We start from the raw sequence: 57,671 nt of genomic DNA, 5'->3' as shown, positions 1-57,671 counted from the left end.
CGCAAGTGATGAATATGTGATTTGTTATGCGGGTTCTGCGCTGGAAGGATTTGGCATTCGCAGCCTTGTGACGGCGCTTTCGTTCTTTTTGCCGGAAGTCCCGACGTTTGGTGAAAATGAGCTTGGGCAAGTTGTGCGCTTGAGGCATTTCCGTGGCGTGGGCGAGATTTCGCTGTTCCGCAGTCACGTGGATTTGTTGCATCGCGATTGGCCGGCGGGTTTTGAATTTTCAAGGCTTAAGGCGAATATGCTTTTGCCAGTGGATGAAATCCGTTCGGGCGATATTTATGCGATGGTCTCGCCGTTTGAAACGGAACTCGGGCAGGTGATTCGGTTAGATGGTTGTGGAATGTGCAGCGAGAGCGCGGAGCGAGATGCGGCGGGGAATGTTGTTGAAAATGTCGCGCTGAATGGGAATACCGCGCCATCCATCAGCGAAAATTATTTGCCGTTGTTGCAGACGCGTGTGGAATGTGTGCGCACGGAAGATTACGCCCACGTGGAGCGCAGCCTTTCGGTGCTTGCGCGAATGGACCCGAGTTTCCGCGTGCAAAAGGACGATGGCGGATTTTGGTATTTGCATACCGTGGGCGAGGTGCAGCTCGATGTTTTGCTTGCTCGTCTTAAGCGTGAATTTGGCTGCGAAGTGCGTGCCGGGAGCCCCGAGGTGCGCTGGCAAGAACGCTTGTGTCGAGAAGTGGGACCTGCTGAAAATACGTTCCAGATTGGTCCGCATAAAATGTCTATTAGCATCTCGGCTTCTCCGCTAGAAGGCGATGCTCATGACATCCGCCTGTCTGCGGAATTTATGGAAAAGGCTCCGCTTGAAATTTTGGCAGGCGTGCGCTCGGCGCTTTTGGAATCGACTGAAGTTGGTGTGCTCGGCAAGGGCCCGCTTGTGGGTGTGCGTTTTGAAGTCCATCGCTTTGAATGGACGGAGGGGGCGCTCCCGCCGATGATCAAGAAGTGCTGTGCCGATGCGGTGGCAAAACTCGTGAAGCCTGTAGATGTGCAGTTGTATGAACCTGTGATGGAACTTTCGCTCGAATGCCCGGTGAATTTTGCAGGGCTTGTGACGGGCGATATCCAGGCGCGTGACGGCAAAGTGAAAGAAATCGAAGGCGATGGCAAAACGCACTTTTTAAAAGCCGACGTGCCGCTTCGAAAAATTTTCGGATATGCTACGGGTGTTCGCAGCATCAGCAAGGGTACTGCGCTTTATAGCATGAAGTTGCTCGGGTATAGACCGGCGACGGTTTAATTAGTGTTACTCCATTCCTTGTAATAAAGTTCAAAATATTTGCTTCATGTAGAATCCAAGAAGGGTTACTGAAGAAAAAAGTTGTAGTTTAGGCTCGCAGAGTGTGAGTCTAATAGCAATATTTGTTTTTATTTGAAATGGAATTTGAAAGTATTTCTGAATTTAAATCTTTGAAACTAGAATTTGTTTAAATCAAGAACCCGAACAAATTTGACGGATGAACGGTTTAATAACGGCGATGAAAAACGTATATATTTTTTCAAAAAGATATATTTTTTATATAGCCATTATTGCTATGGATTTGTTAAATATGAAACTTTTTTGTTGCGTGCTATTGTGTTTTTGGGCAGCCTATTCTCTTGAAGGTTGCGGTTCTCAGTACGATTATTATACGGTAAAAAATAATATTGATCGTGTTGTGGTGAAATCTGCATCATGGAAATCTGCAGACTCCGCATTACTTGAGTTTATAAAAAAAGAAAATTTATACGATGCTTATTATTTTAGAAATTATACACCTCTTAGTAGTGAATTAAAAACGAAGTCAGAAGATTCTCTCTCTAATGTAGTCCTTGTTTCGGGAACGCTGAATAAATCTAATGAACCCTTTTCGATAAGTTTAAGTATTGTATTTGATGGTAATCCTAATGATTATTATAATGGTAGAACCCTAAATTCTATCCTAGTTGAAATCTATGGTTGTAGTGATTTTAATTGCAAAAATGCCCAAAAAGTGATTGTTCGTAATGACGATTATAGTGATGTAAAGCTTTTGAACAAGGGTAAATTTGAAATTTTGGACCCATCAACAAGTTTTTATTCTAGAGAAGATGGCTATGATTGTGATGTTACAAAACAGTATCATTTTCGTTTGAAAATTGATAAAAAAGATTTTTTGTTTGATATGGATGTTCAAAAGGGTGATGAAGAATGCCAACAGAGGGATATAAAATGTATTTTTTGTTGAATCGAAAAAAAAGCGTGTTTGCGTTCCTTGCCATAATCCTTTTTGGACTTGTTGGGTGCTATTATGAAGATATGTATTATGAAAATGCGGACACGGATTATGAAGTGGTAAAAAATCATAATTTGTATGGAGATTTCCCACTGCAGAACCGTATTTTATCGGGAAAAATTAGTATTTCTGAATATTATTTTAAAGCAAAAAATGTTTATGTTACTGAACTTGATAGTTCTTTGAATGAAGGAACGAAAATAGAGGGGGATATCGAAGGGGGTAAATTCTTTTTCCCGAAAAGATCTTATAAGTCTCCGTATGTCAAGATTTCTGTAGATGGAATATGGACTTCTGTTGGTAAATTGGAAACGTCTTTTTCTTTTGAAACATTGACGGATATCTCGAATGTGGATAGTGTTCTTGTACGATTGGTTAATCATCTTGAAGTGCTCAGGGTGAAAAATCTTGTAAAAGAAGGTTTCCCTTTTGCAGCGGCAAAATCGATTGCTTCGAATGAAATACAAAAGGAACTGTCTCTGCTTGAATCGGGATCATTTGTGAATATACCATTGGAAAAAATTCAAAATAAAAATGATGATATAATGGTGCCTGTTATTTTTATGGAAGGTGATTCTTTGCAATTGCAGGATAAGTGGATTTCTAGTTTTAGAAAAGATTTTGCTGATGGCAGTTGGGATGATGCAGAAACGAAAGTGGCTATTGCCGATAATTTGTTAGATAATTGGCTTGGATTTTATAAAAAATTTTTGTGGGATCGAAAGTGGGGTGATCCAAATAGTACAATGATGGCTTGGCAGATTTATAGTGGTTTGATAGATTATTTATATGGTCTAGAAAAATGCGATCCAAATTGGTCAGCTTATGCGATTTTAAATGAAAAATCGGTGTTCTTTGGAGATTCTGTTATTTGTGATAATAATTTGTGGCCATTTAAACGTTTGTTGACGGAACGCGAAAAGAAACTTGGTAGTTGCAGTTATTCAGGAGCTGAAGCCTACGTATATGAAGATGTTGATAGCGTCCATTATACTTGCGATCACCGTATAATGCTCAAGTCAAAAAATATAGGATACGAAGAATATTATAAGAGTCTTGAACAATATGAAGACCATTGGTCTGTATCTAGTGAGCAAGTTGTGCTGAATCATTATTTGGGCAAGTGTTGTTCGGGGTGTGGTCACACAAAGGGTGTGTTTAGGGGAACCGTTTATCAATGTGATGCGTATAGATCGACTTGGAACGCATTCAATCAAGATACATTAAGTTATTACTTAAATGTGTGTTCTGTCGGAGAATTATGGACTATTGATACATTGCATGGTAAAGAGTACGTTTGTACGACAAAATCCTGGCAACCGATAAATGATGAGTATAAATTTTTAGCTTCTGAAAAATCCTGTGATCGTGAGAGTGACCGTTATCGTGTAGTGAAAACGGATTCTAGCTATTATATTTGTGATAGTGTAGAGCTTAGAAGAGGTGTTTGGGCTTACACTTTTAAAGAGACTGATTCGACTCGTGCTCAAGAATATGAGTTTTGGGGAAAACAGGAACCTTGTAAAGACAATGATGAGTTGCGATTTGTTTCTTATAAAAATAATCTTTATCGATGCCAGAAAAAAGGGGACTCTTATAGTTTTGTAAAGACTGATAAGAAGACGGCCATAAATGCGTTTAGAAAAGCGTATATGGCAAAACAAGGACCTTGTGAATTTCCGCGAGATCGGTTTAGAAATGATGGGTTTAATGCTTTTGATGTGAGCTATTTTTATATATGTGATTTTGATGCAGATTCTAATTATGTTGTGAGGGAAGTTTCTCGTGAATCGATGTTAATTCATATAATTGAAGAAACTAAAAAGTTGTATCGATGCACAGATTCTGTTTTAGCATCTCGACCGTCTCCTGTCGAAATAATAGATGGCTCAATTACAGACCCACGTGATGGGCGGAAATATAAAGTTGTAACCATAGGCAATCAGGTATGGATGGCGGAAAATTTAAATTATTCTGATAGTTTATCGACGTTGAATCTTGCTGGAAATTCGTGGTGCTATGATAATGAAGCTGAATCTTGTACAAAGTACGGCCGTCTTTATTCATGGAGTGCTGCGTTGAATTTGGATTCGTCCTATAATGACAAAAATGCATATCTTGATATATGTTTGCCTGTTCAGGGTATTTGCCCTGATGGGTGGCATGTTCCAACAATGAATGAATTGGAAATCTTGATGGAATTTGATGATGCCAATAATGGAGATTTGGCGAAGGGTGTCGGGTTGAAGTCCGTGGATTTTTGGGACGATGGTGTGAATGAAGATTTGTATGGTTTTAATGCTCTCCCAGCTGGGTATTGGTCTGCTGGAAGGAATTGTGAATTCCGTGATTTGAATAAGCAAATTATATTGACTACAGTGGATCAGATTGTGCCTAATCGCGGAAGTAGTAATGAATGCTATAAGGCTGTGATTGGAGAAAACTATTATAGTTTTAAAATGAATAAGCGTGCTGGAGCGTCGCTTCGGTGTGTTAAGGATTTGTAAATGTTGTTGTGCTCGATATGGGTTACTTTTTCTTGCCAATAGCAGTGACACGCCAATGGATTGGCGTGGTGAAAAGTGCAAAGGATAAAAAGGAACTACATTCTTGCGGCTTTCGCGTTATCTGCTGGCAGCGCGAGCGCGGCGGCGGAAGTGCTCGATGAGCGGGGCGACGGTTTCCTTGAAGTCGTCGTGCGTCTCGATGCGAACAAAGTCAATCGACATGCGCTGGAATAGTTCCTTGGTCGCTTTGCCTTGACGTTTGGCTTCGCGAGCGAATGCTTCGCGGAAGGCGGCATCGCCGGTGTCGATTAAAAGCGTTTCACCGGTTTCGGGGTCTTCGAGTTCTACGAGGCCTGCGGGCGGAAGTTCCATTTCGCGCGGGTCAACGACGGACACGGCGAGAACGTCATGGCGCTTGCGCAAAATCTTGAATGCGTTTTCGAAACCTTCATCCAAAAAGTCACTCATTACGACAACGACAGCTTTGCGGTTCAAAATCTTGCCGGCATATTCCAATGCTACTTGCGTATTGGTGCCATGGTGTTGCGGCTTGAAGTAAAGAATTTCGCGGATGAGGCGCAACACGTGCTTGCGGCCTTTCTCAGGCGGGATGAAAAGTTCGACCTGATCGGTATAAATGAGGAGGCCGACCTTGTCGTTATTCTTGATGGCCGCAAAGGCGAGGAGAGCCGTGAGCGTTGCCATGACTTCACCTTTCATTTGCTTGCCAGAACCGAATTCGGAGCTGCTTGAAGCATCGACCATGAGGAGCATGGTCATTTCGCGTTCTTCGATGAACTTTTTGACGTAAGGCGTGCCGGTTCGGGCGGTCACGTTCCAGTCAATTGTGCGAACGTCATCGCCGGGCATGTATTCGCGAACTTCGCTGAATTCCATACCGTTCCCTTTGAAGGAACTGTGGTAAGCTCCGGTCATCACGGTGTCGAGCGTGCCGCGCACAGAAAGTTCAATGCGGCTAACGGTCTTTAAAACTTCTTTATCAAGCAATTCTTTATCGGCCATCGTAATTCTTCTTTTTTACGCTAAAGAATATACAAATATCGCGCGAGAAAGACCATATGGTGGCACTTTATGTAATAGGGAATGGCGACCCCGGCATAGTGACCGGGGGGACAATGCGAATAATCGTTTTTAGAACTCGACCTTGGCGAGGATGCTTATATTGCGTCCTTTATCGGGCATGACGGATTTGAGGCGCGAAAGATGGTTGCGGACATCGGCATTGAACAAGTTATCGCCACGGAGGATGATGCTGTAGTCGGCGAGCGTGAGTGCCCAATGGAATTCCAGTAGCGCACCGAACGTGACGTAGCCGGGTGTGCGTTGTTCGTAGCGGTCTAGGCGGTTTTGCGCGAGCGCAAATTCCGTGTTGATTCCTGCGCGGACGTGTTGCCAGATGTAAGCCATTTCGGCGTGAAAATGGAACGGCGGAATTTGTGGCATGTCGCTCCAGTTTTCGTTCTGGTAGAATCCACAAACATAACCTGCGCCTGTTTGGGCATAGAATCCCTGCTCTGCAGAAGTCTCGATGGATGCGTTTGCACCCATGAGGAGCGCGTCGTCGCCGCTGACTTGATAAATCGGCAAAAGTTGGGACCAGTTGGTGTCTCCAGTGGCGCGTGGCGCAAGGTGATTCAGGAACCACGTGATGTGCGTTGATGCTCGCCAGTTGAAGTGCTCGCCGTAATCTCGAAATTCGAGTTCTGCTCCGTAACCGCTTTCGGCGTCGAGCTTGTGGTAGCCGCGTTCGTAGGTGTAGGCGGCGAGATGCGGGCCTTGGTTGTAGAGTTCTTCGATGGTCGGGGCGCGCGTGGTGCGGAATACATCAAGTGTCAGAAATTTCCCGGGGGCGACGATTTGTGAAAATTCGGCAGCGAATGCCCATAGTACAAAATTGCGGTCTTCGATGGCGTCTTTGTCTGCAACGACACTTTCGCGTGGCCTAAAAAATGCTCCGCCCAGTCGTGCGGATAAGGTGATTTCTAAACCATCCCATCCGCTTAAGCTAGCGATGGAAAATAGCGATGCAGCGTAAGAATTGGTGGGAGGCGTAAAGACGTAACCACCCATTTCGACAGAGCGGCTGTCGAGTTCTGTGCCGAGGCGAATGCCGAAAAATGGATTGCTATTGGCGATGAATTTTTCAATGCGCAAGTTTGCTTGATTGACCGCAAATTCTGCACCGACGTATTTCTTTGTCTCAAATTCCTTGTGGTGGTATTGATTGTAACGGAAGATAACGTTGAGTGTGTCGGGGCGGGCTGCGGGAATGTGCAGTCCTTGCAAAGTAAAATCGCGTTTGGATAGTTCAATGTCTACACCGTTGGGGTGACCACCGATGAATCCGCCGGGAATGCCGTAATCGGAATTGAAGGAACGGAATGAGGCTCCAAACTTGAAACGGTCAAGGCTGTAGGCGGCGCCGATGGCAATACTCCTGTTTTCGATATCCGTATTTTTGAGCGTGCCTTTGGATGTTTCCATATCGCCCATGTTACGTGCGGAAACTTCACCTTTGAGCGAAACGCCGTGAACGCTTGCGTTTGCGCTGATAACGGTTGCGAATCCCGGTTGGCCTGTTTCGGCGTAGTTCGCGATGTGGCCGTGGAAAAGCGAATCATCGTAGGGAATGTCTTGATGATTGACTTGAATGACTCCGCCTGCGGTGGCGAAAGATTGTGCGAGAATTTGCGGCCCGCGCGTGATGCGCAATTTGTGTGCGGTCAGGACTTCGGATGCAACGGCGTGATCGGGCGAGGTAGCGCTCATGTCTCCGCAAAAGGAACCGTCTTCGGTAAGCGTGACGTGACTGCCTGAAAGCCCTTTGATGACGGGGCGTGCGGCGGCAGGACCCATGGAGCGGATGGCGATATCAGGCTCGTTTTTTATAGTCTCTGCGATAGTTGTAGAAATTTTGCGGTCGAGCTTTTCGTCTTTTAAAACTTCGTCTTCGCGGAGGCCGTTTAAAATTGTTTCGCTAGATTGTTCAGCGACAACTGTTGAATTGCCTAAATCTTGGATAAATTCTTGGGCAAAAGAAAAATGAAGGAAGCCTCCGCAAAGGAGGCTCCCCATGACAGCCCTAAAAAGGGTGTTATTCATCGTCGTCATCGTCCTGGAACGGGCAATCTTCTGCCTTCAAGGCTTTGTCAACAATGATGCGGATTTCCGGCGTACGTGCGTCGGCGTGATCGTGGTGCTTGACCTTGAGCGTCAACGTTGTTTCGCCTTCCTTGACGCCTTTCAGGTGGAAGCCCCAACTGCCACATGCTTCGATGTCGAGGATGGATTCATCGCCAATGCTCCAGCCGAGTGTGTGCTCGTCGTCCTTGGGTGCGGAAACTTCTTTCTTTTCATCATCGAGGAACTTGACCGTCAAATGCTCGCTAAGGCAATTTGCATTGACACGGAGCGTTTCGAGGCTCTTGTCTTCTTTGCCCTGGTAAACGCTGTAGGCAAGTTTCCAGTCGGGCCAGTAGAGGTTCCAACCTTCGGCTTCGAAGTGTTCGTGCTGATCGGTGGAGGTGGAATTGCTGTCGCTACATGCGGCAAAGAACGCGCAGAACGCGGCAAGAGAGAGATGTTTGATTTTCATTTTTATCCTTTGTATGGGTGAAATCTTATCTGAACATTTTGGCATCTTTGATTATTGGGAAACCGATGCCGTCTTCTACTTTTTCAAATTCAAATGTGCCGATGATGGTGATGGATGTGCCTTCGGATGGGTATTCGCTTGGAAACTTGCGTGGCTTGGCTAGCTCAAATGCGAGACCTTGAGAACAACAGGCGAGGGCGTCCTTGATAACGCAACCGAAAAAACGTTGGTTTGCTTCTTCATCGAAATAGCTCGAAAAGGCTCCCTTCATTTTGATGCGCTTGCCGACGTATTTTTGAGGGTCGGTGACCATTTGGTAGACCATCGAATAGACCATGGTACTGCTCATACGTGTGAGGTCAATGTCGGCATTGCTGGAATTTTCCTTGGCGAATGTCGAGGTCGTGAAAAGGAGTAGAAGAAAAATTGTAAATAACTTATGCAAAATTTGATCTCCAAAAAATATGGATCCTTCGCGGAGTTTATCCCGGACTCCGTTCCGGGACTCAGGATGACGTTAAGCTCTCCTACAGCGGATGAAACTTGTTGTGTAACAGATGAGGAATGCGACAATGTTGGCGGCGACAATCGTTGAACCTACAGGAGTTCCAGCGAGGATGGCAATGATGATACCGGTGAGGGAACAGACGACGGAAATTACGGCTGCGGCAACGGTCACTGTGAAAAAGCTTTTGAAAACTCGCATGGCTGAAAGTGCAGGGAATACGACGAGTGCCGAAACGAGTAACGCGCCAACGAGATTCATGGCAAGGACTATAATCGCTGCGATGATGGTGGCGATAAGGAGGTTGAAAAAATTGACGTTGACGCCTGTCGCTCGTGCAAAATTTTCGTCAAAGGTGATGGCGGAAATCTTGTTGTAAAAGAGGACGAATGTTACGAGGACGATTGCAGAGAGGATTACGCAAAGGTAAACGTCTGTCGGCTTGAGCGTAAGAATGGACATGGAGCCGAATAGCGTTGTGCAGACATCGCCCGCGACATTTGCCGATGACGAGAATATGTTCATCAGCAAATAGCCGATGGCAAGGGCCCCTGCCGAAACCATGGCGATGGCGGCATCACCCTTGATTTGTATGCCCGAACGCGAGTCTCTGCTACCGCAAAGGAGTAAAATTGCAACAGCTACGGTCACGGGCAAAATGATGAGCATGTTGTTCGTGACTTTAAGAACGGCAGCAATCGCGAGCGCTCCGAATGCGACGTGCGAAAGTCCATCGCCTATGTAGGAGTACCGCTTGAGAACGAGCGTGACGCCCAAAAGCGAGGAACATAGCGAGATGAGCGTTCCGACAATAATCGCGTAGCGTACAAAAGGAAAGTCTAGGTAGAAAAATAGTTTGTCAAGCATGGGATAAATTGTCATGCCCGCCGGAGCCTGTGCTGAGCGCAGTCGAAGTAAGCGGGCATCTCCGTTGATGCACTAATTCGTTAAAGTTCAGTATTCTGGTGGCATTGTTGCGTGCGGCCTCAACGTCGTGCGTGACCATCACGATAGTCATGTTCTTATTTTCGTGAAGGTCCTTGATAATGTTGTACATGTTCTGCGATGATTCGGGATCAAGTCCTGTGACGGGCTCGTCCAAAAGCAACAAGCGCTCGGCAGCGCACAAAGCCCTCGCCAAAAGAACGCGCTGCTTTTGACCGCCAGAAAGTTCGCGGAAACTTTCTTTCCGCAGATTCTCTGTCCGCGTGAGTTCCAAACATTCGTTTGCGCGTTTGCGGAGGGCTTTCCCATAAAATGGCAACAACAGACTTTTCCCTTGAAATGCCGAAAGGACAATCTCTTCGACGGATGCCGGGAAATCTTTTTGCGCTATCGTGATTTGAGGCAAGTAGCCGATTTGGTTTCGCCTGAGATTGTCGCAAAGTTCGATCTTCCCGGATTTCGGGCGTAAAACCCCGGCGAGGCCGCGCAAAAATGTTGTCTTTCCGCAGCCGTTTCTGCCTATGATGCAGAGGTATTCGCCGGAATGAATCCCGTAATCAAAACTGTGAAGGATGTCTTTGTTGTTGTATCCCAGTGTTATTTTGTTGCACTTGAGCAGAAACATATCAGTTCAAAGCCTTTTTCAAGTTTTCCAAGTTGGCTCTCATTAGCGATAAGTAATTGATGCCGTTGTTTATTTGCTCTTCTGTGATAGACTGCATTGAATTGATGGTGAGAATTTGTGCGTTCTGGGATTTTTTACTTGCGGCAAGCACTGCCTTTGCGATTTTTTCATTGCCGTTTTCGATAATGAAAATTGACGGGAGGGATTCGCTGTCCATTTTTCCTGCGAGGAATGCGATAGTTTCAAAGCTAGCCTCGCTTTCGGCGGAACAGCCAACAAACGCGGCATAATACTTAATGCCATAATCGTCCACCAGATAGCGAAAAGGAAATCGATCGCCGAAAAGAACTGTCTTGCGGGCGGCGCTTTCTACTGCGGTGCGGTATTCTGCGTCAAGTGACTGGATTTGGGCGATATAGGCTACAGAGTTTTGCTTGTAGGCGGATGCGTGGGCTGCGTCGATTTTGGAAAGTTCTTCGGCGATTTTCTTCACGAGAATTTCGGCGTTCTTCAGCGAGAGCCAAACGTGTTCATCATTTTCAACTTCTTCATCGTGGTGATGGTGCTCGTGTTTTTCTTCGGCCTGCATGCCTTCGACGATTTCTTCTGCCTTTACGCGGTCGCCAAGAGCTTCCATCAAATTGATTTCAACGCGGCCCTTTTTCGGGGATGCTGTGAGCGCGTCTTTAATCCATTCGTCAGATTCGCCACCGACGTAAATTACCATGTCGGCACTTGCAATTTTTGCGACATCGTGAGCTGTGGGCTTGTAACTGTGCAAATCGATGCCGTTCTTGATGAGCAACGTGAGATTGACGGAATCGGTGCGTGTTCCGAGGATTTCTTTTGTCCACGCGTATTCTGGATAAATGGTGGTGATGATGGAGAATTCGTGTGATTCCTGCTTTTTGTTTTCGGAAACGCTGTTGCAGGCTACGAGGGAGAAGAGCGCTGCGACAAAAATGGCGCACGCCAAAAAACAAAATGAAAGCTTTTTCATTTTTAAACCTTTTATGAATGTTGAATAATTTTTTAGGGCAATAGAAAGAATATGCCTGATGTTATCCCAGACGAGTCTTGGGACGTTCATGACAAAATTCTATTGAAAAAGGATTTTGTAGTACTGCTGGAAAGTTAATTTAGCAGTAAAATCTTTTGTGAAACTAGCGTTGTCGGGCGCAGTACAAGGACTGCAAATTTCACTAACTTAAAAAGAAAACAGCGGCAAATGATTTCAATCGGCGCTTCAACGAGCTCAAAGCAAAATTCCGAAATCAAGTCCAGACAGTGGTGGAGGTGATGGCAGACGTGACAATGCTCGCCATGACAGTGATGTTCAACGTGACGCTCCGTGTAAAAGAGCGCCAGCGCAACCATCAACCTGTCAAGTACGTGTAAATTCAATTTGAGAATCATTCGCAAATTCAAATATAGTACAAAAAAGAAATTTTGGCAATAAAAAATTCCCGACATCGCTGCCGGGAATTTTTTGTTCTAAGGAGGAGTTGTATGAAAAATTGCTTGGTTGATGTGCTTTTCAGCACGAGGCGCTAGCCCGATTGCCGTTAGGCAATGGCAATTTTGCGGGCTGCAGCCTGAGCTTTCTTGGTAAGGTCGAATTTCAGGATACCGTTTTCCAAGGAGACTTTAATGTTTTCGGTATCGATATCGTCTGCCAAGCGGAAGCTACGTTCGTAAGTGAACTTTTCGTCCTTGCGTGCGCGGGTAGCCTTGACCGTCAAGATATTCTTTTCGACCTGGATGTCCATGTCTTCTTTCTTGACACCCGGAAGCTCGACTTCGAGAGCAAAGCCGCCTTCGGTTTCGTAGTAGTCTGCCTTCGGCGTGTAAGTGCATTCGCCCTGTGCCTTTGCGGCGTTCAAGCTGTCAATGAAGTTCTGGATACCATAGAAAGCGTTCGGAAGGATCTGTGTGTTCATCATAATTTTAACCTCTTTTTGTTGCGGGCTCGGCGTTTACCGTTGGCCCTTTTGTTTACACCCTACCTTAAGCTAAAGCCGTGCCAACTTTTTCGTTTTTGAGGCTTATGCAGAAAAAATTTTTTGTGAGGTGATGGTGAATATTGCAAAAATGGCGAAATTTGATGAAAAAACGCGGTTTTTGATGGGAAATGCGGTGAAAAATGTGCAAAAATGTGTGCGTGGGTGGCCGAAAAATGCGATTGTAATGTCGTGTGCGAGGCGGGTATTTCAGAAAGTAACGGCCGGTGTTTCGCCAGTGAAACAATCGGTGCGTCAAAATGAAATGGGAACTCTTTTGGCGAGATTTGTTATTTCTTCGCAATGGCTTTCTTGCGTTCCTGTTTCAACTTTTTGGCACTGATCTTGGGAGTGGGGAGATTTTCTGGCATGGTTCCGCCAAGTTCAGCAATTGTCTGGCGAACTTTCTTGCCTACGGCAAAATGTGTCTCGTTCGCTAATTCTTTCCCCTTGATATTTTCACGACGGAGTTTGTCATCTGTTTGCGTAATGCGGAACAGGTTTGCTGCAAGCTCCGTAGCGCCCATGTGATCCAATATTTGTTCGCTTTTCTTGAGACCTTTGCGCTTATGAATATCTTTCATTCCCAGGCCGTTATAAAGACCTTGATATCCGCGATTTTGGAACACTGCATAATCCATGGGCGTTTCGACTCCGGCAGCTTTTGCGGAGCTGGCTAGGAATTTATTGCGAATCGTTACTTCGTCACGGATGGCCAAACGTTTTTCGTCTTCCGAAAGCTGTGCAACTTCATCATAAATTTCCTTTTGACGAGTTTTAACAGCGAAATATGTTTGCCCAAGGGCTATTACTTCTTTACGGGGATCCCCATTCATTACAATCAGGTAACAAGCATAACGGGAAAGCTTTATATCGGCGACTTCTCGCTGGGCTCCTTTGGCAAGATTTATCATTTTGTTGACGCCAACAAAATGATCTGTCTCAACAAAACCGCTTGATGCGCAAGCTTCCTTTGCTCGTTTTATGCTCTTTTCAAAATTTCTCCATTCTGTATATTCCAAAGCAATTTGCAGTTCTCTTGCGTACCAAAATTCATTCCCGTTTTCATCAATGTGCTTGAGGTTTTCAAATGTCTGCTGAGAATAAGTGGTAACTTCTTTTTTAGTCATTGGGTCTCCTGTGTTTATTATTTTTGCTGGGAGCGCCCTTGCAATATGGCAAAGCCAAATAAAGCAAAAGCGCATCATTCCTTTCTACGGAATGACGCGCTGAGATGTAATGTACCTAATATCCAAAAAACTGGCAAGGGGCTTAAGAAAATTTTACAGGTTCATCTTCCTCAAATTTTTTTATTGTGCAGATGCTGTCTGCACAAATTCATTTTGTGCGTTGAGTGCGATAGGGATGGGGGTCGGATTAAAAACTCTTTTTCTCTATATTGGGTAGGGTTTGGATAGCGATTGGGTAGTGTCTTTCTACTTTCTACAATAATAAAAAATTCGCCCGCGTAATTGCGGGCGATGTGCTGTAAATATTTGTGTATGGCGGCCCCGGAATAAATCCGGGGTGACATTCTATTACAGCTTCTTCTTTGCGGTGCTCTTTTTCGGAGCGGTGAAGTAGTTCTTTATGAAGACTTCGAATTCTTCGTCTTCGATTTTGTGCATGGTCGAGAGTTTGTCAAAAATCCAGCAGAGCTGTTCGTCGGTTTGGATGGCGACGTAGCCGTCTTTGCGGAACACTTTGAGCTTCAAGAGACCGCTGTCCCAGCGCTTAGAAAGTTTGAAGTCTTCGAGCAAACGGGACTGTTCCTTGCAGATGGCGAGTTTATCTGCAAAGGAATAGATCGGGGCGTAGATGTTCGGGTTGCAGAGGTGCAAAAGTCCGTTACGGGCGTTTGCGGGATTCTTTGCGAACTTCTTGGAGGCGAAGTCTTCGAGCTGTTCCTTGATTTCGGAAACAGTCTTGCCGCGGGTGGCTGCCGGGAGGGTGGAAAACTGGTTCAGGATGCCCTGCAAAAAGCTGAGGTCCCAATTCTTGGAGGACGTACCGGTGCCTGCTTTCCAGAGGCCTGCGTTGCCTTTGCCGGTGTTGGCGATGGCGTAAAGGGCGACTGCCTGCGGAGCGAATTCGCCGTTGGCCGGTGCTGCGGGGATGGCTTCGACGGATTCACCGAGGAAGTTCTCAGCGAGGAACTGGTCGAATGCGTCGTAGATTTCTTCTTTGCCCGGGACTTTGAAACGCGGGGCGCCATTTGCTTTGAGTTCTTTGATTGTTGCCATTTTTCTTCCTTTATTTTTTTTCTTACTTAAATATACACAGAAACGCGGGTGGAAAAACGGGGATTTGCAAAACTATAGCGAAATTCCCGTGTCACGCTCGCTGACCGTGGTCACGGCGGCTTCGAATGTGTCGTTGTTTGCGATGATGGTGACGCTATCCATAGCGCGGGTAATGCCTGTGTAGATGATTTGGTTCGTGAGCAGGGGGTGCCCGATTTTGGTCGGCAGGAACATGGTCACGTGATTGTACTCGGAGCCTTGCGACTTGTGGATGGTGATGGCAAATGCTGTCGCGATTGCATCCTTGGGGAGGATCGAAAGCGGGTAGAATACATAGTCATCGCGAGTCTTTTGGAGGTCCTTTCTTTGTGGAGGCGCTTTTTTGAGCATGAGGCAGGGAGTGTTGCCGTCAAAGACGACGATGCCTGTGTCGCCGTTGTAAAGCTTGAACATTTCCTGGTTTTTGGTAATAATCAGGAGCTGTCCAGGGAAATAGCCGGAGTCGTCCCATTGGACGGTTTCGCCTTCTTTTTTCTTTTTAGCGCTCCATAGACTCTTGATTTTAGAACAAACTTTTTTGTTTATGTTTTCTACGCCTCGGAGGCCACGACGTTCAGCGCAGAGGATTCGCTTTGTCAACGAAAGCTTCCAAATGTCATTGCGACGTTTTGTTTCAATTTTATCGGGGTCATCTGCTTCAATGCCGGTGCGTTGTGGGTTGATTTGCACGGCGAACTCGGGAAGCTTGGCGAAATCTTGAGACCATTCGCTAATGAACGATTCGATGAGCTTTTCCTCTTCTTTTTTCGTAAGCGGTTTGTCGCCAGTTTCGAGGCTCTTGTAAAGAACTTTGTCCTTGAATTTTGGGGACTCGTCATTTTCAGGAGCAGACTCTTCACCGGTAATGGTGAATTTGTGCGGGACGAACTGGTTGTTGTCCTTGCTTTCGGCAACTTTCTTGATTTCTGCAGCGAGCTTACCGATGTTTGAACTGTCGTCAAATCGGTTGGATTCGTTGAGCATGACGGAGAAATCCTTGCCGGATTGCACTTTCAGGATTTCACCGAGGACGGCTCCGGAATCAACAGACGGGAGCTGGAATGAGTCACCGAGGATGAATATGCGTGCGCCTTCGGGGATGGCTTCGAGGAGGGCTGCGAACATTTCGATGTCGATCATGCTAGCTTCGTCGATGACGAAGATGGAATTCTTGGGGAATTGTTCTTTGCGGTTGAATGTGAAACATCCCTTGCTTCTGGAGAATCGGAGCAGACGGTGGATGGTGCTGCTTTCGAGTTCGTTCAGTTTGCGGAAAATACGCTCGTTATCGCCGGTCTTTTGTTCGTCAAGAATATTTGAGAGACCGCCGATAAGGCTTTCGCGCATGCGGTCGGCTGCCTTGCCGCTCGGAGCGGCGAGATAGATGTTCCAGTCGAGCATTTCGCTGTGGTTTGCGAGCAGGTTCCACAGAATGTAGAGAACGACGGTTGTCTTGCCGGTGCCCGGGCCGCCAGTGATGACCAGGTTTTCTGTTTGCCCACGGATGATGGCTTCGGCTTGGCGTTCCTTGATGATGAACTTTTTGCCGTCTTTAGGCTCGCACATGTCAGCGATTTTTTGTGTGCAATCATCGATTTCTTTTTGGCTCGGCTTGCTGCCGTCCTTGAACAAAATCTTCGCTGCTTTTTCAATCACGCATTTGGCATCGAAATGCTTGGTAAAGTAAAGGTGCGTTCCGTTATTGCGCTTGGCGAGGACAAAAGGCTTGCTCATGGCGTCTTCGACGGACTCTGTGTCGGTCTCGCGGCTTTCCATGATGGCGGAAAAGTCTTTTGTCAAAATGTCTTGAATACCATCGCTGATGATGCTTGCAAAATCGTTTGCAGTTGCAAAGGCGCTTTCGTCGATATCTTCTTCGGATGTGCTGATACTGAGAGCGACAAGACCGTTCCATTTGCGGGTCCACTTTTCCGTGAACTGTTCTGCGTCTAGCGGAACGCGCGTGTTGCCGTCGTCGAGAAGCGACATACTGAGCGTCAAGAATTTTTGCGTTTGGAGAGAAATGTCGCTTTTGATTTCAAAAAGCAGATGGAGCAAGTGCTTGTCAAGCGGAACGAGCCCGCGTATTTCAATGAGGGCGTCAATGAATTCGTCAATCGATTGTGTAGCGAGTGTTTTGTTATTCATATTATTTTCCCTCCTTATTGGAGGTCTTGCTCATGAGTTTTTTTACTTTTTGATAGGCTTTTTCGAGTTTATCGTAGCTTTCCCAAGTTTGTGCGTAAATGCCCTTGGAGGTGCCGCCTTCGGTGCCACGGATGAACGCGTAATAGATGCCGCCAAAGTGTTTCTCGAAAATTTTAGATTCGCTCAAGTTCTCGTCGGTGCCTTCGCCGTAGAACTGCTTAAGCCATTGAATCAGGCAATAGCTGTAAAGCACGCGCTGGATGGAGTAGTCGTTGTCGACTTTTTCCTTGAGCGCATCGGGCGTGTAGACGTTGTTTTCGAGCATGTCCGATTTCCAGTCGAGAATGGAATAGTACTTTTGACCATTTATGGGGCGGACGAAAAGCAAGTCGATAAATCCCTTGCAGAAACGCCAGAGAATATCTTTCTCGGATGCGTTTTGGTTGAATTGAACTTCGGGCTTGTGATCGCTTTCGGGAATGTCAACAAGTGCGAACGTCTCCGATGTCGTCGTGCTACCTGCGATTTCTGGCAACCTAGCGTTTAGCGTATTCCACGTGTAACGTGTGGCGATGTCGTGCCAAGCTTCGTGATGATTCCAGATGGGGAGCGATTCGCGCTTGAATTCTTCTTCGATGAGGTTCTGCGTCTTTGGATTGGCGAGAGCCTGTTCGAGAGTCTTGTTTTTTTCACCGAATTCCATGAACTTGGTGTTTTCGAAAATGCGGTGGAGGGCATTACCGGCATGCGAACCACGCGGGAATTTTTTCGCAGTTTCGTTCAGGTTCGTCTGGTAATCAAGTTCTTCGTTGAAAGCAATAGTGCAGTTTTTCACCTCTTTGTCGATATCGCTAATCTTGACGGCGGTTGTTTGTGTTGCCGTTGTGTCATCGCCATTGGGGTTGATGTTGCTACCGTCATCGGATTCGATTTGCGAATCAGCCTTTCCTGAAAGCGTGCTGTATGAAAATTGCATAATGCTTGCGGTAGCGATTTTTCCCTGCAAGCTTGCCATGTTGATCTTTTGCTGGGCGATATTTTGAGCGATTTCTTCGTTCGTCAAAACTGCGCCTGCTCCGGATTTTTCATTGAGCGGCTTGAGAATGTTGTTTCTGACGCTTTGCTTTAATGTGTTAGGATCCCAGTTTTCAAGAGTTGGCAATGTTGTTGTCAGCTTTTTATCGGAATCGCGTTGTTCGTCGGCTTGGATGAGTTCTTTTATGGAACTTTCAAGGAACTTGAATTCATCCTTGACTTTATTTGATCCGTACCATTTTTTGTAGCGTGGCAAAATCAATATAGATGATGCTCGTGTGAAGTCGACGTAGAAAAGTCGCTTCCATTCTTCGAGTTCTTCCTGCGCGCGTTTTTGTCTAGCAGTGTCTCCGAAACCGAGCTTAATTTCGTTTTGGTCGTGATAAAGGAACGGTCCAGAGTCTTGCGTGTATCTTTGCTTAAAGCCTGCAACGGAAATGACGATCGGGAATTCAAGCCCCTTCGAGGCGTGAATGGTCATGATTTGCACGGCGTCGTAGTCGGTACTCTTTTCGATGAGGTTTCCATCTTCGTCATCGGCACCTGTACTGTAGCTGGCAAGAGCTTCTAGGTGGCGTACGGTATCTTCGAGGGAGCAATTGTGATTGTAGAGGTATTCAACGGCGTAGTTGCCGATTTGGCGGAGTTTTGCCAAGTTCTGTAATTTGGAAATTTCAGTCAGTCGTTCTTCGATTTGCGTATCGCTGTAAATGCGCTCGAGCATTTCTGCATAGCGGCGCTTTTGGGCGAGTTCTTGCCAAGCATTTATTTTTTTACGGACTGGATTTTCGGGGTCGTCAAACGCTTCGCTTTCGACATATTCGATTTCTTGACAAGAAATTCTGAAGAAGTCTGTGATGAGAGCTTCGCTCAGGAGACGTCTGTTCCAAGCGGAAAAATCGGGCGCATCAATGGCTTTGAATAGTGCAATCCATTCAGCGCATTCGCGGCTGCTGAAAAGGTTGCTGTCTTTGTAGCGGCTGAACGGTACGCCGGCTGCACGCATGGCGTCTTCGATTTCTTCCATTTCGCTTCGGCTGCGGGCGAGGATGGCGAAATCTTTGAAGGTGACGTTTCTGAGTTTGGTGCAGTCTTTTTTGTCGAAAACCTGCAAAACGGTCTTATTGCCAACAAAGGAACACCATTCTACAATTTTTTGGACAGTGGCTTGGGCAAAATCGGTTTCTTCAATATCTTGTTGGCTAATCCAAATAGGAGCGACTTCTTTGCCGTTGATTTGGGGCAAAGCTTTGATTTGACCTTCTTTATCTGGTGAAAGCGAACCCTCGAAATTGATGAGCTTGGTAGAACCTTCGTAGGGCGTGAAAAAACTGCCTTTGAAAAGTTCATTGCAACCATCGATGATGCCTTTTGTCGATCTAAAGTTTGTCTTTAACGACATGCCATTTTTGATTTCTTGAATCGCTTTCTGGTAGACGTTTACATCGGCGCCTTGGAAGCTGTAGATTGACTGTTTCGGGTCGCCCACGACAAAAATTTTGTCGAAAACGGCGCTGAAAATATCCCATTGCAGCTGGTTTGTGTCCTGGAATTCGTCGATGATGGCGTAGGTGTATTGCGCACGAAGCCTTGTCTTGAGTGGGGAATCTCCCTTACTGTTGTCGAGTACGGCTTGGTGGACCGAGAGAATCATGTCGTTGAACGACTGGACTTTCATATCGGTCTTGTGTTTTTGCCATTCATCAAAAACGATAGGCGTTTGAGCAATCAAAAAATTGTTCAACAAAATATCATTGAAATTTTTGAGGAAATTGTTGAGTACTTTGAATGCAACGAAGGACTCGTAAACGTCTGGTTGCCAGTTTGTTTGAAGATACTTGCCATCTTTGAACTCTGAACCAGAATAAAGGGAAGCTCCTTTTTCCCATTTTCCGAGAGTGTCTGTAAAATTCTTTATGGACTTCTTTGCTGTACTGCCGAATCTGTGATCAGGGCTGCCTTTAAGAATTTCAAAAGCTTTGCTGTATGCCGGAAATTTTTTTATGTCATCAAATTTTTCTGCTTCGGCGATTTTTCGCTTGTCTTCGGTGCTTAAGGTATAGCCCAGAACTGAGATTTCTTCAATTTTATCCAGTGGGATAACTTCTTTACTGTTGGAATCCGAACCTTTATAGGCGTTAATAGCTTTGATGAATTTTTCTTTCAAATCGCGGATGAAAGAAGATGTCTTTTCTTCGAAATCTAACAATAAATTAAAATCTTTATCGTTGCTCCAATTGTCGCGAATGAACTTTTCGATGAGGTCGTTAACTTCCTTGTCGTCGATCATGGACATGTCGAATGGACGCCCTGCATCGTAGGCAAATTCCTTGAGTGCTTTTTGACAGAAGGAATGGATGGTGAAAATGGCTGCGTTATCGACATCTTGATAGGCTTTCGTGAACAGGGTGAGTTCTGCATCGCTAAGCGGTTGTTCGGTTTCGTCGCTTTTGTCGATTTTTCGGTTTACGAGGACTTCGTCGATTTTTTTGCGAATACGGTCTTTCAACTCGCCAGCCGCTTTTTCGGTGTACGTGACGATCAGAATTTTTTTGAGCGGTGTGCCAAGGCTAATAAGTTTTGCGACCATCAACTGGATGGTGTATGTTTTGCCTGTGCCTGCCGAGGCTTCGATGAAGAGGCTTTGGGATGGAAGCTTGTTGGAAGGGGCAAATTGTTTAAGAGTAAAATTTTCCATAGTTAAGCCTTCTTCTTAGTTGTCTTGTTCTGTTGCACTGTTATCTGGTGTCTTTGAATCGATCTTTATTTTGATAAGATCTTTCATTTTATTTACAGCCTCAGTCCATTGTCCTGAGAAATCTTGGTCCGCATCAAAGCCCACATCGGTCATGGGGTCGAATAGGGATTTTTTGTCGAAATATTCCCAAGGACCATGCTTTTCAAGGAGCTTGTTTTTATATGTGCGAATGTTTTCGGGATTTTTTTCTTCTTGCCAAATAGCAATCGGAACCGCCTTGAAATAAGGACTTTGTTCTTTATTGCCGAATGCGGCGGTGTAGATTTCTTGCAAAGTCTCGGTTGCTTTTTTCGGAGTCATCTTGACGGTTGCCGTTGTTGCTGGGTTTCCTTTTTTACTGTTGAAAATGGAAATTTTGATGCTTTGATCTTTGTCTAATTGTTCGGAATTTTTTGCTCGTTGGGCAATAATAGCGAGCGCCTTGACGTACGAAGGAATGAATTTTTCTTGTGTGGTGTCTGATCCCGACGACGTAATCGAAATCATCTCGGTAATCTTGTCAAGGTCACTGCTATCGCTCCAGTCCAGCGATCCCGAAAGAGTCCATTTTTCCGAATCACTACGTTCAAATTGGATGTCCTCAATTTTGGCTTGGTAGCTCCAGGAATCCTTGATTTTTTGGACAAGATCTTTACCCATGTTATCCTTAATGATTTCCTTGTTCGCCTTGATTTCGGCTGTGAGCTTGTCTCCAAAGATTCCATCGGGCGTTCCGCCTTTCAACTTGGATTCCTTTTGGAACTTTTTGAGTTCATTAGACTTGTTTGAAAGTTCTGCGGCGAGCGTCATTTTGAGTAGTGTACTCTTTTTCAATGCATCCAGCTGGATGGGCTCGAACATTTCCTTTTCGGGGTCTTCTGAATCGGAGTCGGCGAGCATTTGGCTGATGCGGAACTGGAACGGATCCTTTAGGAAATCGCTCAGCTTGTAAATTGAAACTCGTTCAGGGAGCTTTGCCTTAATGTTGCTACTTGCGAATTTGATGGCGTCTGCTTCCGGATTCGCGTGGGCGTATCCGTCTTGCATCATGTTGAGGAATGCTCGCTTGTTGCGGAGGCTCTTTTGCGTGAACAAGTCGCCAAAATCGCGAGTTTCATCGAGCGAGATTTTGTTCTCGGGCCAGGCTTCGGACTGGCTGACTTTTTCGCCGGAAGCATCGGTTTGGCTGTTGACGGCGTTGATCAAGAACTTTCGGATGTCGTTCACGATTGAGGTCGGGTAAAGTTCTGCGTCCTTGCGGATGTCCTGATTCACGTAGCTGATGTGGAAGCTTTCGCTTGTGCTCATGAGCTGGCAGAGGAAGGCGTAACGGCGCTTGGCGATAGGCGAGTCGTCACCCGGCCATGGGCGGCAAGACTTGCGGAGATCGAGCGTGTTCTGCTGCTTTGCGCCTGGGAAATTCATGGAATCGCCACCGATAAAGAACAGGTGTTTTACAGGGATGATTCGGTTCGGGATGAAGTTCATGAACGTGATGCCATTGACGAACAGCGAGCCGCAGCTGTAAGCGGATGATTGCGCTGCGTTGAGGAGCGTCTGCTTGACCACTTTCCATGAGATGCTTTGTAACCCGGCGTCCATTTGGTTGCGGAGACCTTCGATGCCCTGCGTTACATTATTGACGATGATTCTTTCGCTTGCAAATCCGTCAGGAGAGCTTGCCATCGAGAGCCATTCGTTGATGAAATCGCAAAGCTTGTCGAGGTTTTCAATGCGGTTTTCGCAAACGGTTTCGTGTTTTTCGTTCTGCTTGCAGCCTGCAAATTCCATCCACTTCTTGAGCGAGTCGATGCATTCTACAAACTTGCAGAGGGAGTTGCTGTCGCTTGTCGCCATGTCGGCGTATGGCAGAAATTCGCTGTCGGAAAATTCGACACGATTCTTTGTCATCTTGGCGAGGAGCAGTCGGCGTACGCCGCTCAGCCAGTCTTCTTTTTTCTGCTCGCGGTCGCGGTAGACGTTTGTCGCTTCAATCCAGCTTTCCCAATTGCTGACGTCGTCATCGGTAATGTGGCGCGTCAGCTGTACAACGGGGTTGCGCAACAATTCAAAGAATGCCGGTCGTGTGATGGTACCCTGCTCGAGAATCGCAAACAGGTTTTCCAAAACGTTTTCGGTCAGAGAGCTTCTGGCAGGAGAATCTACGATGGCGAATGGGATGTGCAGGAAACCTTCTTTTTCGTTTTCTCCGGCATATTTTTTCTTTTCGGGAGTCTGGTCGAAAATCGTCTTGATGGCGGTGCGGTAATCGTCCAATGCGGGCGATACCACGAGAATATCGTTCACTCGTGCACCGTTTTGCATGAGCTTACTGATGTTCGTGTGCAACGCTTCGATTTCGCGAATCTTGGTCGGGGCGGCGGTAATGTCAAGGCTAAAGTCGTGCGCCTTGCAATCGCTTGCGGTAAAGTTCGGCAGCGTGTTTTGACGGTTTGCTATCGCGTACTGCACCTTGTGCAGAAGCGTGTCTTGCGGGAGTTCGCTGGCGTCGCTTATTTCGTCGCTGGACTTGCCATCACGACCGCTTATGCTGAAACCGAAATCGTAATCTGTGGCTTGGCACCAGAGCTTGATGTTGTCACGACCGGAACGACCCCAGTTGCAGAGCAACGTGTTTTCGGATTCCGCTTCTTCGTTTTTGTATTCGGAAATGTCGTCAATGTCTGTGTTGTCACCGGCGTTGGAATAGTCCAGGGACATCTTTTTGCAAACGCTGTCGAGGTTTTCTCCGTTGTCGCTCCATTGACCATTGCTGGACTGCCATTTTCTGTGGACGGTGGCAGGCTGGTTTTGGACTGTGGACGCGTCTTCCCAGAACTCCATGCAGGGGTTTTGGATGTAGACGTAAACGTCGTGCGTTTCGGCGTACTTCTGCAAAATCACGCGGTAGAATTGCCCCATGCCGCCAAGGCCGAAAATAAAGAGGGGCGTGTTGCCGATGTGTTCCGTGTGGAACTTGACATTTTTAGTGCCTTTCTCTTTGCATGCTTCGTAGAGATAGGGAATAGTCAAATAGTCTGTGCGTTCAATTCCCTTGCGCTTCGCTTCGTTTTCGAAGACTTCCGTCAGTAACGAAGGGTTATCGCCATGCTTGTGGAAAATGGCGGAATACAGTTCGCGTTGCCAGGCTTCGCGCTTTGCTATGTCTGGATTTGCAATTCCAAAAAAGTCATTCAAATGATCTTGCTTCCACTTGTCGAGAAAGCCTTCAGTGCCACTAATGAATTCGCTTGGACGGCTTGTTTCGTATTCTAGGAATAGCGATGCCATCTTGCTTGCGAAGTCGAAAAGGTGCGTTTCGTCGAGCTTTCCGTCTACCACTAAATAGCGCTTGACTTCGTCGTCCATGCGCATGTAGTTCGGAGTCCCGTCTGTTTCCTTGACGAGGTACGCGAGGATTACATTCCGCAACATGTCGGCATGGAGTTTCTGCTTTTGCTTATCGTCGCCGATGAGGATTTCCATGAGGAATCGGTCGATCATCATCGATTTGAACCCGATGAGCGATTTCTTTTTCTGTACCCATTTCAGACGGAACCACTGTTCCAGTTTCGGGTCGGGGAAGATAACCACTGGGGCTTCAAAGGGGGTTGTCCAGGCTTTGGACACAGCGTCGATCATTTCGTCGGCGAGATTTTCAAGATTAAGCGCAAATTTTAAGTGTAAGTGTTGCATAGCAACAATATATTTTTTATTTCTGTCATTTTTAGGCGTTGACACCGGAAAAATTGAGTTTTTTTAAGACTTTTTTGCCTGTGACCTTAATCTCATGTTTTTGGGGAAAACATTTGCTTTTTGGGGATTTTTCATATATTTAATAGGGACGGAGCATGAATGATAAATAAAGACGTAAATCAACAATCCTGGATTGAAAAGAGCAATGCCATCATCGATTCCATCGCTGATGAATTTGACTGTGTTTGCTATGTCGATTTGGCAAAAAATCTAGATGAAGATGATGTCGATATTTTCCATGCGAGCCAGTTCTTGGTTGCCCGTGTACCCGCTCTCCGTGGAGAGCGCAATCTCCGTAAGCGGTTTAAGCTCATTTGCGATAATTTCGTTTGCTCCGAAGATCGTGATGATTTTCGTGAACGAACCCGTCGCGAAGTGATTGCGCAAAATCTTGAAAAAGCCACTCAATATATAGTCCCGTTTAGATGTGAACTGGATGGTGCCGAAGTCTATTTCCAGATGAACTTCTTTGCCGACCGCGACAAGTCCGGCATGCTTAAGGGCTTTACTTTAAGACTGCGCAATGTGGACCGCGACATCCGTTCCAAGCAGCGTTACGAACTTGAACGCCACCTCAACGAAAATATCGTCATGAAGTTTGGCGAAAAGGTGGAATCCGTTTTTGTCTTCAATCCGACAAAAAAGACATTCAGGACTTTGTATTGCAAGGACGAACTCAAAGGTCTTTTTCCGGCCGAGGGCAAGCTCAATGGAATAGGTGGGCTTGTTGTCATGGACGTCATTCATCCCGCTGATCGGGAGATGATGATGAAAGGCCTTGACATAAATAATGTCCTTGACCGCCTTTCTCGTGAGCGTAGTTTCCGCTACCTGTTCCGTGATATTGCTCTTGGTTATGCCCGCTGGTACGAAGCGCGCGTGATGCGCTTTGATATCGGTGACGATAATGAATTTTTGGTGGGCTTTGTCAACAAGAACGATGAAGTCATCAATAAAAAAATCAACGAAAAAGTCAGTGAAGAATTTGCAAACATTGACCTTATCAACTTGGAAGAGAATATCATACAGGTTATTCGCAGGTCAAAGTATTACAATGGCGTAAAAGAAAAGGATATTATTCCTTTTGAAGTCGGCTTCAAGAACGCGTCTGCTTTTGTTCATGAAGAATTTCGGGAACAGTGGAATGAGTTTGGAAGTATTGAAAACTTGAAACGTATTTTTGCGACTACAGATAGCCGGGAAATTGTTTTCAAGCATTTGACGGGTGACGGCTCGTATTTTTGGTGTCGCAACGTATTCCGTGTCCTGGATAGGATTGACGGTGTCCCGGTAACGCTTGTCATGACGGCCTCGGTTGTGGATAGGGACCAGTCCGAAAGGCTCAGCCTAAACGAAAAGCTCGTGCAGCAGAAAAAAGAACTGGAAATCAACCTTTCGATTATCGACGTGCTTGCGTCGGAATATTCCTCGGTGATGTATGTGAACCTCGTGACCAATGAGGTGATTCCATATTCCATGAACGAGTTGTCGCAGCGTTATTATGAGACGATGATAAAAAAGGGTGCGCTCTACAATGAAGTGTACCTGAGCTTTGTAAAAGACTTTGTTTGTGACGCCGATAAGCCAAAAATGTTTGAGGCTGGTGAACTCAACAACATCAAGGCTTACCTTAAGAACAATAAGACCTATGTGACGTTGTTCCGTTCAAATGTTGCGGGACAAATCCGCTACAGCGAAATGAAGTTCGTGAAGGTCGATGATGAAAATGAAGAGCCGACGGCAATGGTGGTCGCCTTTGCAAACCGTGATGACGAGGTTAGCGCACGCTTTGTTCACGAAAAGATTATGGCGGAGTACGAGGCGATACTTCTTTGCGATTTGTCGAACGATACGGCCCGTGAAATTTTGCCCTCGAAAAATGTTGATTTTGGCAACGAGCAAGAGCGCAATACATGTTCTTATCGCGCTAGCCGAATGGTGCAGATTGTTGATAGCGAATACAAGGAAGAATGGATGCGCCTTGCAAGCCCGCAGTATATCCAGCGTCTCCTTGCTTACGATGACCGTCGCGAATTGCTCTTTAAGGCTTCGATTTTCAAGAACCCGTGGATAAGCTTTGTGATGCAGGTCGTGGAACGCCGCAATGGCGTTGCGACTCTTGTGATTATGACGTTTGCCGCAGTGGACAAGAAACGTGCCGAAAGGATTCAGCTGAACAAAAAAATTGCAGAACAGAAAGTAGAACTCGAACGCAATATTTCCATTATCGAAGCGCTATCGTCTGAATACACGTCGGTGTACTACATCAATCTCGAAACCGAAGAGATTACGCCTTATTCCATGAACAAGGCGACGGCGAACTCGTTTGGCGAAACGTTCAAGCGTAACGTCAAGTATTCGGCAGCGTACTCTGTTTACGTCGACAAGTTTGTGAGTGGCATTTACAAGAATCGGATGCTCCAGGCGGGGTCTATCAAGAATATCCGCGAGCAGCTTGCCACCCAGAAAAGCTTTAATACGATGTACGTGAACTTCCTCAATCGCTATTGCGAGATGAAGCTCGTGAAGGTGGGTGATTCGGACCATCCGACATTTGCTGCGCTTGGTTTTGCCGACAAGGATGATGTGCTTCGCAAGGAAATCCAGCAGCAGGCGGTGATTCAAGGCCTTGCCGAAGACTTTGACTTGGTGTGCTATATTGATACTGTTTCCATGCATGAAAACGTGTACCGCTGTACGGACGTCTTCTTGCGTTTGTTCCCGAACTGGAACGAAATTCAAGGCTTTGCAAATCGAATTGATGCCATTGTCGAAAAGTTTGTCTGCGAAGAGGACCGCGAAGGCTTCTGTAAGGCGACACGTCGGGAAATTGTTCTTGAAAACCTCAAAAACAAGAACGCCTATTACGTGAACTTCAAGGCGAATGTCTTTGGACACGTTGAATATTGGCAAATCAAGTTTGTGCTGACTGCAACGAACCCGGTGCAGATTGTGGCGGGTTTCCATAGCGTTGACGAAGAAACTCGCAAGCAGAAGAAAGACCAGGAAGCTTTGGAACGGGCGCTACAGATGGCAAATTCTGCAAGCCGTGCAAAGACGACGTTCCTCAACAACATGAGTCACGATATCCGTACACCGATGAACGCTATTATCGGGTTTACGGGCCTTGCGGCAGAGCATATCGACAACAAGGAACAGGTTGCTGATTACCTCTCGAAAATTGGGCAGTCTTCGGAACACTTACTTGCGCTTATCAATGACGTGCTCGACATGAGCCGCATCGAATCGGGCAAGATGAACATTACCGCCCGTCCGGAACGCCTTTCGGATATTATCCACACGCTTAAGGGAATTGTGCTTTCGGATGTCCGCAATCGCAAACAGCAGTTCTTTGTGGAACTTGAAAACGTTCACAATGAAATGATTTTCTGCGACAAGTTGCGCTTGAACCAGGTGCTTTTAAACGTTGTTTCGAACGCCATCAAGTACACGCCGAAAAATGGACTCATTACGATGAATGTCAAGGAATTGCCTGCTGAATCGGGCTATGGCGTTTATGAGTTCCTAGTGAAAGATAACGGCATTGGCATGAGCGAAGCATTCCTGAAGCAGATTTTCGATCCGTTTACCCGCGTGAATTCTTCGACGGTGAGCGGCATTCAGGGCACAGGTCTTGGCATGTCCATCACGAAGAATATCATTGACATGATGGGCGGGACGATTGAAGTGTCGAGTGAAGAAAATTTTGGCACCGAAGTCTTGATGACGTTTAAGTTTAAACTTTGCGGAGATTCTGAATCGACTCTTGAAACCGGAAAGTTCAAGGGCTTGCATTGCCTCGTCGTTAATGACCGCCCGAATATTTGCAGAACCGTTGACGCGTCTTTGAAAGGCGAAGGCTTGCGCTATGATTTTTGCACATCGGATGCAGGCGCTCTCGAATGTGTCGAAAAATCCCGCACTGCAAAGGATGATTACCAGCTGATTTTGATTGACTGGAATGTGCAGGAGATGAGGGGCATTCAGATTTCGCGCAAGATCCGCAAGGTGCTTGGGCCGAAAACGCCGATTGTGGTGCTTACCTCTTATGACTGGCTTGACATTGAAAAAGAAGCGCTTGAAGCGGGCGTGACCTCGTTCTTTGCAAAGCCCTTGTTCCCCTCGGATTTAAGGCGAATGCTCGAAAAGTTCTGTGGGAATTCTTCGGAAATTTCGCTGGAATCTGATTCTGCGTTGAAGATGCTTTCGAATCAGCCCCAAACGTATGACTTTACGGGTCGTAAGGTCATGCTTGTTGAAGATAACGAACTGAACCGTGAAATTGCAATGGAAATTCTGGAAGACCGCGGTATAGAAGTGACTGCGATGGAACGTGGCGACTTGGCTGTTGAAAAGCTCAAGTATTCGTCTGTCAAGTACGATGCGATTTTGATGGATATCCAGATGCCGGGTATTGACGGTTATGAGGCGGCTCGCCGGATTCGTAACCTAGAAAACAGGGAAGTCGCGAATGTGCCGATTATTGCGATGACCGCAAACGCATTTGAAGAAGACAAGCGCGCTGCCTTAGAATCGGGCATGAACGACCATGTGGCAAAACCTGTGGATGTGAACGTCCTCTGCGCTACCCTCGCCAGGTTCTTTAAATAGTTTTTTGCACGCCGTTGTCAAATTCGACGGTAAACCACTTTTCTTCGATAACTTCGTAGTCGGAACCTCCGTTAAAGACGTTTGCGTTGCCGTAGACTTCGTATCCCTTGCGCATGGAAACAGTGCCGGCGAACTTTTCGGAAAGGTTCTTGCATACTTCGGTGACAATGGTTTCCGGGACGTTTTTGCAGATTTCCTGAATGTTGGTGGAATTACCTTTTGAATTGCTGTCGGTGGTGCCGCGCAAGTTGATGCTTATCTGTTCGCTAAACTTGCGGAGCAAAAACTTGTAGCCCTTGTACGTGTATTCAACAGGGGTGTCCGGCGCCGATGCGAGCGCCTCCGCGTTACAAAAAATCGAACCGATAACACTATATTCGTAATCCATAACCGAATTATAGTAAGAATTGTATCTGAATATGGCTTGTTTATAGAATAATTTATAAACGTAGTCATAAATATAGCGAGTAAAGTGTTTCTTATTAAGGATTATAATATAGTGTTGTGAGAATAAAGCGTCGGCCAAGGTATTATCTTCGCAGTAGCGTGCAAAACGAGTGTTGCGACGGACTGCTAGCAGACCGGCATAACCGAGTGAAGCCGCTGACGCCGGAGGCGTCAACTCCGAGCTGGGGCCCCGCCCGCATAACTTTCATTTCAGCATTATAAAATGCTTTCAAGCTGAAAGCTCTAGATTTGTCATAAATAGACATTTACATTTTTTATATTTAAAACGATAAAGATAGTAGAGGTTTAAAAATGAAATTGATCCATACCGCAGACTGGCATCTTGGCAATATGATGCATGACATTGACCGCACGAAGGAAACGGAATCCTTTCTTGCTTGGCTGAAATCCGAAATTGAACGTGTTGGAGCGCAGACTCTCGTCATTGCAGGCGATGTTTTTGATGTGGTTAGCCCTACTGTTATTGCAAGGAAGATGTATTTCAGGTTCCTTGCCTCGCTTTTGGCAACGAAATGTTCAAATATCGTTATTGTGGGCGGAAACCATGATTCGGGTGTTCTGCTCGATGCGCCTGCAGACCTTTTGGATGCATTGAATATTAAGGTTGTGGGATCGATTAACGGTCGCAAAGTTGAAGATTTGGTGGTGGAACTCAAGGATGGCGATGGCAATGTCATCGGCATTTGCTGTGCCGTGCCTTTCATGCGAGATTTGGAACTGGAACACTTCTACAAGAATGATAAAAAGGACTCTGGCGACAGTTCTGAAAGCGAATCTGCTTCGGATGATGATTTGCTGAAGCGCCTTTATGCGGATGTGTATCGCTATGCTGTTGAATTGCGTGGCGACCGTAAAATTCCGATTATTGCGACCGGGCATCTGTACGCCAATGGTCTTTCGGGTAGAGATTCGACGTTGGCTGAGGCTGATAGCGCCATGGACAATGGTGTTCGTGAAGTTGTCGGGACGCTTGGCAATGTGGATATTTCCGTTTTCCCGACCGGATTTGATTATGTGGCGCTGGGACATATCCATTATGCGACAAACGTGGCGGGCAGTTCGAAAGTGTGGTATTCGGGCTCTCCCTTTGTGATGGGCTTTGACGAAGCCAACTATAAGCGCCGTGTATTTGCTGTTGATGTGGAATCTGGTGCTGAACCTGTTTTGGAGCAGATTGAAGTCGAAAAGTCGGTGCGTTACGAACAGTTCAAGGGGGATCTTGCAACACTTCGAAAGAAATTGCGGGATTTGGATAAAGAGTTAATGGCAAATCCGATGGAAACGTATGTCGATTTGCTTTTGACTACGGGCGAATTTGTTGATTTGAGTGCGGCGCTTGCAGCGGAAGAGTTGAGCAAGCGTTTTGTAGTCAAGCGTCACCGCCTCTCGCGAGACATTCTGAAGAAGGGAGTGTCTGGAATTGATGATGCGGTTGTGTCGACAAAACAATATACAGATAAGGATTATTTTAGGATGCTGATTGCAAAGAATATGGGCAAAAAGCTCGAATCGGAATCTGAGGCGAAAGAAGTCGAAACGGTATATAACAAGTTTATTGACTTGTTTAACGAAGCTGTAGTCAAGGCTCACGAAAACGCATAAGGGGTGTAAAAAATGAAAATCAAAAAGCTTGAATTTTGCAATGTGAATTCCCTTGCGGGAGAATGGGTTGTTGATTTTGAAAGCCCGGATTTCGCCAAAAGCAGCATGTATTGCATTGTCGGACCGACGGGTTCCGGCAAGACGTCCATTCTTGACGCCATCTGCCTTGGTCTTTATGGAAGGACTCCTCGAATCTCTACGATTAATAGTGGCTCAAACGAGGTGATGACTTATGGCACCAAAAAGTGCTCCGCAAAGGTGACTTTCGAGTGTAATGGTATTGTGTATTCAGCTCATTGGGAACAGAATCGTAAACCGAAGTCGGATGCGCTTCAACAGGCTGAATGGAAATTGACAAATGAAACGACTCAGAGCGTTGTAACAACTTGTGCAAGGCAGAATGCGATTGAAGCCGCGATTGCGCCTATCATTGGTCTTGATTTTGATCAATTTACCAAGTCGATGATGCTTGCTCAGGGCGAGTTCAACAAGTTCCTGAAGTGCAACGAAAATGAACGCGCTGCGATTCTCGAAAAGTTGACGGGCGATGGCATTTACAGAAAAATCGCAATGGCGGTTCATGATTTGTATGAAGAGGCTGATAAAGCGGTCAAGGCTCTTGAAGCGAAATTGGGTGATGTTTCATTGCTGAGCGAAGAAGAACTCGTAGAGCTGAATGCAAAAATTGCCGAGGCGTCATCGCTAAAGGAAAAGCTCGCTCAAGATGAGGAACGCTTCCGCAATATTTGTACATGGTACGAAAATTTCCATGGCATTGAGTCCCATTTGAAAACTGCAAAGGAACAGCTGGAAACTGCCAATCGCGAAAAGGCTGGATTTGAGCCGAACCGCGAAAAGCTGGAACGTGCGCTCCGTGCTCAGGAAGTGGAAACTTCGTATGCGGAATACCATTCGGTACGTGATAGTCTTTCGCAAATGAAAAACCAGCTTGCTGAATGTCAAAGCAAGTTGCCGGATGCAGTCGCAAATCTTGAAAAGGCGTCAACGGATAATCGTGAAAAGCATGAAGCGCTTGAAAAGTGCAAGGCGGATTATTCTGAAAATGAAAAGCTGTGGGAACGCGTGTCTTCGCTGGATGGCGATATTCGCAATACGCGTACGCAGTTGAACAATTTGCAAACTGAAATTGCGAAGTTTGTCGCAGAAATTGACTCGACTCAGGGTAAAATCAAAGCCACGCAAGGCCGAATTTCTGAGAATGAACAGAAGTTAAACAGCGCCCAAAATTACGTTGCCGCAAACGAAAAAGACGGAACGATTGATGGAATGCTTTCGCTCTTGAAGTCTAATGTTACGGAATGGAAAACTGAAAATGCGGCTGTCATTGCGGAGTCTAAAAAGCTTGCCGCAAAGCAGAGCTCCTTGCAGGAATTTGATGCTGCCTGCGAACAGCAAAAGCAGGATTTGCGTGTATTGCAAGAATACTTGACGGCACATCAGGCGGATGCTGATCTCGTCAATGTCTTGCCCGAAATGAATGGCGACGTCAGTGACGCTGAACGCCATCATAAGGAATCTCTCCGTTTACAGGGCGAAATGCAGTCTAAGCAGAATCAGGTTGCGGAACTGACTTCCGAACGTGAACAGGTTCAGGCTGGCTTGAAAAAGTTGCTGGATGAAAAGGAATCCATTATTCAACAGGATATTCCTGTTGTTGTAGCCGAACTTCGCCGTACATTGAAGTCTGGCGAACCGTGCCCTGTTTGTGGATCGCGCGACCATCTCTCGTGCGAAGAACACGCAACAGTTGAAAATGGTGCAGAAAGCTTGAATGATTTTGCCACTAAGCTGCGCAAAATCAGTGGCGAAATGGATCAGACCCAGCGCAAGTTGGATGGTTTGGCAACGCGTCAGCAGAATATTGAAAACCTGCTTGACGAAACGGCTCAAAAGCAAAAGGGAGAGGTGGATGCTGAGTCGGCTGCTCTCAAGCTTTTGAACGAAAAGATTGAACCGTGGCAAATGACGGCTACTCTTGAAACTGCACGTTCTGTTTTGCAGAACTTGCAAACGCTTAAGACGACGTATTTGCAGAAAAAAGAGAATGCTGATAGTTTGCAGAACAAGGTCAATAATGCCGCTGTTGACCGAGCCAATCTCGTGAGCGATTTGAATGTTACCGACGATACGCTTAAGAAGTCGCAGGGTAAGGTTCAGGAGCTTTCTCAAAAAATCGAATCCGCACTTGCAACGTGGTTCTCGAACGTCCGCATGGAAGAAGTGGATGCGCTGATTGCTGGATTGGAAAAGAAAAATACGTCTTGGAAAAAGAATCAAGACGACATGCTTAAGGCTGAACGTGATTTGGAAAAGGACTTGGCAAGCGTTGCTCAGTTCGAAGAAAATCTCAAGCAGGTTCAGTCTAGGCGTGATGGCATGTCGGCCCAGTTCGAAACCTCCAAGCAGGGACTTGAAAAAAACGAAGAACTCCGCAAGGATCTCTTTGGTGAAAAGTCTGTTGACGATGAACGCAACAAGGCTAGAAGCTTGCGTGATACGGCGGAACGTTTGGCAAATGAAGCTCGTGGCGTAGAACAGCAAAAGCGTGATGCTAAGATGGCGCTTGATAATTCCATTGCTGATTTGAACCGTCGAATTGCTGAAACGGAACCGAAACTGTCGGAAAACCAAAAGCAGTTTCTTGAAAATCTCGCTGCGAAGAATTTTGCGAATGAGGAGGAATTTAAGGCGGCAAAGCTTCCGGAAATGGAACGCAAGTCGCTCCAGCAAACGCAAAAACGCGTGGACGATAATTTGACGGCTGCGCAGACTTCTGTCAAGAATTTCAATGACCAGCTGGCCGCCCATCTGCAAAAGCGTAACTTCGAGGATTCCGAAGAATCTGCAACGCAGAATCGCGAGGCTGCGAAAACCAAGCTTGCTGAATGTAACCTGAATTTTGGTACGTGGACAGAGCAGAAGCGTAATGATGACTTGAAGCGTCAACAGTTTGCGGATTTGCAAACACAGCTGACAACGCTCCAGGAAAAACGCGGTGACTGGCTGCAAATGCAGTGCTGGTTTAACGGAAATAATGCTAGGACTGGAAATGGTGATGTGTTTGTCAAGTTCATCCAGTCGATCACGCTGCGCAATTTGCTGAAAATTGCAAACGGTTATTTGCACGATATGTTCCCACGCTATGAAATGGTTGCGGCGAAGGAAACGCTCGATATTATGCTTATCGACCATGACAATAGCGATGCTATCCGTCCGATAAAGAACATTTCCGGTGGTGAAGGTTTTATTGTGAGCCTTTCGCTTGCTCTTGGAATCTCTACGATTGCAAGCCAGAATGTGAGCATCGATTCTCTGTTCCTTGATGAAGGCTTTGGAACGCTTGACACCAAGATGTTGCAGGAAACTGTGGTTGTGCTCCAGAAAATGCAACAGGAAAGAGGTAAGCTCTTGGGCGTCATCACGCATTTGGATCTGGTAAAGAACGAGCTTCAGACGCACATTGAAGTGACTCCACGCGGTGGCCGTAGCTTCTTGAGTGGCGCTGGCGTCAGTAATGGCTAGAAATTAGCTATTATATTACCAGATTTTATCGGGAGCGTTTCATGAATTATAATGGACTTATTAAAGGCGCCTGGTCGAATGGCATCGCCAAGAAACTCTTGATTTTGCTAGGCCTTTCCCTGGTCATCTTTGTCATAGGCGTTTTGCTTGGCTCATGGGTGCTTGGCGAAAAGACGCTTGGCTGGAAAGGTTTCTTGTCGGGCTACGTCGTCTTTGCCGTGCTGTTCATCAGCGTCATGATAAACGTTTTCAAGAATACTTCCGAGTCCATGCGCGAAGGCAAGAAACACGTCGATGTGCGCGGTCATGTACTTGTGCTTGGTGCGGGGCATCAACTCAAAAGTATCTTGCGTGCGCTCGCAGGGGATAAGCGTCCGATTGTTGTCGTGAGCCGTTGCGATATTGATGGACATTTTATCCATTATAAAAAGGATTACGAAAACGAAGAAGACCTGATCTTTGCGGGTGCTCTTTTGGCAGACCAGATTCTCGTGATTGGTGAAGACGGCCCTGAGCGCGATTCCCGTAACTTGCATTGCATCGAGGTGCTTCGCAAAGTGTGCGCCAAATCTCCGCGAGATATCCATTGCCATTTGCTGTTGAGCGATCCTTCGTCTTCTGAAATCTTGTGGTATCTGAAAGCTCCCGAACAGAATAAGGGGCATCTGCTTGTCGATGTGTTTAATGAATATGAGTTCATGTCGGAACAGTTGCTCGTGGGCACGGACTTTTTGCCGACGATCCGTGAATCGGAAAATGAACGCTTGCATGTCGTGCTGATTGGCACGGGACCGATTGCCCAGGCGGTTGCGTTTGCGGTTGCAAACATCTGCCATTATCCGAACTACAGCCGCACGGGTTTAAAGACTTGCATTACGTTTGTCGATGAAGATTGCGAAAAATGGGTAGACCGCTTGGTGGTTTCCCGCATGGGACTTTTTAGACTTTCGAAGTACACCTACGTCGATGCCAATGGAAACAAGGTCTCGCATGATCCGGAGACAACGCGAGGGGACTACCTCGATGTCGAATGGAACTTTGTCGATGCCTACTGCGAAGCGGACTTGGCTCGTAACTTTATTGCCGCTGTAGCAGCAAGCCCTAAGGAACGTCTCGTTGTGTGCATTTGTAAGGAAGATGCGTCCAAGGCGATTTCGACACTCGTGCATTTACCGCGAGCCGTTTACGACAATGCAGACATTGCCGTCTACTGGCGTGAAGCGAACGACGATATCATCAAGAACATCAACGAAAGCGGCATGTATGGCTATGTGCGCATCATGGGTGACATCGATGAAATGAAGGAATTTGTGCAGTCCAAGCGCGTAGAACGCGGTCAGCGTGCAAACTACGTTCGCGAACGCCATTTGAATCCTGACACTCGCGATACCGAAGAAAAACTCTGGTACCAGTTGAGCGAAGCCGACAAGACTTCTGCCATTTACTGCGCAAACGCGTTCCCGCTCCGCAAGCGTTGCTTTGAAATGACGGACGATGACTATTTGCTCCGCGAAGCGGAACATCGTCGCTGGATGATGTCCATGCTCCTGATGGGCTACCGCTCAGGGCCTACAGATGAGCGGACGTTTACGCGTCACGACATTATCCCGTTTGACCGTCTCCCCGAAGACCAGAAGTCCAAAGATTCGTATATCCTCGAAAATGCTGAATACATAATGAACGGGTAGTGCGGCTTTCCTTTTGTCGCGGCATTCCTATTGTGGCGACTGTCTTAAAACAGTCTTTAACAAACGAAAAAGCCTCCGCAATCGCGGAGGCCTTTTCAAATATTTGCACGTCTAAGTTTGTGCGTTTAGAAGAATTACTGGATGCGGACGTTCACGCGGCGGTATTCTTCTCTGGAACCGTACTTGAACTTCTTGAACATGCGCTTGCCGTACCACTTAGCAGTGATCTTGGAAGCCGGGATGTACTTGGAGAATTCTGCCTTAACGGTTTCAGCACGGCGCTGAGAAAGTTCGTCGTTGTAAGCGACAGAGCCGAGGTCGCAGGTGTAGCCTTCCACGAGGAGGGATGCGGCATCGATGTTGGTCTGTGCAAACTTGGAACCGACTGTTGCGATGACTGCGCGGCCTTCGCTGCTGAGTTCTGCACTAGCGAGTTCGAAGAGGCTGCTCACGTTCGGGAATTCGATCGAGGTGGCCTGGCCGTTTTCAACCTTGGCAAATGCATCGTTGAGGTATGCTTCGACTTCGGCATTCGTGGTCAAGAAAACCTGAGAGTTGTTCTTGATAGCTGCGAACTTGGAGAAGTCAAACGGTGCCGGCTGTTTTGGTTCCGGTGCCGGAGCTTCGACCTTGACCGGTTCCGGCTGCTTGACCGGAGCGGGCTTTTCAGATTTCTTGTCACCGCAAGCGACGAGGACAGAGAGCGAGAGAGCTACCGGAAGAATACGACCAATTGTTTTTACCAGATTCATTAAAAACCTCCGATTGAAAAGTGGTATAATCCTTGGATCGCTTTCTAATATAAGTAAAAAAAGCAAATAAGGAAAATTTTTTTTATTTGTACAAAAAAAATTCGCCTTTTACAGCGAATTTTTGTATGAAATTTGGGTGTTTTATTGTAAAATGAAGGCCCACAACGTTATTTAAGTTTCCATTCGAGCGTCTGCCCGGCGGCGAGTGGCACAACGCCATTTACAACGGCTGGGACAGTCCACGATTCCTTGACAACTTCGATTTGCTTTGTCGTGCGCGGGAGGTGGTAGAAGTCTGCACCAAAGCCTGCGATAAAGTTCGGGAGCTTGTCGAGGGCGCCTGCGCGGTCAAATTCCTGTACCAAAAGCGGGATGGCGACCGGTGCGCTGTAAACGCCAGCGGCGCCGCACGGGCATTCCTTTTTGCCCTGCTGGTGCGGGGCGGAATCGGTACCGAGGAAGAACTTCGGGTTTCCGCTGAAGGCGGCTTCGCGGATGGCCTTGCGGTCTTCTGGGCGCTTCGGCAGGGGCTTGCAGAAGTGGTGCGGGCGGAGTGCATCACCGACGATATCGTCGAGAGTCATCATCAGGTGGTGTACCGTGAATGTGGCGGCGACGTTTGCAGGGAGGCGCTTCACGGCTTCAACGGATTTGGCGCTGCTCAAGTGTTCGAACACGATGCGGAGCTTCGGGAACTTTTCGGCGAGCGTTTCGACGCGCTTGATAAAGGCGGGCTCGCGGTCCAGGCAGAATTCACCGGGTTCTTCGCCGTGCACACAAAGTACCAAGCCAAGCTTTTCCATCATGGCGACAACCGGGAACACCGCTTCAAAATCGCTGATGCCGTCCTGGCTGTTGGTCGTCACGCCTGCGGGGTAGTACTTGCCGGCGACAACGCCTACTGCCATCATGTCCTTCAAGTCCTGTTCCGTATAGTTCGGGTTCAGCTTGAACGTCATGAGCGGTTCAAAGTCCGGGCGTACCGGAGCGGCGGCTTCGAGAATCTGTTTTTTGTAGTCTGCAATTGCTTTTGCGCTAGTCATGGCGGGGACGGTGTTCGGCATGATGATGGCGCGGCCAAACTGGCTCACGAGATCACGAACGTAACCGGGCATGAGTTCGCCCTGGCGCAAGTGCGCATGAAAATCGTCTGGTAAAGGGAGAAACATAACTGTAATTAAGTATTAGGTGAAACGGATTGAAGGTCGCGGAACTGGTCCTTCGAAATCTCGTTGTCCGAATGGAGCCAGTAATCAAAGGAGTGCGGCTCGGTAAGCTTTTTCTGGTGCAAGAATACGAGGTTGCAGTCCAGTTCTTTGGCAATCATGAGGTCGTGTGTGACGATGATAATGGACGTCTTGAACATCGTTCGCATGTTGTCGATCAACGGCAAGAGGTTTCGGCGGTTGTAGTTGTCGAGACCTGCGGTCGGTTCGTCCATAAGCAAGAGCTTCGGGTCCATCGCCCATGATCTTGCGATGGCGACGCGTTTTTGCATGCCCACGCTGAGTTCGTGCGGGAACATCTTGGCAAAGTCGCGCACTCGCATCAGGTCCATAGCCATGTTGACTTTTTTGGCGATTTCTTCTTCGGTCCCCATTTTGTGGTAGCGGAGCGGAAGTGCGATGTTGTCTACAACTCTTAGGTTCGAAATCAGTGCGGCGCTCTGGAGCACATAACCCACTTGGCGATTGGCAACTTCAAGTGCGGTAAGTCTTTCTGACGGAATGTATTCGCCGAAGTAATAGATGTGTCCCTTGAGCGGGCGTGCAAGTCCTGCAATCAGTCGGAGGATGGCGCTCTTGCCTTTGCCCGAAGGTCCTCCAATGCAAATCGTCTCGCCGAGTTTTAGCGTGAGGTTCGCTCCTGCGATGAGCTGGTTTTCTTCACTGCTCTTGCTGGTCCTGATATTTTCGAAATAGCTAACAGCCCTCGGTATCGAGAACATGGTTCCCGACAGCTCGTTTCTCGAAAGATAAATGTTTTCAAGTCTGAGGGCTTCGTCTAGCATCTTTAAATAAGCGTTGAAAGGTTATTCATGTAATTGATAAAGTAGTACAACGAGAGCACGACGTCAGCAAAAACGATGTAGAGGAAAGACGAAATAACCGAACGGGAGGTCGCCTTTGGCACTTGGCGAATATCGCGCTTGATGTTGAGCGCCTGGTAGCATGCGTTAGTTGTAATGATGATGCCGAAGACGAGCGGTTTTACAACGGCAAAGACAAAGTCCGGAATAGTAAGCGCCTTGGTAATTTCGGTAGAGAGGTAGCTCCACGTAATCTGCAAGTTGGGGGCATTACCGGTAACGAAGATGATTGCCTTCGTGACGAGGAAGCCTGCTCCAATGGCGCTTGCGCTAAAGATGATGTTCATGATGATGGTCGCAATGGTACCACCGATAACGCTAGGCATGACAAGGTAACGGATGGGGTTGATACCCATGGTGGCAAGAGCGTCCACTTCGGAGTTGATGACCATGCCGCCGATGTATGTGGTAAGCGAAGATCCTGTACGGCCTGCGATAAGGAATGCCGTAAGGATGGGACCCATTTCGCGGATGAGGACTACCACCATGAGGTCGCCGACAAAGCCCGACATGCCCATCTTGCCCATGAGGGAGATGACTTCGATAATCGTAACGGTTCCGAACAATGTTGCGACGATGAACAGCGGCGGGAATATTTCGATACCCGTAAAGAACGTCTGCAAGATGATGTTGCGGGAGTCGCTCTTGAAGTTGTGGCTTTTGTCGAATAGGGACGCAACTGTGCGGAGAAACAGGGCTATGAGCTGCCCGAGTCTACGCTTCAAGATGAATATGCCGAGCGTGTGGAACAATCGCCCGACAGGGGTCATCTTTTGCCAGTTTTTAAGTCGCGTCTTTTCCATTATCGCTATGTATTGCCTCTAGGATTTCGGTCCAGAGTTCGTCGAGCCCGGTTTTCTTGAGCGAACTGACGCAAAGCGGCTTTTGGTCGAGGTCCAGACGCTGCTGGATGTCGCGGAGCCCCTTGGCGAGTTCGGACTGGTTCACCTTGTCTCGTTTGCTAGCGACAACCAACACGGGACAGCCCGTGGCGCGGATGCTTTCGACTGTTTCGATGTCGATCGGCGTTCCTCCATGGCGGATATCTACGAGGTAGATAAGTCCCTTGAGGTCCTTGCACTTCTCGACGTATTCTCGGATAAAGTCGGACATCTGGTCGCGCTTTGCATTGTTGACTTTAGCGAACCCTACACCTGGTAAATCTACAAGAAAAAATTCGTCATTGACTTTGAAAAAATTCAATTCGCGCGTTTTTCCGGGGGTCGAACTGATTTTCACGAGTTTTTTCTGACCCATGAGGGTGTTCATGAGCGAAGACTTGCCCACGTTGGAGCGTCCGAGGAACGCAATTTGCGGGAGGTGTTCTTCGGGGAGACCTTTGAGGCTCACGGCTGCCTTGACAAACTTTGCCGAACGGACGGTGTAACCGCCAACTTCAACAGGGGCCTGGTGGACGACTTTTTCTTTTGTACTCATAAGGAAACTCTCCCTTCGAATGCGCGAAGCATGGTGACTTCGTCGATGAATTCCAGGTCGCTGCCCATCGGGATGCCGCGGGCAAGGCGGGTGCGTTTGACGTTGACGCCGGCGAGCATGCGGTCGATCATGAGCGCGGTACTGTCGGCTTCGGGGCTAGAACCGAGTGCAAGGACCAGCTCTTCGATGTTTTCTGCTTTGATGCGTTCCACGAGTTGCGGCAGGTGGAGCGCTTCGGGGCCGATGCCGTCGAGCGGGGAAATCACGCCGCCGAGGACAAAGTAAAGGCCTTTATGGACAGACGAACGTTCGAACGGCAGAATGTCCGAATTCTTTTCGACAACGCAAATGGACTTGGCGCCTTCGCGGGCCCTGCACGTAGGGCAGATGTCTTCGTCGGTGAAGGCGTGGCAGCGCGGGCACGGGTGGACTTTTTCGGCGGCCTGCATCAAGCTATCGGCAAAGCGTTCCACGTCACCTTTCTTGCGCGAAAGCATGTGGTAGGCGAGGCGGCGTGCCGTCTTTAGTCCAATCCCCGGGAGGGAGGCAAATTCAGAAATCAGGTTTTCTAGGCTTTGCGGTTCTACGTTCATGAGCGGGAGTCCAAATGCGCGTACAGCATGATCGTGAGCCATTCCTGGATGTGCTTCATGCCCACCCAGACGATGGCGCCTTTGACGCTTTCGATGACAGGCTTGTTGCGCACGTCTGAATTCACGAACTGCAAAAGGTTCGCCGAAATGTCCGGGTGCTTGTCGAATTCATCGCAGAGGACTTCGAGCGTCGGGCGTGTGCGCAAGAGCTTGATGATTTCTAGGATGGCGGCAGATGTTGCGTCGATCTTTTGGCCTGTTACGATTTCGGGCTTTGCAAAATAGAATCCCTGGAAGTAATCGTAGCCGATGTCTTTGCAGCGTTTGTATGTCGGTTCGTCTTCGACTTTTTCGGCGAGCAGCTTGATGTTTTTTGCTTTGAAGAACTGCGCCGCTTTTGCGATGTCTTCGGGCGAGTTGTCGACTAGGTCCATCTTGACGTAAGAGACGTATTCGAACAACGGCTCAAAACGGTGGATGTATTCGTTGCTCATGATAAAGTCATCGAGTGCGAGTTCAAAGCCGAGAGACTTGTGACGCTGAATGGCGCGGATGAGGTTCTCGTCTACAGCGACGTCTTCGAGAATTTCGATAACGAAGCGGTCTGTATTCAAGAGACCGAACAAGTTGTCGAGAAGAATCTCGCGACTGCAGTTGATGAACGCCTTACTTTCACCGACGAGGCGTGTAAGCCCGATGCTGTTCAAGATGTTTTCGAGCACTTGGGCGGTCGCCTGCAAGTCGCTTGCGATTATTGCGGTATCGCTACTTGGCGAGTCTCGGAATAGCAATTCATACGCGAAGATGTTTCCATCTCGGTCAAGAATCGGTTGACGTGCCAAGTAAGCGAGAGATTGCATTTTTAGTTCGGAATGCGGAATTAGGAATTCGGAGTTTCTAGTTAGTAGGAAGCTGTAAGAACTTAGTTGGCAGACTTTAGAAATATTTAGGTCAGTAGTCTTTAGTCAATGGTCATTGGTTTTAAAGTATGGCGCCATAGGCGCGAATGCTTGTCTAATAACTAATGACTAACTACTAATGACCTTTCCATTATCTAATTCGTTAAATTCTAGCGCTTTCGATGCCGAACAGGAGGATGCTACGGGCGCCTGCGTCCCAGAGCTTGTCCATGATGGCGTTGGCTTCTTCGCGCGGCACCATGGCCTTCACGGAGTACCATTCACGACCGTGGAGCTTCGTCACTGTCGGGGCGTCGAGACCCGGAGTCATTTCGCAAGCCTTAGAGAGAAGTTCGGAGGGGCAGTCGTACTCGATCATCATGTACGTCTGGGCGACGAGCTTGCCCTGGATGCGGCGGATGAGCGTGTTGACTTCTTCGAGTTCTGTCTTCTGCGGGTTGCAGAAAATGGCCGCATTAGAGCGGAAGAGCGGTTCGCCGATAATACGGAGACCGGCCTGCTTGAGCGTCGTACCCGTTTCGACAACGTCCACGATGGCGTTTGCAACACCGAGGCTCACGGAGATTTCAACGGCGCCTTCGAGCACCACGAAGTCCATCTTCTTCTTGTAGTAGCCTTCCACGATGTTCGGGAAGCTCGTTGCGATCGTTGCATCCTTGAGGTCAGCGAGGCTCTGGATCGGGCTTTCGTTCGGGACTGCAGCGCAGAGCTTTGAAGCGCCAAACGGGAGGTCCAAAACCTTCACAGCCGGGCTCTTGGCTTCGGCGTTGAAGTCAATGCCTGTGATGCCTGCGTCGATGATGCCGCGACCCACGTACATCGGGATGTCGCTCGGACGGAGGAAGAAGAATTCGATACCGTTCTTGGAATCGATCTGGGTCAAAGTCTTGTAGGGCTTGGATGCCTTGTAACCGCAGGCCTTGAGGAGTTCCTGGGTCGGTTCAAAAAGCATGCCCTTGTTCGGGAGAGCTACCTTAATCATAGTTTTGCGTACACTTCTTCGAGGGTGAGACCTTTTTCTGCCATCATGACGGCAACATAGTAGAGCACTTGAGAAAGTTCGAGGCACTGGGCGTCGCGCGATTCAAAGCGGGCGGCCATCCAGCTTTCGGCGGCTTCTTCGACGAGCTTCTTGCCGATGCCGTGCGGACCCTTCTTGAAGAGTTCCGTGGTGCCCTTGCCTTCCGGCATGTCTTTCTTGCGCTGGCAGGCCAGTGCGTACATTTCTTCAAACGTCATAATTAGACCTCTTTAGTTTTACACGCCCAAAGATAAAAATTTAGGGACTGCTTGTATCGACGCATTCTGTGAAAATGAGGGAAAATTCGTTGATTTGTCATGCCCGCCGCCGAGCGGGCATCTCCTTTTTGACGAATTTATATTTATATTCATTATCATGAGTTGGTTTGAACGTTCGACATTTTGGAAGGGCTTGATCGGGGCATGTTTGTTCTCTGGTTCTTTGGCGTGTGCGCAGTCGATTGTGTCCGAAGAAAACATTGTGATGGAAAAAATCGTCTACAGAGATGAAATGTTCCGCACAACACCTGAAGGTTTGTCGAAAATCCGTTCCAACATCACTCCCGAAGTCTACACCTCTGGCGAACGCTATTTTCCGGTGATGCTTGTCGAAACAGCCGATTTCAAGGCCTTGGATTCTGCTTTTATTGCAAGGATGTTCAATGAAGAAGGTTTCAAGGAAAACGGGGTATACGGCAGCGTTCGCGATTACTTTATAGAAAGCTCCAATGGACAGTTTAAGCCGACGTTTGACATCTACCCGATAAAACTTCCTAATAATTTTAGCAACTACAATTCCGATAGCAAATTTATTTTGCCTTCTATAGATTCGCTGGTCGAGCGCAGTGACTTTAAATTCCGTGCGAGCATGTACGGAAACGTTATCCCGTTTATCATATTGCACCCCACTGCAAAAGAAAAAGCACAAGAGTATAACAAGGACTTTTACAACCACATGGATGGTTTGCGACAGGTCCTTGGACGAATTTATTCAAAAAACGGCTACAGCTTTAATAGCTACGCTTTTGTATCGCAGAAAGCAGAAAAGAAACCTAATGCTACAAGTACAAAAGATGTTGCTATGCTTGGGGCTTTTATCCATGAATTTTGCCACGTTTTGGGACTTTCTGATTTGTACAGTACAAACGAGGATGGCTATGCGACAATCGGTCCTTTGCCGTATGATGTGATGGCACTTGGACTTCGCAACGGAAACGGAGGCTATCCACCGACATTCTCTGCGTTTGAACGCGAATCGGTGGGGTGGCTAAAGCCGACTGAAATCGTCAATGGAGATAGCGTCTATGTCTTGCAGGCTCTTTCAAAAATGCAAGCGTATGCGGTTTCAAACCCGAAGTATCCTAACGAATATTACCTTATTGAATACCGTCCTGCGGTAGGCTTTGATTCGAAAATTAAAAATTCGTCTTATAGCGGCAAACAAGGTAAGAATGGTGTTTTTATTTGGTATATCGATTATGATGCGAGAGTCTTTTCGTCCAATAAGACAAATGACGATGTCAATCACCAGCGTGTCGAAATGCGTTCCGTGTTGAGCCAGAATCAGGAATCCTTTACGGGCTTTAACTTTATCAATAATAATGGCAATGCATCTGTCGAAGGGATTTTTAATGTTGTCTTTGACGGAAATGACCGCGTTTGCTTTACGGTAAATCGTTCTAAGACTTTGGACAAATGCCCTAATATCGCTTCGTCCAGTTCTGAGGCTGAATCGAGTTCTTCATCGGTTTCGAGTTCCTCTGTCGAGTATTCAAGTTCGTCTTCGTTTGGCACTATCGGGCTGCTCGGTCATCGCTTGGTGCCTGGAATGCAAGTGCACTTGTCGCATGGAATGTTGAATGTGAAGATTCCGATGTCGGGCAAAAAAACGCTACGTTTTTACGATGCAATCGGGAACTTGGTCGGTCGGCATTCGTTTGTCGAACAGTCCGCTTCGGTCGATATTTCCGGGTGGAATCGTCCCGTCTTTGTGCGGCTTGACGTGAATGGGCGCCTGATTTTTGCAAAACGTGTGGCTACTTTGATGAAATGAAGTAGCAAAAAATCCGAGTTAACTATATTTTGCATGTTAATTTGGTGCCAAAGTGGTGCATTATTAGGATGAGGAATCGGATGAAGAACATTTGTTTACTGGGGAGCGCATTTGCTCTAGCTTTGTTAGGTTGTGCATTTACGAGAGGCGACAGCGTCTCCAAGGCTGAAAATTTTCAGGGCAAGACGGGCATTATCGGCGTGTTTCGCCAGCCGGCCTATTACTGCGGCGAAGGTATCCCGCATACGATGATGCTTGGCGGCAAGTCCATCATTGTAAAGCCCGCCTTTAGCAGCGAGCAGGAAAACGTGTTCTTCAGCGAAATGAAGCCTGGCGTTGCGACGCTTACGGAATACAATTACACTTGCGGTGAAAACGAAAACAAGATGCAGCTCGATACGACAGGGGCTGGCAATGAACGTTTCCCGACGTCGGTCGTGATTCCGGAGAAGGGTTTCTGCAAGGTGGTCGTCTCGTTTATGGATGGTGACACTCTGTTTACCTATAATGGCGAACTTTTGAGAGAACAGTTTGCAAAGGCGGAAGTGGCGGTAAATACCGATAGCATCCCGTATTGCGACATTCTCGACAACAAGGGCCAAAAGATTTCGATGGTCAATCGCGATTCCGTTTTGGACGTGAAGTTTGCCGCAGCGGTGAAGGATGCGTCCGAAGCTCTTGAAGAAGAAAAATTCTCGGTCGTAACGCTTGACGATTACAGCGACAAGGTCACTTGGAATGGCGATAAGTCTAGACTCCTTGTGGTCACGCTTACGTCCGATCCCGAGACTTATAAGGATGGCGAACTAGTCAAGTCCGATAGCGTGGTCTGGGTCGTGAATGAAAAGGAACTGTTGCTTTGGTACCAGGATCATAAGGATGGCGTGCGCAACTGGGACTTGAGATTCAAACAGCTCTTTGGCGAACCGAGAACGTCCAAGGCAACGCACATGGCGTTCTTGTGGGTAAAGCCAGATGACTTGATGCGCCCTGCATATATGCCGGATGTAAAGGCTTACGATATGCGCACGGCTTTCGAAGGCGAACTGAGTAATGATGCCGAAATTTCGGAACGCATGATGTGGTTCAAGAACTGGTTTGACGCTCGCGCTTCTAAAATTTATACAGGACCGGATGCCCGCCCGTGGACTCGCTTAGGTTATACGTACGACTGGGGGAGCAAGGCGGACAAGTATGGGCTTACGGAATTTATCGTAGTGCCGGGTGCTGAGATGGATGTGCGCTTTACGCGCAATCTGAAGTTCATCGCCAACTGGATGAATGACCGTAAATAGGACCTAGTTAAGTTTAGACTTTTTAATGATTGCTCGCCATAGTGTTTGGCGGGCTTCTTTGTATTTGCGTTCAAAGGCTGTTTCTGGGGTGATTGGGTCGAAACTCTCGCACTTAATTGTCATTCCAGTTTTAGTTGTCATTCCCGCTTCCGCGCGTTCATCAAAAACAATTCTCGCGGCTTCGGCGAATTCCCGAGCGTAGATTTCCCAATTCGTGCGGAGCTCAATTGTTTTCCCGAGCGCAAGGAGCGTCGGGAAAATCGGGTGCATGTGGAAACGTCTCGTGGCTTCGCTCTGCTTGGGCCACGGGTTCGGGTAATATACGGCATGGTACGGAATGGTCCATTTGCATGCTTTGACGTAATCCAATGCGAGTCGCCAAAAGTCTAGGAGCTCAGCGCGAATCCAAAAAGCATTTGCAGGCACATCTTCGCCCGCCGTTTGCGATGGGTTGCCGGCCTTGTTCAGGCGGGCGCAGGACTTGTCTATCCCGATGACGGGAATGCCCGGAAAGCGGCGAGCGATGTGGATTGTGCTTTCGCCTGTCCCGCAACCGGAATCTAGAATCACAGCTCGCGGCGCAGTCTCCGCATTTGCACCGGGGGCGCCATCGCGTATTGCATTTGTCACCCCGGACACCATGTCATCCCGGCCTTGTGCCGGGACGGGGTCACCATTTTTTCCGTAAAATTTCTCTACAAAAGTCTCGACTTCTGCAAATGCTTCTCGTGTGTGGTCTGCGATAGGACGCAAAAAAGTTGTCCGTGCGTATTTGCGGACAACTTCTTCAAGATCTTTATGTAGAGTCTCTTGATTCGATGTTACGGAATTTGCTCCAGACATTATTTGTTCGATTTCCAGATGTTCAGCAAGTCATTGCCGATGAACTCAAGATTGTCGAAGTGGAGTTCTGCATCGCTATGGAATACAAGCCCCATCGTAGTTGCGCTCTTGCGTGTTTCTTCGTTGGGTACAATGTCTGCAAGTGCGAACTTGTACTTCTTCTTCTCTTGCGTGAGCTCCATGGAGGTCTTGCCGATGGTGAATGCTGCTCCACCAAGCGAGGCGTCGACGTCCTTGAGCGTTGCATCAATAATTACAAAATCTGCGGTGCCTTGGCCCCATGCTTCAAATGCAATCGTATCGATGGGGGTGAGGTCGTAGCTTACACCAGAATTTCCGATATCCACTTTGACAATGGCGCTAGCCTGCTTGTATGCGGATGTATCCGGGAATTCGATTGTAAAGTGGACTTCCTTGCCGCCGTTCCCGTCATCCTGAATGACGGCGGTAAATGGAGAGCCACCGAACGGGGTGTATGTTGCAACTGGGGTGATTTTGAATGAGCCCGGCAATGTATCGATGTTTACTATTGCTGGATCGGTGTTTATTGCCCATTGGCCACCGCCGAACATGAAATTCGTGTATTCGGGAGCGAGGCGGTGATAGAAGTCCCCGTCTTCAAAATCGTCAATGAGGAGAGTCTCTTTTTCCGGTTCCGGAGTGTTCGGCTTGAGGGTCGTGACCGAGTCGCCTGCATCCGTTTCAACAGTGACCTTCACCGTGTCGGCGGTTTCTGCCGGAATAATCACCATGTTCAAGTGTCCTGCCGGGAGACCGAAGATTTCAAACTTGCCATTTGTGATGGCTGCTGAATGGTCGAGACCACGGAACTTGACAAAGCCGTTCATGTTCTTTATGCTTTCGTCCGTGTTGCCAATAAAGTCGGTAATCGAACCGCCGATAAAGACGGACTTCTGCAAATTCTGCTGTCCGAGTTCAACATCGCTTACGGTATCCTTGACATCCACAGGGAGCTGGAGTGCAAGTGCAGATTCATCAAGGGTGGCTTCCATCGTGTAGTTGCCAACGGCGACGTGTTCAATGGAGACAAAGCCGTTCGAGTCTGCGGTAGCCGTGTAGCCTTGACCGTCGAGGCTGTTGTGTTCGACGAGCTTGACGCGTGCGTTTGCCGCAGGTGCATTGGCGATAAGAATCTGTGCAGTGATGGCGTTGCCAGCTTCTGTGCCGCTCGGGCCGCCACCTGCTACGTTGTCAGAACCGCAGGCGCAAAGCGAAAACCCGATTGCAAGCGGTGCAATCAGCGAAATCATGCGTCTGTTGTTGTTCTGCTTCAAGTCCATACCCTTAATATATAATTTCTTTTTGAAAATCATTTTGCACCTCCTTTGTTTTCGGGCGAGGTAGGGCCTGTTGCCGGGTCGGCTACCTTGTCGGAGAGGGGGTACATAGCGATGTTCAGTGCATAAACGCGGTCGGCGCGTTCGCTCTTGCGGGCAAACTGCAAAAGCCCGCGGCGAAATTCTTCAATCTTGTGCTTGATTTCGGGCAGGTCGGATTCATCAGCGGTGAATACCACGCTCGAAATGTCGCGTTCTTCAGGCTTGTGACGGTCAAGTGATTCCTGCGCAAGTTCCATTGTGTGTCTGTGGAAACTGCGGACTGCAGAACTCTTGACTTCGCCGCCAGTACTGATAATCTGGTCGGTGATGTTCCAGCCGCCGGTGCCGTCCGGCACGACGAGCCCAAGCTGCTTCAAGATGCCGAGCGCGTTGCGGGCGTCATCCTGCGAAATAGGCGGGTTCAAATGCTTGCCGAGGCCGGCGATATCGCTCGTGTCCTTCGTGATGCCGATGAGGGCGCGGAGCGCAGCGCATGCCCAGCTGCCAAAGTAGGCGAGTTCCGGTTCCGAAAGCACGCGCGTTTCAAGGGAACGGAGTTCCAGGAGCTTGTAGTAAAGCTCGGAGAGCGTCTGCTTTGCCTTGGTCTTGTTGAACCTGTAAAGTGTCTTGAAATACTCTGCCCGTCTGTCGTCTAGGCCGCAAATTCTGATGAACACGGGCAGGGTGCTCTCGTTCAGATGGCCTTCTTTTTGGAAAACTCGAACAAGCCAGGCCGGGTCCACGCCGGTTTTCTGGCCGAGATAGCGGTACGAGGTGAACGGGTTGTCTTTCTTGGTCTCGACAAACCAGTCCTTAAGGTACTCGCGATATTCCAGGTAATCTAATACTTCAGGCATACCCTATAATCTATATTATTATAGGGACGTGTTGCGAAAACGCGTTGAGAAAATAGGCTTCGCGTTGTAAAATTTTCAACGAGCGTTGTAAATTGCTGTTTTTTAGCGAAAAAACGCAAGGTCTAACGTTTTGTCATGCACGTTCCTCAATCTGTCATGCCCGCCAGAGCCTGCCCCGGACAGGTTCCGGGGAACGGGCGTCGCCCTTTTGACAACTCTATCCTTCCAAAAATTTCAGCAAATCCGGCATCTTGTTGTGGGCGTCTTCCTTGCCGAGCTCGTAAAGTTCCGCAATTTTCTTCTTGTTGCTCTCGATGTCCGAAATCTTGATGAGGCGGCTTGGGCGGTAGATGAAGACTTTGCCCTCAGATTCGAGTTTGGCCAGTTTGTCCAGCGCCTGGTTGTAGCGGATGTGGCGCGTGGCGACCGCTTCGACGAATTTCGGGTAATGACGGAACGCAAGCTTGACGAGCGGGAGGGCCTTGTTGACCTTTTTGCGGTAGCCGAGCGGGCGCGTGAGGATTACGACCGCGCGTTCAAAACCGCTTTTGAACATGGGTTCGAACGGGATGCTGTCGGCGACGCCGCCATCCAGGAACTTTTTCCCGTGAATTTCGACGATTTTGCTTAAAATCGGGAGACTAGCCGATGCGCGGATGCGGTTCATGTCGTCTTCGTTACGGTAGTCCAAAATGCGCGGATATTCGGCAAGGCCAGTTTCAACGTCTGTCATGCAGACGCGGAATTCGGTCTCTTGGCACTGTGCGGCGAACTTGTCAAATTCAAACGGGTCAATTTTGTATGGAATTTGCTTGTAGCAATAGTCAAAAGCAAAGTAGTCGCCTGTGAAAAGCAGGTTCCTGAAACTCATGTAGCGCGGGCTTTTGGAGTGTACGGTATCGACGCGAAAGTTGCGACCGATTTGCCCCGAGAGAAAACTGCACAAGTGCGTGGCGCCTGCCGATGTGCCGCAGGCCCCGCCAAACTTGATTTCTTTGTCGGCGAGCACGTCAAGAACTCCGCCGGCATACGACCCGCGTAAACCGCCGCCCTCGACAACAATGGCTGTGTTTTTGTACTTCATAAAATTAACCCAAATCCGACTTATTAATCTACATTAATTAGTTTGGCTATTTAACTACTTTAAACTTATTTTTGCATAATTTGTATTGATTGTATCCAGGCGTAATCTTTGGGGTGATTCACGAATTTTTCGGGATTTTGAGCGAACATGGCCAAAAATTCATCGCGCGTCATCAAAATGAAGTCGTCTACTTCGCCTGGCTGCGGAACGAGATGTTCCACTTCTTCGTCAGATAGCGTTATCTTGTACGTGTCGTAATATTCGTTGTCGAAATACGTTCTGTTGTTTAAAGCGTTCTCGTGGGTCGCCTCAAAAAGGTATTCCAAGTCTTCGGGGCGTTTGGTGATGCCCATCTCTTCGCGGAGTTCGCGGACGCCAGCGTGTCGGCTGTCGTCGCCTGCGGTAATATGCCCGGCGCAGCTCGTGTCGAGCAGGTTCGGGTTGTTTTCCTTGAGGTGGCTCCGAAGCTGAAAGACGATTCTTCCGTCAGGAGCAAATGCCCAAATGTGGACGGTACGGTGCCAAAGTCCCTTCGCATGGACTTCTGTCCTACTGCGGGAATACCCCGCCGGAGTGCCGTCGCTGTTCAAAATGTCAATCATCTCTTCTGCCATGTCTACCCGCCCGAAAAAAAACTTGTTGCAGTATAATATAGTAATGAACGAAAATGTGTGGACGGCAAGAGAAAATTTTTTCTAAGCGCAAATTTTTTCAAAAAATTACCTTGACCTAGAGCTAACTCTAGATGTTATATTTTTAGAGAACATCTAAACCAAGGATGAATGGCTATGGACAATACCGCGCAGAACGATTGTGAAAAAGGCAAGGAAAGAGGTGTACATGGGGGTAAAGCAATGTGCTATTCTATCGGTGAGGTTGTCAAGAAGACGGGTCTCTCTGTGCATACGTTGCGCTATTACGAAAAAGAGGGATTGCTTCCTTTTGTGCAAAAGAATAAATCCGGAATGCGAGCCTATTCCGATATGGATTTGCAATGGTTGACGATGATTGAATGCCTCAAGGATTCGGGGCTTCAAATCAAGGAAATCCGCCAGTATATCGACTGGTACCGCGAAGGTGATTCTACGTTGCAGCAACGATTGAAACTTTTCCGAAGCCGTCGTGAGGCGGTTGAAAAAGAAATGAAACGCCTTACGGTGGTGCTGAACAAGATCCACTTCAAGGAACTCTTGTACGAGGAAGCTGTCAAGCAGGGAAGCCTTGATGCCGCTGACAAGAATCCGAAACTTTTACGACTCAAGAAAAAACTGTTCGAATCACCGGACGATTTTGACAAGGTAACAGGCTAGACATGAAAAAATTAACGAAGAAAAAGAAAATTATGATTATCGCACTTTCGACCCTTTTTATTTTGGGAACCGTTGGCGTGCTGTTCCTGAACCAAGCGAAATTTGGGCGTATTCCGCAAGGTAAACGCCTTGAACGCATTAAGCAGTCACCACATTACGATGGCCAGAAGTTCGTGAATGACGAAAAGACTGTCACAATGACGGGCGATAAGAACTTGTTTGAAACGACGCTTGAATTCTTGTTCGGCAAAAGGTCGCAAACCGTTCCCGATACAGCGCTGACGGTTGTCAAGACGGACTTAAAGTCGCTACCGCAGGACCGTGATTGGATTGTCTGGTTCGGACATTCTTCGTATCTGATGAACTTGTCCGGGAAAAAGATCCTTGTGGATCCCGTGTTTTATCAGAGCTCGCCAGTAAGCTTTGTGAACAAGATGTTCAAGGGAACAGACGTTTACAAGCCTGTCGACATGCCGGATATCGATTACCTGGTGGTTTCGCACGACCACTGGGATCATCTGGATTATCAGGCCGTGAAGGAACTCGAACCGCGCGTAAAGCGTGTGGTGACGGGACTTGGCGTGGGTGAACATTTTGAATACTGGGGTTACCCTGTCGAAAAACTCGTGGAACTTGATTGGTGGGAAACTGTTGACTTGGAAGCGGCTGAGGATGCAAAGTTTGTGGTGACATCGACACCTGCTAGACATTTTTCGGGTCGTGGGATAAGGCCGAATAAGTCGCTGTGGTCCTCGTTTGTGTTCAAGACGCCGAAACGCACTGTTTGGATTGGTGGTGATAGCGGTTACGGCAAGCATTTCAAGAAGATTGGTGAAAAATTTGCAGATATCGACCTCGCCATTCTCGAAAACGGGCAGTACAATGAAGATTGGAACCAAATTCATACCTTACCCGAACAGCTCAGTAAAGAAATGCTGGACTTGAATGCAGACCGCTACATGACGGTTCACCATTCCAAGTTCTGCTTGGGTTACCATACGTATTTTGAACCGCTCGAAAACGCGAAATGCGCCGCTCAGGAATCAGGAAAGCTTGTGCTTATGCCGCAAATGGGCGAAGTGGTGTATCTGGAGTAGTTTTTGCCGAAAATCTGTAAGGGGTAGACCTTTTTGTTTGCCTTTTGTAGCGCGGTAAAGTTATATTAATACTAGCAACTGGAGGGGCGCAGATTGCGCAAATGCGTTATCTATCATTTTTCGTTATTAATCTAATATGAATAATCTATTAGTCATTATTAATCTCCTATGCTACATTTGGGTGCGAAAAAAAGAAGGTGTATAAAATGGACTGGCTAATTGACCTGTTTGCAAAGCCCTCTGTAGGGCAACAAGTACTCGCGCTATCCTTGACGGCTGCCATCGGCATCATGCTGGGCAAGGTCAAGGTGAAAGGCGTGAGCCTTGGGGGAGCTGGCGCTCTTTTCGTAGGAATCCTTCTCGGTCATATCGGAATGCGAATCGAGCCCAGCGTTCTTCATTTTATGCAGGAATTTGGCCTCATTCTCTTTGTCTATACAATCGGTATGCAAGTAGGCCCGGGCTTTATTGACTCCATAAAGCGACACGGTCTGGTGCTCAACATTCTTGCGGTGAGTATCGTCCTCCTGGGTGTACTTGCTACCGTTCTTATTTACTTCACGACGAACATGCACGATAACGTGCCGGTGCTGATTGGCATGCTTTGCGGAGCCGTGACGAACACTCCGTCGCTCGGTGCTGCGAATTCTGCTCTGACGGCGGCTAGCGTGGACGCTTCACTCACGGGCGTTGGCTATGCGGTGGCTTACCCGTTCGGCGTGATTGGCATTATCCTCGTGATGATTCTTGTGCGCGTTTTCTTTAGGCAAAAGCCGGAAGTTGCTGCCGCAGAATACCAGAAAGAAATTGCAGAACAGTCCAAGGAAATTGTCTCTTGCACACTCCGTGTGGACAATGCAAATCTTGTGGGCTGCAAGATCAAGGACATTCCGGGGCTCATCTCTTCGGGTGCTGTGGTGACGCGCCATGCTCGCGACCAGGTGATTAACATGCCGAAGGGCGATATGACGCTTGAGCTCCATGACTTGGTGCATGTCGTCGGTATGCCGGACGCGATTGAAAGTTTGCAGAAGATTATTGGCGAAAAGCAAGAAAACCCGATTACGCTCCAGAAGTCGAATTTGGCGGTCAAGACGATTCTCGTGACGAACAAGAAAATTCTTGGCAAGAGCATTCAGCAGCTTGCGCTCAACGACCGCTTTGGCGTGACCGTGAGCCGCGTGACTCGTGGCGGATTCAAGTTCACCGGTCGCCTCGATATCCGCGTGAAGTTTGCAGATAAGTTGCTCGTGGTCGGTACGCCGGAAAGCATTGCCGCTGCCGCAAAGGAACTGGGCGACTCGCTCACGGCGCTTGACCATCCGGAAATTCTCCCCGCATTCCTCGGCATTTTCCTTGGCGTGATTGTCGGTAGCATTCCGGTGGCGATTCCTGGAATGCCGACCCCGCTCAAGCTCGGCCTTGCTGGCGGTCCGCTGATTGTCGCAATTATCCTTAGCCGTAAACGTAAGATTGGCCCGCTCAACTTCTTCATGGCAAACAGCGCAAACCTCATGCTGCGTGAACTCGGTATTACGATATTCCTCAGCTGCGTGGGTCTCAATGCCGGTATCAAGTTCTTCGATGTGCTCTTGAATGGCGACGGTTTCTACTACATGGCGCTCTCGGCAATTATTACGTTCTTCCCGCTGATGATTGTGGCGATTGTTGGCAAGGCGGTGTTCAAGGTCAATTACCTCTCGCTTTGCGGTGTGCTTGCAGGTGCGACGACAGACCCTCCGGCACTTGCATTCGCAAACGGCCTCAGCAATTCCGAAGCAACGAACGTTGGTTATGCATCTGTTTACCCACTCACGATGTTACTGAGAATCTTGAGTGGGCAAGTGCTTGCGATACTGCTTATTTCTTAGAGCGTTGGCGAAATGCGCTGCTGAATGTATATCAAGATGCGCGCGGCGCGATAACTGTTATTTTGGTTTTCCTGGTCATAACAAAGGGCGGCTCGAAAGAGTCGCCCTTTTCAAATGCACAGAATACTATCTAAATGCGGTACAAAATTTCGACTTTTGGATAAGATTTTTGAAAAATAACGTCCAAAAGTGGTTCAAAAAGGGGTGTTTTGGATGGTATTTTCAGCAGATTGGCGGAAATGGAAGAAAATGACAATTTTTTTTACATTTTGACTAGTTAATCTTTGGACGAATGTATATTTATCGATGATGATTATTGGTAATGGAAATATGGAGGCTTTGGATTCGATGAATTCTGGGACTTTGGGGGTAAGCCTAGAATCAAATTTCCTTTATTCATTCCCATTTAAATTCTTGTTTCCTAACTTTGGGTCGAAGTCCTTGCTTAAAAGAGTACAACTGACGACATCATTTGTCGCCTGTTCGTTTTATATTGAAGCGAAACCGAGGTTGAACTATGAAATGTAACAGCAAAAAAAATGTGGATATTTGGATGACGCTTGGATTGTGGTAAATGGTGATGCCGCAAAGGTGGAAAACCCGAAATAATGTCATGAAACTAAAAACAATAAAAGGATAATAAAATGGATTATATTGTTGATAAGGATTTGGAATTTCTAAAAAATATTGATTCAAAAAAGCTTAATTATTTAGGTCACATATTGTTGTATGATCGTATTGGAAAAAATAGATCAACTGCTTTTGATGAATCATTTGAATTGCTTAGTCTTAACGAAAATAATAGAGATATAAAGAATTGGCAAATATTTGCAAGGGAAATACAATGTTTTGGAGGAAATTCTTTTGTAAATACTGTACGACGTAATGGTGTAATGTATCAAGAAATTCTTGATGATGTTGCGAATAAAATGGAGTTGACTGAATCTTTAAAGGGAAAAAATGCTGTAGAAAAAGAAACAAAAATAATAGAAAAATTAAAGAAATACGTTGAAAAAATTATTCAAGTTCAAGAAGAACTATCTATAGAAGAATTTCAATATGTGTTAAGAGAATATTTTGATACAAGTTCAGCAATGGAACGGTTGCTACAAGAGGCCGCCGCAGAACAAAAACATTGGGTTTACAAAATTGGAAATTATATCATAGATAAATTTTATCCTGAATTTAAATTGTTTAATCCTAATTGGTCTGTGATTATGCAAGCTATTGTGGAAATTTCTTTATTGAGAAATTCTACACAGGGTTTGTCGATAGCGATTCTTGGAGCTAGTAAAGCAGGAAAATCCACATTGCTAAAATATCTTAAAACGGGTAAATTTATTCAATTAGATGAAGGTTCAATGTCTTTGGAAAGAGAAACATCTTTTGTTTCTCCAATATTGAATATGCCCATTAACGAAGGTGAAACGGTTCCTGGAGATAAAATATATGTGGATAAGCAAAAAGCATTGTGTCAAAATAAAGATTTAATTCTATTTTGCTTTAACCCCAAAGAGGTGCTTGAAGTAAATGAGAAAAAAAATGATTTTCTTTCTCGTTTAGGAATGCTGAAAGATTTAAATGAAGCAAAAAAAATTGTATTTATCGCAACGCATGGTGATTTGTATGTTGAAAAACAAGTGAGATTCGATTTGTATAAGATGATTCATACTGCTGAAATGGGGGATGTCTCGAGTAAATTGAATATTGATGACTTCTTGTGCGTTAATTTGAAAGATGAAGTCAGTACGAAGGAAATGTTTGATATTATAAAAGAAAAATTGTTATAAGGAGTCTGTATGAAAAATGTTTTATGGGTGCAAACTGAATTTGGTGATTCACTTTGGTTAAATGGAAAACCATGCTCAAAAGAATATGTTGATTATATTTATGTAGTTGATAATAAGGATTTTCATGAAGTAGAAGCGTCTCCCTTTAAAATTTATTACAACAAATTAAAACACGAAGTCGTTGTTAATGGTCATGTTGTTGAGTTGGATTCAGCTAAGAGAAGAATCCCGTTTGCATTTTATATAGATATTGATAATATCTTTAAAGTTATGGAAGTACTAAAAAAGCTCGTGAATGAAAAAGGATTTACAATATCAAAAAAAGAATGTGATACGGTGCTAAGTCTTTATTTTAATCAGAAATTTATTCCTTTCCTAACGAAAAGAAGGCTAAAGGGGGTTACTGCAAAAGGTTTGGTGACTTTAGTCTCATTACTGTTTTTTTTTATCGTTTTTGGTTTTGTTTTAAATTAAGAATAAGGGGTATTCTATGACTCTTAGAAAAGATATGTTGGCAATTGTGGATATGACCGAGGCTGCTGCATTTAACAGTGGACATTGGGTTGATTCCAATAATTTAGCTCCTGATGTGAGGGGGGACTTGTCAAAGGTTGATATGCTTTCACTTAACGATGTGAAAGATTTGATTTTCTTAGATAGTTATGGCGAGCAAATTGATCCTGTAATTGGTAATACTTATCTCCGTGCAAAGTACTTTGGGAAGCCGAATGTTTATTACGAGTCTTCCTTTGATTCTATAAACCGCATAAACAATGAGCGTTTGAACGCGTATACACATCTTGCACAACTTTTGGGTGTTACGATGATTGCGAATATCGAAATGAGCACTCAGCAAACAAGTTCTGGGTTGGCGGCTCGTTTAGGCTTGGGTGATGGACGTAAAATTGGGGGTGGTCTAGCTGTTCAAGGACAATCTCTTGAAGGTTCTTATGCTGACGAAAGAAAAATTGATGCT

General features: G+C 47.0%; 43 protein-coding genes (2 of these 43 only partly in view). 15 read left to right on the top strand and 28 right to left on the bottom strand.

What is annotated here, in order from left to right:
* The 3 genes from B9Y77_RS11150 to B9Y77_RS16245 all read left to right on the top strand — a co-directional run.
* Nucleotides 1-1,261, top strand: partial view of a GTP-binding protein gene (locus B9Y77_RS11150; protein ID WP_085491689.1) — the 3' portion only. Its footprint begins 740 nt before the window's first position; only the last 1,261 of its 2,001 coding nucleotides appear in the window; its start codon lies beyond the left edge, outside the window; its stop codon occupies nt 1,259-1,261.
* Between the two features lie 217 nt (nt 1,262-1,478).
* Nucleotides 1,479-2,228 carry a hypothetical protein gene (locus B9Y77_RS11145; RefSeq protein ID WP_085491688.1) on the top strand — a complete coding sequence of 250 codons (750 nt, stop codon included), beginning with the start codon at nt 1,479-1,481 and terminating at the stop codon, nt 2,226-2,228.
* Nucleotides 2,192-4,783 (top strand): FISUMP domain-containing protein, encoded by a 2,592-nt coding sequence (locus B9Y77_RS16245; protein ID WP_085491687.1) that lies wholly within the window; start codon nt 2,192-2,194, stop codon nt 4,781-4,783. Before B9Y77_RS11145 ends, B9Y77_RS16245 begins: the two co-directional genes overlap by 37 nt.
* A 117-nt stretch (nt 4,784-4,900) precedes the next feature.
* Here the strand turns inward: B9Y77_RS16245 and B9Y77_RS11135 are convergent, their stop codons facing one another.
* The 13 genes from B9Y77_RS11135 to B9Y77_RS11075 all read right to left on the bottom strand — a co-directional run bounded on the left by B9Y77_RS11135 (nt 4,901) and on the right by B9Y77_RS11075 (nt 24,372).
* Entirely contained in the window at nt 4,901-5,806 is a 906-nt protein-coding gene (locus tag B9Y77_RS11135; protein ID WP_014545921.1) for a DUF58 domain-containing protein, read from the bottom strand.
* Between the two features lie 129 nt (nt 5,807-5,935).
* A complete protein-coding gene (locus B9Y77_RS11130; protein WP_254900014.1) occupies nt 5,936-7,906 on the bottom strand; it encodes a TonB-dependent receptor in 1,971 nt (656 codons plus the stop codon).
* Complete coding sequence (locus tag B9Y77_RS11125; RefSeq protein ID WP_254900013.1) at nt 7,899-8,399, bottom strand: hypothetical protein; 501 nt, start codon at nt 8,397-8,399, stop codon at nt 7,899-7,901. Before B9Y77_RS11125 ends, B9Y77_RS11130 begins: the two co-directional genes overlap by 8 nt.
* Before the next feature lie 25 nt (nt 8,400-8,424).
* Entirely contained in the window at nt 8,425-8,844 is a 420-nt protein-coding gene (locus tag B9Y77_RS11120) for a hypothetical protein (protein WP_085491685.1), read from the bottom strand.
* A 72-nt stretch (nt 8,845-8,916) separates the two neighbouring features.
* Nucleotides 8,917-9,771 (bottom strand): metal ABC transporter permease, encoded by an 855-nt coding sequence (locus B9Y77_RS11115; RefSeq protein ID WP_085491684.1) that lies wholly within the window; start codon nt 9,769-9,771, stop codon nt 8,917-8,919.
* The gene (locus B9Y77_RS11110; RefSeq protein WP_085491683.1) at nt 9,764-10,474 is read right to left on the bottom strand and encodes a metal ABC transporter ATP-binding protein; all 711 of its coding nucleotides are present in this window, start codon (nt 10,472-10,474) and stop codon (nt 9,764-9,766) included. The genes B9Y77_RS11115 and B9Y77_RS11110 overlap by 8 nt, the downstream gene beginning before the upstream one ends.
* A gap of 1 nt (nt 10,475) precedes the next feature.
* The gene (locus tag B9Y77_RS11105; RefSeq protein ID WP_085491682.1) at nt 10,476-11,474 is read right to left on the bottom strand and encodes a metal ABC transporter substrate-binding protein; all 999 of its coding nucleotides are present in this window, start codon (nt 11,472-11,474) and stop codon (nt 10,476-10,478) included.
* 565 nt (nt 11,475-12,039) lie between these two features.
* Nucleotides 12,040-12,417: an Hsp20/alpha crystallin family protein gene (locus tag B9Y77_RS11100; protein WP_085491681.1), complete on the bottom strand. Its 378-nt coding sequence runs from the start codon at nt 12,415-12,417 to the stop codon at nt 12,040-12,042.
* Between the two features lie 347 nt (nt 12,418-12,764).
* Nucleotides 12,765-13,604 carry a DNA damage-inducible protein D gene (gene dinD, locus B9Y77_RS11095; RefSeq protein WP_085491680.1) on the bottom strand — a complete coding sequence of 280 codons (840 nt, stop codon included), beginning with the start codon at nt 13,602-13,604 and terminating at the stop codon, nt 12,765-12,767.
* A gap of 408 nt (nt 13,605-14,012) precedes the next feature.
* The gene (locus tag B9Y77_RS11090; protein ID WP_085491679.1) at nt 14,013-14,717 is read right to left on the bottom strand and encodes a hypothetical protein; all 705 of its coding nucleotides are present in this window, start codon (nt 14,715-14,717) and stop codon (nt 14,013-14,015) included.
* Between the two features lie 72 nt (nt 14,718-14,789).
* Nucleotides 14,790-16,904 (bottom strand): ATP-dependent DNA helicase, encoded by a 2,115-nt coding sequence (locus B9Y77_RS11085; protein WP_085491678.1) that lies wholly within the window; start codon nt 16,902-16,904, stop codon nt 14,790-14,792.
* Nucleotide 16,905: 1 nt separating this feature from the next.
* Nucleotides 16,906-20,637: a UvrD-helicase domain-containing protein gene (locus tag B9Y77_RS11080; protein WP_085491677.1), complete on the bottom strand. Its 3,732-nt coding sequence runs from the start codon at nt 20,635-20,637 to the stop codon at nt 16,906-16,908.
* Nucleotides 20,638-20,652: 15 nt separating this feature from the next.
* A complete protein-coding gene (locus tag B9Y77_RS11075) occupies nt 20,653-24,372 on the bottom strand; it encodes an exodeoxyribonuclease V subunit gamma (RefSeq protein WP_085491676.1) in 3,720 nt (1,239 codons plus the stop codon).
* 159 nt (nt 24,373-24,531) lie between these two features.
* On the opposite strand from B9Y77_RS11075, the gene B9Y77_RS11070 reads away from it, so the two are divergent.
* Nucleotides 24,532-29,043, top strand: coding sequence for a response regulator (locus B9Y77_RS11070; protein WP_085491675.1), 4,512 nt, complete (start codon nt 24,532-24,534; stop codon nt 29,041-29,043).
* Here B9Y77_RS11070 and B9Y77_RS11065 read toward each other — a convergent pair.
* Nucleotides 29,036-29,431: a hypothetical protein gene (locus tag B9Y77_RS11065; RefSeq protein WP_085491674.1), complete on the bottom strand. Its 396-nt coding sequence runs from the start codon at nt 29,429-29,431 to the stop codon at nt 29,036-29,038. The two genes, B9Y77_RS11070 and B9Y77_RS11065, sit on opposite strands and share 8 nt — an antisense overlap.
* 371 nt (nt 29,432-29,802) lie before the next feature.
* Between B9Y77_RS11065 and sbcD the strand changes: the two genes are divergently transcribed.
* The 3 genes from sbcD to B9Y77_RS11050 are packed head-to-tail and all read left to right on the top strand — an operon-like array spanning nt 29,803 to nt 36,344.
* Entirely contained in the window at nt 29,803-31,113 is a 1,311-nt protein-coding gene (sbcD, locus tag B9Y77_RS11060; protein WP_085491673.1) for an exonuclease subunit SbcD, read from the top strand.
* Between the two features lie 12 nt (nt 31,114-31,125).
* Nucleotides 31,126-34,656: an AAA family ATPase gene (locus tag B9Y77_RS11055; protein WP_085491672.1), complete on the top strand. Its 3,531-nt coding sequence runs from the start codon at nt 31,126-31,128 to the stop codon at nt 34,654-34,656.
* Between the two features lie 41 nt (nt 34,657-34,697).
* Nucleotides 34,698-36,344, top strand: coding sequence for a potassium channel family protein (locus B9Y77_RS11050; RefSeq protein ID WP_085491671.1), 1,647 nt, complete (start codon nt 34,698-34,700; stop codon nt 36,342-36,344).
* A gap of 134 nt (nt 36,345-36,478) precedes the next feature.
* Here B9Y77_RS11050 and B9Y77_RS11045 read toward each other — a convergent pair whose 3' ends face one another.
* The 9 genes from B9Y77_RS11045 to hisE all read right to left on the bottom strand — a co-directional run bounded on the left by B9Y77_RS11045 (nt 36,479) and on the right by hisE (nt 43,374).
* Entirely contained in the window at nt 36,479-37,096 is a 618-nt protein-coding gene (locus B9Y77_RS11045) for an OmpA family protein (RefSeq protein ID WP_085491670.1), read from the bottom strand.
* A gap of 167 nt (nt 37,097-37,263) precedes the next feature.
* Nucleotides 37,264-38,265 (bottom strand): dihydroorotase, encoded by a 1,002-nt coding sequence (gene pyrC / locus B9Y77_RS11040; RefSeq protein WP_085491669.1) that lies wholly within the window; start codon nt 38,263-38,265, stop codon nt 37,264-37,266.
* Nucleotides 38,266-38,273: 8 nt separating this feature from the next.
* Nucleotides 38,274-39,107, bottom strand: coding sequence for an ABC transporter ATP-binding protein (locus tag B9Y77_RS11035; protein WP_254900012.1), 834 nt, complete (start codon nt 39,105-39,107; stop codon nt 38,274-38,276).
* A gap of 2 nt (nt 39,108-39,109) precedes the next feature.
* Entirely contained in the window at nt 39,110-39,988 is an 879-nt protein-coding gene (locus B9Y77_RS11030; RefSeq protein WP_085491668.1) for an MlaE family ABC transporter permease, read from the bottom strand.
* Nucleotides 39,969-40,622, bottom strand: a complete 654-nt coding sequence (gene yihA / locus B9Y77_RS11025) for a ribosome biogenesis GTP-binding protein YihA/YsxC (protein ID WP_014545874.1) — start codon at nt 40,620-40,622, stop codon at nt 39,969-39,971. The genes B9Y77_RS11030 and yihA overlap by 20 nt, the downstream gene beginning before the upstream one ends.
* Entirely contained in the window at nt 40,619-41,257 is a 639-nt protein-coding gene (recR, locus tag B9Y77_RS11020) for a recombination mediator RecR (protein WP_235003033.1), read from the bottom strand. The genes yihA and recR overlap by 4 nt, the downstream gene beginning before the upstream one ends.
* The gene (locus B9Y77_RS11015; protein WP_085491667.1) at nt 41,212-42,075 is read right to left on the bottom strand and encodes an EAL and HDOD domain-containing protein; all 864 of its coding nucleotides are present in this window, start codon (nt 42,073-42,075) and stop codon (nt 41,212-41,214) included. Before B9Y77_RS11015 ends, recR begins: the two co-directional genes overlap by 46 nt.
* A gap of 202 nt (nt 42,076-42,277) precedes the next feature.
* Nucleotides 42,278-43,117 (bottom strand): ATP phosphoribosyltransferase, encoded by an 840-nt coding sequence (gene hisG / locus B9Y77_RS11010; RefSeq protein WP_085491666.1) that lies wholly within the window; start codon nt 43,115-43,117, stop codon nt 42,278-42,280.
* Nucleotides 43,114-43,374, bottom strand: a complete 261-nt coding sequence (hisE, locus tag B9Y77_RS11005) for a phosphoribosyl-ATP diphosphatase (RefSeq protein ID WP_014545870.1) — start codon at nt 43,372-43,374, stop codon at nt 43,114-43,116. The genes hisG and hisE overlap by 4 nt, the downstream gene beginning before the upstream one ends.
* A gap of 157 nt (nt 43,375-43,531) precedes the next feature.
* Here hisE and B9Y77_RS11000 point away from each other — a divergent pair, with 157 nt between their 5' ends.
* Nucleotides 43,532-45,208 carry a metallopeptidase domain-containing protein gene (locus B9Y77_RS11000; protein WP_085491665.1) on the top strand — a complete coding sequence of 559 codons (1,677 nt, stop codon included), beginning with the start codon at nt 43,532-43,534 and terminating at the stop codon, nt 45,206-45,208.
* A gap of 80 nt (nt 45,209-45,288) precedes the next feature.
* On the top strand, nt 45,289-46,503 hold the full coding sequence (locus B9Y77_RS10995) for a hypothetical protein (protein ID WP_085491664.1): 1,215 nt from the start codon (nt 45,289-45,291) through the stop codon (nt 46,501-46,503).
* Between the two features lie 3 nt (nt 46,504-46,506).
* On the opposite strand, the gene B9Y77_RS10990 is transcribed toward B9Y77_RS10995, so the two are convergent.
* The 5 genes from B9Y77_RS10990 to B9Y77_RS10970 form a co-directional block, all read right to left on the bottom strand.
* Nucleotides 46,507-47,346 carry a methyltransferase domain-containing protein gene (locus B9Y77_RS10990; protein ID WP_085491663.1) on the bottom strand — a complete coding sequence of 280 codons (840 nt, stop codon included), beginning with the start codon at nt 47,344-47,346 and terminating at the stop codon, nt 46,507-46,509.
* Entirely contained in the window at nt 47,346-48,680 is a 1,335-nt protein-coding gene (locus B9Y77_RS10985; protein WP_085491662.1) for a carboxypeptidase-like regulatory domain-containing protein, read from the bottom strand. Before B9Y77_RS10985 ends, B9Y77_RS10990 begins: the two co-directional genes overlap by 1 nt.
* Nucleotides 48,677-49,543, bottom strand: coding sequence for a TIGR02147 family protein (locus tag B9Y77_RS10980; RefSeq protein WP_014545866.1), 867 nt, complete (start codon nt 49,541-49,543; stop codon nt 48,677-48,679). Before B9Y77_RS10980 ends, B9Y77_RS10985 begins: the two co-directional genes overlap by 4 nt.
* A gap of 217 nt (nt 49,544-49,760) precedes the next feature.
* Nucleotides 49,761-50,627, bottom strand: a complete 867-nt coding sequence (locus B9Y77_RS16300) for a patatin-like phospholipase family protein (protein WP_085491661.1) — start codon at nt 50,625-50,627, stop codon at nt 49,761-49,763.
* Between the two features lie 65 nt (nt 50,628-50,692).
* A complete protein-coding gene (locus B9Y77_RS10970; protein WP_085491660.1) occupies nt 50,693-51,241 on the bottom strand; it encodes an NUDIX hydrolase in 549 nt (182 codons plus the stop codon).
* Nucleotides 51,242-51,415: 174 nt separating this feature from the next.
* Here B9Y77_RS10970 and B9Y77_RS10965 point away from each other — a divergent pair, with 174 nt between their 5' ends.
* From B9Y77_RS10965 to B9Y77_RS10940, 6 genes are all read left to right on the top strand, one after another.
* Nucleotides 51,416-51,937 carry a MerR family transcriptional regulator gene (locus tag B9Y77_RS10965; protein ID WP_254900011.1) on the top strand — a complete coding sequence of 174 codons (522 nt, stop codon included), beginning with the start codon at nt 51,416-51,418 and terminating at the stop codon, nt 51,935-51,937.
* A 2-nt stretch (nt 51,938-51,939) separates the two neighbouring features.
* A complete protein-coding gene (locus tag B9Y77_RS10960; RefSeq protein WP_085491659.1) occupies nt 51,940-53,034 on the top strand; it encodes an MBL fold metallo-hydrolase in 1,095 nt (364 codons plus the stop codon).
* A 206-nt stretch (nt 53,035-53,240) separates the two neighbouring features.
* Nucleotides 53,241-54,905, top strand: coding sequence for a putative transporter (locus B9Y77_RS10955; RefSeq protein ID WP_085491658.1), 1,665 nt, complete (start codon nt 53,241-53,243; stop codon nt 54,903-54,905).
* Between the two features lie 644 nt (nt 54,906-55,549).
* Nucleotides 55,550-56,695: a DUF3944 domain-containing protein gene (locus B9Y77_RS10950; protein ID WP_085491657.1), complete on the top strand. Its 1,146-nt coding sequence runs from the start codon at nt 55,550-55,552 to the stop codon at nt 56,693-56,695.
* Nucleotides 56,696-56,704: 9 nt separating this feature from the next.
* Entirely contained in the window at nt 56,705-57,169 is a 465-nt protein-coding gene (locus B9Y77_RS10945; protein ID WP_085491656.1) for a hypothetical protein, read from the top strand.
* A 16-nt stretch (nt 57,170-57,185) separates the two neighbouring features.
* On the top strand, nt 57,186-57,671 hold the start of the coding sequence (locus B9Y77_RS10940; protein ID WP_085491655.1) for a hypothetical protein. 639 nt of this gene lie beyond the right edge of the window; 486 of the gene's 1,125 nt are visible here — the first part of the coding sequence; it begins with the start codon at nt 57,186-57,188; the stop codon falls past the right edge of the window.

The sequence above is a fragment of the Fibrobacter sp. UWB13 genome (assembly GCF_900177805.1).
Taxonomy (GTDB): domain Bacteria; phylum Fibrobacterota; class Fibrobacteria; order Fibrobacterales; family Fibrobacteraceae; genus Fibrobacter.
Note: the sequence above shows the minus strand (reverse complement) of the source record. Positions and strands in the feature narration are given on the sequence as shown.

Excerpts from the sequence above, each read along its gene's own strand:
- B9Y77_RS11145 (WP_085491688.1), top strand. The coding sequence starts at position 1,479 with ATGAACGGTTTAATAACGGCGATGAAAAACGTATATATTTTTTCAAAA.
- B9Y77_RS16245 (WP_085491687.1), top strand. The coding sequence starts at position 2,192 with ATGCCAACAGAGGGATATAAAATGTATTTTTTGTTGAATCGAAAAAAA.
- B9Y77_RS11135 (WP_014545921.1), bottom strand. The coding sequence starts at position 5,806 with ATGGCCGATAAAGAATTGCTTGATAAAGAAGTTTTAAAGACCGTTAGC.
- B9Y77_RS11130 (WP_254900014.1), bottom strand. The coding sequence starts at position 7,906 with ATGAATAACACCCTTTTTAGGGCTGTCATGGGGAGCCTCCTTTGCGGA.
- B9Y77_RS11125 (WP_254900013.1), bottom strand. The coding sequence starts at position 8,399 with ATGAAAATCAAACATCTCTCTCTTGCCGCGTTCTGCGCGTTCTTTGCC.
- B9Y77_RS11115 (WP_085491684.1), bottom strand. The coding sequence starts at position 9,771 with ATGCTTGACAAACTATTTTTCTACCTAGACTTTCCTTTTGTACGCTAC.
- B9Y77_RS11110 (WP_085491683.1), bottom strand. The coding sequence starts at position 10,474 with ATGTTTCTGCTCAAGTGCAACAAAATAACACTGGGATACAACAACAAA.
- B9Y77_RS11105 (WP_085491682.1), bottom strand. The coding sequence starts at position 11,474 with ATGAAAAAGCTTTCATTTTGTTTTTTGGCGTGCGCCATTTTTGTCGCA.
- B9Y77_RS11100 (WP_085491681.1), bottom strand. The coding sequence starts at position 12,417 with ATGATGAACACACAGATCCTTCCGAACGCTTTCTATGGTATCCAGAAC.
- dinD (WP_085491680.1), bottom strand. The coding sequence starts at position 13,604 with ATGACTAAAAAAGAAGTTACCACTTATTCTCAGCAGACATTTGAAAAC.
- B9Y77_RS11090 (WP_085491679.1), bottom strand. The coding sequence starts at position 14,717 with ATGGCAACAATCAAAGAACTCAAAGCAAATGGCGCCCCGCGTTTCAAA.
- B9Y77_RS11085 (WP_085491678.1), bottom strand. The coding sequence starts at position 16,904 with ATGAATAACAAAACACTCGCTACACAATCGATTGACGAATTCATTGAC.
- B9Y77_RS11080 (WP_085491677.1), bottom strand. The coding sequence starts at position 20,637 with ATGGAAAATTTTACTCTTAAACAATTTGCCCCTTCCAACAAGCTTCCA.
- B9Y77_RS11075 (WP_085491676.1), bottom strand. The coding sequence starts at position 24,372 with ATGCAACACTTACACTTAAAATTTGCGCTTAATCTTGAAAATCTCGCC.
- B9Y77_RS11070 (WP_085491675.1), top strand. The coding sequence starts at position 24,532 with ATGATAAATAAAGACGTAAATCAACAATCCTGGATTGAAAAGAGCAAT.
- B9Y77_RS11065 (WP_085491674.1), bottom strand. The coding sequence starts at position 29,431 with ATGGATTACGAATATAGTGTTATCGGTTCGATTTTTTGTAACGCGGAG.
- sbcD (WP_085491673.1), top strand. The coding sequence starts at position 29,803 with ATGAAATTGATCCATACCGCAGACTGGCATCTTGGCAATATGATGCAT.
- B9Y77_RS11055 (WP_085491672.1), top strand. The coding sequence starts at position 31,126 with ATGAAAATCAAAAAGCTTGAATTTTGCAATGTGAATTCCCTTGCGGGA.
- B9Y77_RS11050 (WP_085491671.1), top strand. The coding sequence starts at position 34,698 with ATGAATTATAATGGACTTATTAAAGGCGCCTGGTCGAATGGCATCGCC.
- B9Y77_RS11045 (WP_085491670.1), bottom strand. The coding sequence starts at position 37,096 with ATGAATCTGGTAAAAACAATTGGTCGTATTCTTCCGGTAGCTCTCTCG.
- pyrC (WP_085491669.1), bottom strand. The coding sequence starts at position 38,265 with ATGTTTCTCCCTTTACCAGACGATTTTCATGCGCACTTGCGCCAGGGC.
- B9Y77_RS11035 (WP_254900012.1), bottom strand. The coding sequence starts at position 39,107 with ATGCTAGACGAAGCCCTCAGACTTGAAAACATTTATCTTTCGAGAAAC.
- B9Y77_RS11030 (WP_085491668.1), bottom strand. The coding sequence starts at position 39,988 with ATGGAAAAGACGCGACTTAAAAACTGGCAAAAGATGACCCCTGTCGGG.
- yihA (WP_014545874.1), bottom strand. The coding sequence starts at position 40,622 with ATGAGTACAAAAGAAAAAGTCGTCCACCAGGCCCCTGTTGAAGTTGGC.
- recR (WP_235003033.1), bottom strand. The coding sequence starts at position 41,257 with ATGGCTCACGATCATGCTGTACGCGCATTTGGACTCCCGCTCATGAAC.
- B9Y77_RS11015 (WP_085491667.1), bottom strand. The coding sequence starts at position 42,075 with ATGCAATCTCTCGCTTACTTGGCACGTCAACCGATTCTTGACCGAGAT.
- hisG (WP_085491666.1), bottom strand. The coding sequence starts at position 43,117 with ATGATTAAGGTAGCTCTCCCGAACAAGGGCATGCTTTTTGAACCGACC.
- hisE (WP_014545870.1), bottom strand. The coding sequence starts at position 43,374 with ATGACGTTTGAAGAAATGTACGCACTGGCCTGCCAGCGCAAGAAAGAC.
- B9Y77_RS11000 (WP_085491665.1), top strand. The coding sequence starts at position 43,532 with ATGAGTTGGTTTGAACGTTCGACATTTTGGAAGGGCTTGATCGGGGCA.
- B9Y77_RS10995 (WP_085491664.1), top strand. The coding sequence starts at position 45,289 with ATGAAGAACATTTGTTTACTGGGGAGCGCATTTGCTCTAGCTTTGTTA.
- B9Y77_RS10990 (WP_085491663.1), bottom strand. The coding sequence starts at position 47,346 with ATGTCTGGAGCAAATTCCGTAACATCGAATCAAGAGACTCTACATAAA.
- B9Y77_RS10985 (WP_085491662.1), bottom strand. The coding sequence starts at position 48,680 with ATGATTTTCAAAAAGAAATTATATATTAAGGGTATGGACTTGAAGCAG.
- B9Y77_RS10980 (WP_014545866.1), bottom strand. The coding sequence starts at position 49,543 with ATGCCTGAAGTATTAGATTACCTGGAATATCGCGAGTACCTTAAGGAC.
- B9Y77_RS16300 (WP_085491661.1), bottom strand. The coding sequence starts at position 50,627 with ATGAAGTACAAAAACACAGCCATTGTTGTCGAGGGCGGCGGTTTACGC.
- B9Y77_RS10970 (WP_085491660.1), bottom strand. The coding sequence starts at position 51,241 with ATGGCAGAAGAGATGATTGACATTTTGAACAGCGACGGCACTCCGGCG.
- B9Y77_RS10965 (WP_254900011.1), top strand. The coding sequence starts at position 51,416 with ATGGACAATACCGCGCAGAACGATTGTGAAAAAGGCAAGGAAAGAGGT.
- B9Y77_RS10960 (WP_085491659.1), top strand. The coding sequence starts at position 51,940 with ATGAAAAAATTAACGAAGAAAAAGAAAATTATGATTATCGCACTTTCG.
- B9Y77_RS10955 (WP_085491658.1), top strand. The coding sequence starts at position 53,241 with ATGGACTGGCTAATTGACCTGTTTGCAAAGCCCTCTGTAGGGCAACAA.
- B9Y77_RS10950 (WP_085491657.1), top strand. The coding sequence starts at position 55,550 with ATGGATTATATTGTTGATAAGGATTTGGAATTTCTAAAAAATATTGAT.
- B9Y77_RS10945 (WP_085491656.1), top strand. The coding sequence starts at position 56,705 with ATGAAAAATGTTTTATGGGTGCAAACTGAATTTGGTGATTCACTTTGG.